Below are 57,358 nucleotides of genomic sequence, written 5' to 3'. Positions count from 1 at the left end.
GGGGCCAACGAGGACGGGCGCGGCGCCGGCGAGCGGCTGCTCGTCGACCCGCGGGACAGTGACACACTCTGGCTCGGTACCCGGCACGACGGGCTGCTGCGCTCCACCGACCGGGGTGCGACCTGGGCTCCGGCCGACTTCCCCGCCGCCGCGTCGGCGAGCGGTCAGGGCGTGATGTTCCTCGTCGCCGCGGGCCGGACGGTGTACGCGGGCTGGGGCGACGGCGGCAGCGCGCTCTACCGTGCAGACGGCTCCGGCGGCTGGGAGGCCGTGCCCGGACAGCCCTCCGGGAGCGCGGCGACGAAGGTCCCGGTCCGGGCCGCGTACGACGCCCGGGGCCGTGCCCTGTACGTGACCTATGCGGACGCCCCGGGCCCCAACGGGCAGTCCACCGGCTCCGTCCACCGGCTCGACACGGTGACGGACACCTGGAGCGAGGTCACACCGGTACGGCCCGACGCCGTGGCCGGTGACGGCTTCGGCTACGGCGGTGTCGCGGTCGACGCGCGCCGCGCCGGCACCCTCGTCGTCACCACCAACAACCGCTGGTCGCAGATCGACACGGTGTTCCGCTCCACCGACGCGGGTGCCACCTGGACCTCGCTCAAGGACGCCGCGGTCCTCGACGTCGCGGAGACCCCCTATCTGCGCTGGGGCGGGGAGTCGGCCAAGTTCGGCTGGTGGATCCAGGCCGTGGCCGTAGACCCGTTCGACTCGCGGCACATCGTCTTCGGGACCGGCGCGACGCTCTTCGGGACCCGCGACCTCGTCCACTGGGCCCCGGAGATCCGAGGTCTGGAGGAGTCGTCGGTACGCTTCCTGCTAGCCCCGCCGACAACGGGCGCCCGCCTCCTCAGCGGTCTGGGCGACATCGGCGTGATGTACCACGACACGCTGACGTCCTCGCCCTCGCGCGGCATGGCGTCGAACCCGGTCTTCGGAACGGCCACCGGACTCGCCCTGGCCGCGCTCAGGCCCTCGTACGTCGTCCGGACCGGCTGGCCGTCGGGTTCCACCTCCGCCGGGGCGTCCTCGGACGACGGCGGCAGGACGTGGCAGCCATTCGCCGCCCAGCCCGAGATCGCCGCCTCGGCCCCCGGTCCTGTCGCGGTCTCCGCGGACGGATCAGTGCTCCTCTGGTCGTTCGTCCACTGGGACGGCACCAAGTACCCGGCGCACCGATCCACCGACGGCGGAGCGAGCTGGACCGAGGTCGCCACGTTCCCCAAGGGTGCGGCACCGGTCGCCGACCCGCTCGACGCGCGTCGCTTCTACGTCTACGACACCGACACCGGAGCGGTCTTCCACTCGGCTGACGGCGGCGCGACCTTCGCCCGGGGTGCGGCCGGACTCCCGTCCGGCGACGCCCAGTTCAAGATGGCGGCAGCCCCCGGACGCGGCGGTGACCTGTGGCTCTCCGCGAAGGACAACGGACTGTTCCGTTCGACGGACGGCGGGCTGACGTTCACGGCGGTGGCCGGCTGCCAGGCCTCGCACGCCCTGGGCTTCGGCAAGGCGGCTCCGGTGAAGGGCCGCAAGCGGCCCGGTGCCGACTATCCCGCGGTATTCCAGACCGGCAGGGTCTCCGCGACGCACGACGGCGTGGCGGTGCTGCGCTCGGACGACGCGGGCGCCACCTGGGTCCGGATCAACGACGACTCCCACCAGTGGGGCTGGACCGGCGAAGTGATCACCGGTGACCCCCGCGTCCACGGCCGTGTCTATCTGGGCACCAACGGCCGCGGCATCCAGTACGCAGAACCCCAGTAAGGAACGAGAGACGCCATGCCGTCCCTGCGCGACGCAGCCCGTGGCCGCATCCTCTTCGGAGGCGACTACAACCCCGAGCAGTGGCCCGAGGAGGTGTGGGAGGACGACGCCCGCCTGATGAAGGAGGCCGGCGTCAACTCCGTCACCCTCGGCGTCTTCTCCTGGGCGAAAATCGAACCACGCCCAGGAGCCCGGGAGTTCGGCTGGCTGGACCGGCTGATGGACCTGATGCACGCGCACGGCATCGGCGTCGTCCTCGCCACCCCGACCGCGTCCCCGCCGCCGTGGATGGGGGCTCGGCACCCGGAGACCCTGCCGCGCACGGAGGACGGCTCGGTCGTCTGGTACGGCTCGCGGCAGCAGTTCTGTGCGAGCTCACCCGTCTACCGGCGCTACGCCGCGGCCCTCACCGAGGACCTCGCGGCGCGGTACGTGGACCATCCGGCGCTCACCGTGTGGCACATCAACAACGAGTACTGCACCCACTGCTGGTGCGACGAGACGGCCGCCCACTTCCGCCGGTGGCTGCGCAGCCGCTACGGCACCGTCCACGCGCTCAACGAGGCGTGGGGCACGGCGTTCTGGAGCCAGCGCTACGACTCCTGGACGGAGATCCTGCCGCCGCGCAAGGCGCAGTACATGAAGAACCCGGCACAGGTGCTGGACTTCAAACGGTTCACCTCCGACGCGCTGATGGAGTGCTACGTCGCGGAGCGCGACATCGTCGCCCGGCACACCCCGCGCATTCCGGTGACGACGAACTTCATGCCGCTCTGGTCGGGCCAGGACGCCTGGGCCTGGTCGGCGCAGGAGGACATCGTCTCCGTCGACATCTATCCCGACCCCCGGGACCCGCAGGGCGGCCAGTACAACGCGATGCTCGCCGACATGACGCGCTCGCAGGCCGCAGGCCCGTGGATGCTGATGGAGCAGGCGGCGGGGCCGGTCAACTGGCGGGGCGTCAACCATCCCAAGCCCGAGGGCCTGAACCGGCTCTGGTCGCTGCAGGCCGTGGCGCGCGGGGCCGATGCCGTCTGCTACTTCCAGTGGCGGCAGTCCCGGCAGGGGTCGGAGAAGTTCCACTCCGGAATGCTCACCCACGCCGGCGAGCAGGGCCGCACCTTCCGCGAGGTCAAGCGCCTGGGGGCGGAGCTCGCCACGATCGGCCCGGCCGTCGGCGGCGGTGACGTACCCGCCGACGTGGCGATCCTGCACGACTGGGACTCGTGGTGGGCGGGCACGCAGGAGGGCCGGCCGTCCTCGTTGCTGGACTACACCGAGGTCGTGCAGCGCTGGCACCGCGCCCTGTGGGAGAACGGTGTCGCCACCGAGTTCGCCCGCCCCGACGCGGACCTGAGCCGGTTCAAGGCGGTCGCCGTACCCCATCTGTATCTGCTCACCGACGCCTCGATCGACAATCTCGTGGCGTACGCACAGGGCGGCGGAACCCTGGTCTGCGGTTTCTTCAGCGGCATCGCGGACGTGGACGACCGCATCAGGCCGGGCGGCATGGACGGACGGCTGCGCGAGCTGTTCGGCATCCGCACCCTCCACGAGTGGTGGCCGCTGGACGCCGGGACGACCGTGGAGTGCGACGGCTTCGAGGGCACCCTCTGGTCGGAGGAGCTGGAGGCGGCCGAGGGCACCGATGTGGTGGCCGCGTACCGCGACGGCGAGCTGGCCGGGCTGCCCGCGGTGCTGCGCAAGGACCGCGCCCGCTATCTGTCGACACTTCCGGAGCCGGAGGCGTTGCGTGCGCTGCTCGGCGACGTGGTGCGGGAGGCAGGCGTGGAGCCGGTGCTCGCCGGGCTGCCCGACGGGGTGGAGGCGGTCCGTCGCGGCGGGCTGCTCTTCCTGCTCCACCACGGGCGGGACACCGTCACCGTAACCGTGCCGGGTGCGCACGAGGACCTGCTGACCGGCCGGAAGGTCGAGGACCTGGTCGAGCTGGGGCGCTACGGTGTGGCCGTGCTGCGGAGCGCCGCGCCATGACCGACCGCACCCACATCGACGGCACATGGGAGCCGCGTCCCGCAGACCGCTGGGAGGACGCCTTCCTCGGCGGCAACGGCCGGCACGGGGCGATGGTGTACGGGGACCCGGTCGACGACCGGGTCGTCGTCAACCACCACACCCTGGTCCGGCCCAACGGCAGCGAGCACCTCCGTCCGCCCGAACTCGCGGACCGGCTTGACCAGTTGCAGAGCGACCTGCTCGCCGGGGACCTCACGGCCGCCGAGCGGTTCGGGGCGGGCCGGCCGCTGGTGTGGGTGCAGCCCTTCCATCCGGCCTTCCAGACCAGGATCCGGCCCACGCCCGGCTCGTCGTCCGGTTCCGACGGCGCCGAGCCGCCCCCGGGCTACCGCCGCACCCTCGACTTCGCCACGGGTGAGATCACCGCCGCGTGCGAGGGCCGGCGGAGTCAGGTCTTCGTCTCCCGCGCCGACGACGTGATCGTCCAGTACGTCACCGGCCCCGGCCTCGCGGTGGACCTGACCCTGGACCACGCGCTGCCGGGCGCTCCGCCGCGCCTCGCCATCGGCCGCAGCACCGTGCTGACACCGGGAGGCGGCCGCCTGTCCCTCGGGGTGGGGTACCCGGACAGCGAACTCGCCTACACCGGCGTGACCGTGGTCCGGGCGGACGGCGGCAAGGTGTCGGTCGCGGGTGAGGGCATCCGCGTCGAGGGGGCGCGGAGTCTGCTGCTGCTCACCCGGGTGCGGCGCCACACGGGCAGCCTGGACCTGGCCGCGGAGTGCGCGGCGCTGCCGGACGACGACTACCCGACGCTGCTCGGCCGGCACCGCGCACTGCACCGCCCGGCCTTCCGGCGGGCCTCGCTGACCCTGGACGCCGATCCGGCCGAACGCGCCCTGCCCGGAAGTGAGCTGGTACGCCGGCCGGGCAGCCCCGCACTGCTGGAGCGGCTGTTCGCGGCGGGGCGCTACCACCTGTTCTCCTCCTCCGGGGTACTGCCGCCCCGGCTGACCGGCCTGTGGACGGGTGACTGGAACACCGCCTGGTCGGGGGCGTTCACGACCAACGCCAACCTCAACCTCCAGATCGCCTCGGCGGCGGCAGCCGCACTGCCCGAGGTGTCCGAGGCGCATGCCTCCTTGGTGTACGGGCAGTTGGCCGACTGGCGGGACAACGCCCGGGCGCTCTTCGGGGCGCGCGGCATCGTCGCCCCGTCCCACACCGACGGCGAGTCCGGCCACACCCGCCACCATCAGCGGGCCTATCCGCTGCATCTGTGGACGGCCGGTGCGGACTGGCTCCTGGAACCGCTGATCGAGCACGCCGAGACGAGCGGGGCGACGGATCCCCGGCTGGTCGACGCGCTCCACGAAGTCGCGCTGTTCTACGAGGACTTCCTGACCCGCACCGCACCCGACGGCACAGTGGCCATCGTGCCGTCGTACTCACCGGAGAACCGTCCGGCCAACGCGAGCTGGGGGACGGTCAACGCGACGATGGACCTCGCGGCGGCCCGTCACGCGCTCACCGAATCGGCCGCCCGCTCCCCCACCGCTCCGGCCTCCGCACGGCGGCGGGAGCTCGCGGACCTGCTCCCGGACTACCGGGTCAACGAGGACGGCGCCCTCGCCGAGTGGGCGTGGCCGGGCCTGGAGGAGACCTACGACCACCGCCATCTCAGCCACCTCTATCCGGTGTGGCCGCTGGACGCGATCAATCCGTACGACACTCCCGGGCTCTCGGCCGCCGCGCACCGCGCACTGGAACTGCGCGGGTCGGAAAACGACTCCGCGCACGGGCACCTCCACCATGCGCTGATCGCCGCACGCCTCCGGGACGGTGTGCGGGTCTCCGCGGCGCTGGACTCCGTGCTGTCGGGCGACTTCTTCCACGACTCGCTTATGAGCGCCCACTATCCGTCCCGCAACGTCTACAACGCGGACGCCGCCCACGCGCTGCCCGCGGCGGTCATCGAGTCGCTCGTCCAGTCGACTCCCACCCGGCTGGTCCTGCTGCCCGCACCACTGGCGGGCTGCCCGAGCGGCGAACTGCGCGGCGTACGCACCAGGTTCGGCGCCGGGCTGGATCTGCGCTGGCGCTCCGACGGCACCGCGACCGCTGTGCTGCACCCCACCCGAGACGCCCGGATCGATGTCCGCACGGGCGCCGGCAGCACCCTCACCGATTCCTCCGCCGGAAACCCCTCGGCCCCACTGGAGCTGAGGGCCGGCGTGGACCGCGTCCTCGAACTGGGGCCGTGGTAGCTCCCCCCACCCCATCCCCCCACCATGGAAGGACAACCATGGCAACACGCACCCGCACCCTCGGCAGGTTCGTACTGGCCCCGGCAACGGCGGTGGCCGCCGCCGCCGCCCCCGCCCAGGCCGCGATCTGGTCCTCGTCGGACCAGTGGGGCAACTACACCACCTCCGACGGATACACCCTGTACAACAACATCTGGGGTTCCGGCGCAGGCGCACAGTCCATCTGGGCCAACTCGTCCGGCAACTGGGGAGTCCGGGCCGACCACCCGAACACCGGCGGCATCAAGTCGTACCCCAACGCCAAGAAGGTCGTCAACAAGTCCATCACCTCGCTGTCGTCGCTCACCAGCAACTACAACGTCACCGTCCCGTCGTCCGGTGCCTACAACACCTCGTACGACATCTGGGACAGCGACTACGACTACGAGGTCATGCTCTGGGTCAACTACAACGGCGCCGTGGGCCCGCTCGGCACCTCGCAGGGAACGGTGACCCTCGGCGGTCACACCTGGACCGTCTACAAGGGCGACAACGGGGCCAACGAGGTCTTCTCGTTCCTGCGCACCTCGGACTCCACCTCGGGAACGGTGAACATCCTGCCGATCCTGAAGTGGATCAAGGACACCAAGGGCTGGTGGGGCAACGAGACCATCGGTGACGTCCAGTTCGGCTACGAGATCACCTCGTCGTCGGGCGGACTGGACTTCACGACGAACAGATTCGGTGTCTCCTCGAGCTGATCCGTACGCACAGGGAGCCGGCCCCCGCACGGGGGCCGGCTCGTGGGCGCGTCCGCACCTGGCCCTACCGCGGGGCGGGCCCGGTGCTCTCACGCACCGTCAGCTCGGGTGCCAGCAGCTCGACTTCGTCCGTGCCGCGGCCGGAGAGTTTGGCCACGACCTGCTCGACCGAGCGGCGCCCCATCTCCTGCGCGGGGATGGCCACCGAGGTGAGCCGCACCGAGGCCTGGGTGGCCACCTGTTCGGGGCAGATCGCCACCACCGACACGTCCTCGGGCACGGCCCGGCCCTGCTGGCGCAGGAGGTTGAGCAGCGGCTCCACCGCCGACTCGTTCTGCACGATGAACCCGGTGGTGCCGGGGCGCTCGTCGAAGATCCGGGACAGGGTCTGCGCCATCGCCGGGTAGCCGCCCTCGCAGGGCCGGTGCAGCACCCGTACGCCGGTCTCCTGCGCCTTGGCGCGTATCCCGTCGACCGTCCGCTCGGCGAATCCGGTGTGCCGCTCGTACACCGCGGCCGCCTCACCGATCACGGCGACCTCGCGGTGGCCGAGGCCGGCGAGATGGTCCACGCAGAGCGCCCCCGTCGCCTCGAAGTCGAGGTCCACGCAGGTCAGCCCTTCGGTGTCGGCGGGCAGCCCGATGAGCACGGCGGCCCGGTCGGTGTCGCGCAGCAGCGGCAGCCGTTCGTCGTGGAGCTCGACGTCCATGAGGATCATCGCGTCGGCCAGCGAACTGCCGGCGATGCGCCGCACAGCGGCGGGGCCCTCCTCACCGGTGAGGAGCAGGACGTCGTAGCCGTGGGTGCGGGCCGTGGTGGCGACGGCGATGGCGATCTCCATCATCACGGGGACGTACATGTCGGTGCGCAGCGGCACCATGAGCGCGATGATGTTCGACCGGCTGCTGGCGAGCGCCCGCGCACCGGCGTTGGGGTGGTAGCCGAGCTGCTGGATGCTCGACTCCACCCGCTCCCTGGTGGGGACCGAGATGGACCGCTTCCCGCTGAGGACATAGCTCACCGTGCTCGCGGAGACTCCGGCGTGCTGCGCGACCTCGGCAAGGGTGACCATTCGGCTCTCCATCAAGGGACATCGTCGGACACCGGCACGGAAACCGGCCTGCACCGGCAGTTCCAGTCAGATGCGGCGAAGCGCTTCGACTTCGCCTGCTCCGCCTGTGACATGCCCGGATGATTCGAGCCTAGACCTGCCCACACAGCGTGTCCATAGCGCTGTCGAAGCGCTTCGACTCGATGTCCCGGCGGCCCGCCGCCCGGGACCTGCCGTGGCGGCGACCTTTCGGCTACCGCCACGATATGCCCGGCCCACGGCGCGGAACATCAGGGGGACGCGCGGTTCCGTGCGGCTCAGGAGGCCGACGGGGTCCAGCTCCCCAGCCAGTCGGCGATCTCCTGCCCGGCCGCCCCGCTGTCACTGAGCTGCGGCCGGTCGCCGCTCGCCGCCCCGGCGCCCGGTCCGTCGTTGCCGTACTCCGCGAACCGGTCGTCCTTCCAGGAGAATCCGCTCATGTCGGTCCACGGCGCCGGCCGGATCGCGGCGCTCAGGGTGGTGTCGCGGACGGTGGTCATCGGGTCGAGCGCGGCGTCGCCGCCCGCGTGCCAGGGACGCCCGAGGTAGAAGCTCGCCGCGGAGACGTCACCGTTGACCGTGGAGTTGTTGATCAGGAAGCCCTTGCGGTCGGCGGCCGTGCTCGGGGCCGTGATGTAGCCCGCGGAGCTGCCGTCCCACCGCTTCTTCAGGGTGATGACCGAGGCGTCGATGACTGCGCTCGCCCGGCCGAAGATGAAGTCGACGTTGCCGACGACGTTGGAGTTCCTCATGTAGACACGGCCGAGCCTGTCCTTGGCGGCCGTGTCGAGGAGCAGCGTGTCCTGGTCGCCCTCGGTGATGACCGAGTCGAGGAACACCTTGTCGGCCGCGGTGCGCAGCGCGACGGCCTGCAGCCCGCTCATGCCCTGGTGCGCCGCCTCGTCGAAGTCGTTGGCGACGGTGAGGTTGCGGGCCTGGAAGCCGTCCGCCTCGGCGGCGACGGTCGCGCTGCCGCCCGTTCCGTACGTGCCCGACCCATCGGGCTTCTGTGTGCCCGAGGCGTTGTCGTAGACGATGACGGTGCTCTTGCGACTGGGTCCTGTGCCCTGGAGGGTGACGTTCTGCTTGGTCGAGGGGATCTTCACCGGTTCGCGGTAGGTGCCCGGCGCGATGGCGATGACGACGCGGGCCGTGTTCCCGGCGGGAACCGCGTCCACGGCGGCCTGCACGGTGTCGTACTGACCGCTGCCGTCCTCGGCGACGGTCAGGGTGGTGGCGGCCGCGGCGGCGGTGGACCCCGTCACCGTCGTGGAGCGCGGCCCTGCTCCCGCCTTCACCAGCGCGGGCACTTCGGCGGCGCTGTCGAGCGTGTAGGCGTAGGAGGCGTGAGGGTCGAAGGACGTCCCGCCACCGCTCTCGTTGCGTCCGCTCGTACCGGCGAAGATGCTGCCCCGCTGGACCAGGGTGGCGGTGCCGTCCCGGGTGACGGGGTTCTTCAGGCCCTCGAAGTAGCTGTTCTCCAGGACCATGTCGGTGTGCCCGCGGGCGTAGTTGCCGTAACTGGCCGTGATGTCCGTGCCCGGGTCGTCCTGGAGGTAGTTGTTGTACAGGTGCGCGTGGGCCACGTTGTCGGTCGAGGGGTTGCGCTGCTCGGTCTCGTGGAACCAGTTGTGATGGATCGTGATGTCGGCGGTGGTGTTCTCCGTCCAGCCGATCCCGAAGGCCTTGTTGTCGTGCTGGAGCCGGTTCCAGGACACGGTGAGGTACGTGGTGTCCTTGCGGCTGTCGATCAGTCCGTCGGCCATGTTCCGCAGGTCGTTGTGGTCGATCCACACATGATGGGCGCCGTCCATCTGGATGGCGTCCCAGTCGTGGTCCTTGTCGTTCCAGATTCCCGCGTAGGAGTCCCGGATCGTCAGGTTGCGGATGATGACGTTGTGCACTCCCTGCCCCAGGAAGAAGCCACCGCCGACGATGTGACCGGAGGTGCCGGAGCCGATGATCGTCTTGTCCGAGGCGACCTTGATCTCCTTGCCCTTGGGATCCATGGCGATGGCCGCCGCGACGACGATGACGTAGGGCTCCGTCGCCGTCGCGTACTTCTCCAGGTCGGCGAGGGTGCGCACGGTCACGGTCCGGCCGCCGCGCCCTCCGTACGTGCCGTCCTGCCCCAAGGCACTGACCGAGGCGTAGCCGTCGGCCTCCTCCTCGGCCCGGACCGAGGAGGAGGCTGCGGAGGAGAAGGCTGCTGCTGCGACCGTGTCCGGAGCGTCCTGCGCTCCGGACAGTCCGTTCGCCGTGGTGGCGGCGGCTCCGGCCGCGAGGGCGGTGGCGACCACTGCCGCCAGGGCCAGTCGCGCTCTGCGGCTGCGGTGGCTGCTGCCTGCCGGCGCGTGGGGGGCGTGCTGTGCCGTTCGGCGTTCCACTGTCATGACCTGAACCGTTCCCGTCGAGGAGATGTGGCGTGCAGGTACTGGTCGCCACCGGCGGACGCATGGTTGCCGGGCGATCCGCCGGGAGACGTGAAGAACCCGTTGCGCCCCGGCCCGTAGACCCCCGCCGGGTCGGTTCTCCGGAACACGGGATCCGCGTTCTACGCCCAGGAGGACGCGGACAGCGGATCGGTGCCGGTGAGTGTGAGCAGACCGAGGCTGTGGTCGGGGGTCCAGCAACCGCCGGCGGAGTGGACGAGGTGGGTCTTCCAACTCGTTGTCACCAGCCAGTAGTTGCCGTTGCGGTACGAGATCCGGGGGCCGCCCCCTGCTACGCCTTGGCCGGGTTGCTGTACGGGCGCCCCTCGGCCGCCGATGCGGGTGCCGGCTGCCCCAGGACCGGCGCGAGCAGCAGGGCGCTCAGCAGGGTCAGTAGGCGAGCGGACGCGCTGCCCGGCACGAGGGCCAGGAGAAGCGCGGCGGGGAGGACCGCGAGGATCCTTCTGCGGGTGGTACGGCTCATGAGGGGACCTCCTGCGTTCGGGTACGGGAGGAGCGCGGGCTCGTACCGCAGTCGCCACGGAGGAGCGTGTGGTTGCCGTGAATGCCACCGGCTGAGGAAGTCCGGCGATGCGGTGCGACTCCGCAATGTTCGGCATTTCGAATGATGCCGAGTTCACCGGTGTGCGCGGAAGAACTCGGTGAGGTCGTGCGCAAGGAGTTCGGGCTCTTCGTGGGCGGCGAAGTGTCCGCCGCGAGGCATGCGCGTGTACCTCGTGATGTTGTACGTGCGCTCGGCCCAACTGCGGGGCGGCTGGGTGAGGTCGGCCGGGAACAGGGCGAGGGCCGTGGGCACGTCGACCCGCTCGACCCTCCTCGTCAGCCGCTGGGCGTATTCGTAGTAGGGCCGGAAGGAGGTCGAGACGGTGCGGGTGAACCAGTAGAGCGACGCCTGCGTGAGGAGGAAGTCGTCGCTGAACCGGGACGACAGGTCACCACCGCAGTCGCTCCACGCACGGTACTTCTCGACGATCCAGGCAAGCAGCCCGGTCGGCGAGTCGGCCAGGCCATAGCTCAGCGTCAGGGGGCGGGTGCTCTGTTGGTGCTGGTACCCGCCCTCTTCCGCGGACCACACTGCGACGGAATCGAGGTACGCCTGCTCCTCGGGGGTGACATCAGCGGCGTCATGGGCGGCCGGGCCGGCGACGGCCATCAGATGGATGCCCACCACTGCCTCGGGGTGAGCTTCGCCGAGCCGGGAGGTGATGCCGGCACCCAGGTCGCCCCCGTGCGCGGCATAGCGCTCGAAGCCGAGTTCGTCGTGCATGAGCCGGTGCCAGATCTCATGTGTCTGCGGCGGCCGAGCGAGCGAGGGCCGTTGAGGCGAGAAGGCGAATCCGGGCAGCGAGGGGACGATGACGGTGAACGCGTCGGCTGCGTCGCCTCCGTACCGCGACGGCTCGGCCAGCCGGCGGGCGAGGGCGGTCAGTTCGATGAAGGAGCTGGGCCACCCGTTGGTCAGGACGACCGGCAGGGCTCCGGAGTGTTCGCCGTCGAAGCGAAGGTAGTGGACGGGGGTTCCGTCGATATCGGCGAAATGGGACGGCAGGTCGTTGATGGCGGCCTCGTGGGCACGCCAGTCGTATGCGGAGGCCCAGTACGTGACGAGGCGTCGCAGTTCACCGGAGTCGGTGCCTGCCTCCCAGCCGGTGGCGGGCCAGGGGGTCGGCCAGCGGGTGTTGAGCAGCCGTGAGCGCAGTTCGTTCAGTTCGGTCTCCGGTACGGAGATCAGGGCAGCGTGGGGGGTCATGGGGGCTCCGGAATTCCGGGGAGTGGCGGGAGGCGGCAGAAGGTGGCGGGCCCCGTGGAGCGGTGCCGGCTACTCGACCGATGCGTCGTCGTGGCGAGGCAGCGGTGTGCGTTCCTCGTCGGCCGCAAGGGACGGGGCGTGGCATTGACGGGTGGTGGCGTCGCCCCGGTCGATGAAGTCTTCGTACACCCCGACCTTGAAGCGAATCAGGTCCAGGGACTCCGAGAGCCTGCCGATCTGGGCAGTGACGTGCGCTTGGTGCTCGCGCATGAGCGTGAGCCGCTCCTTCTCGTTGCCGGTCCCTTCTCTGACGAGGTCGGTGTACCGCCTGAGCGCGGGCAGGGGCATGCCCGAGGCGCGGAGAATGATGCAGACGGTCAGCCAGTCGACGTCATCCTGGCCGTAGAAGCGGCGCCCGCCGGGCCCTCGTCGCACGGGATTGACGAAGAGGCCCTCACGCTCGTAGAAGCGCAGCGCGTGAACGCTCAAGCCGGTGCGTTCGGCGACCTGTCCGATGCTCAGACTTGCAGTGGTCTCGACCATGCCAGTCAGGGTAACGGGCTTGATCTAGAGCCGACTCCAGATCCTAGGGTCCCTCGTGCGGCCGACACTTCTGTCGCTCCGCATCCCGGGCTGAACGGACAAGGGGCTTCTCCATGCGCTATCGCACTCTCGGCAGGACCGGTATCGAGGTCAGCGTCCACTGCCTCGGGACCATGATGTTCCAGGACGGCTGCAACTCCGATCACGAGGACTGCGTCCGCATCATCCACGCCGCCCTCGACCAGGGAATCAACTTCGTCGACACCGCTGACATGTACGGACAGGGCGAGTCCGAGGAGATCGTGGGAAAGGCGCTGCGGGGGCGCCGTGACGACGTCGTACTCGCCACCAAGGTCCACTTCCCGATGGGTGAGGGCCGAAACCGCGGTGGCAACTCACGACGTTGGATCCTCAAGGCGGTCGAGGACAGCCTCAGGCGCCTGAAAACCGACTGGATCGACCTCTACCAGGTCCACTTCCCCGACCACTCCACCGACATCGAGGAGACCCTCTCCGTACTCAGTGACCTCGTGCACCAGGGGAAGATCCGGGCCTTCGGCTGCTCGAACTACCAGGCCGACGAGATCGTCGAGGCACACCACGTCTCCGAACGGCGCGGCCTCGGGCGCTTCCGCACCGACCAGCCGCCCTACTCGATCCTGGCCCGCGCGATCGAAGCCTCGCTCCTGCCCGCCTGCGAGCGCTACGGCATGGGGGTCATGGTCTGGAGCCCCCTCGCCTTCGGATTCCTCACCGGCAAACACCGCAGGGATCAGCCCATCGACCTGAATTCCGGACGTGCCGCGCTCCGGCCGGCGTTCTTCGATCCCGCGATCGCCGAGAACACCGCCAAGCTCGACGCCGTCGAACAGCTCGTCGACCTCGCGAGAAGCATCGGCTGCACCCTCCCGCAACTCGCCATAGCCTTCACCGTGGCCCACCCGGCCGTGACCTCGGCGATCATCGGACCGCGGACCATGCAACAGTTGGAGGACCTGCTCCGGGGCGCCGCGCTCACCCTGGACGATGCGGCCCTCGACCGGATCGACGAGATCGTGCCGCCCGGGACGAACCTGTACAACCCCGCAACCTCGTTCCCACCGCGATCACTGACCGAGACCGCCCTGCGGCGCCGCCCGCTCGCCGACCGACCGGCAGCCTGAGTGGCTCCATCGCGGTAACGGCCGGGCCCGCCATTCAGGGCGTCACGGACCTGCGCCGTGCGAGTCTGGTGACTCGGCCGACCCGGCGGCCGTGCCGGGCGGGCCGGCGGTGAGCCCTGGCGGCGGCTACGTGGCGGACTCCTGGTGCCGTGTGGCGTGGAGGCTGCCGAGCAGGGACAGCGCCTGAACACTGGGGCTTCCCGGTTCGGCGTGGTAGATGACCAGCTGCTGGCCCGGCGCGCCGCGGACGTCGAAGGTCTGGTAGACGAGATCAAGGGGGCCGACGTCGGGGTGGAGCAGTTCCTTTCCGGAACGGGACTTCCCGTGCACGGTGTGGGAGGACCACAGGGCGGCGAACTCCTCGCTCTGCTCGGTCAGGGAGCCGACGAGGTCGTGCAGGCGCCGATAGTGCGGGTCCAGCCCCATGGCATGGCGCAGTCCGGCCACGACCGCTTCCGCCGCCCGCCCCCACCGCGTGAAGAAACTCCGTCCGGCAGGGTCGAGGAAGGTCATGCGGGCCATGTTGTCCACGTCCTCGAACGGCGAGAACAGTGCGTCGGCCAGCGCGTTCGAAGCCAGGAAGTCGTTGGCCGGGTTCAGGACGAACGCCGCGGCGTTCGGATACCCGTCCAGCAGCTGCCGCAGCGCGGGACTGACCGCCTCGCTCGGCTGCGGCCGCTCACTCTCCGGTGCGGTGCCCGCCAGCCGGTACATGTGCTCCCGCGCCTCGTCGTCCAGCCGCAGCGCGCTGCTGATCGCTTCGAGTATCTGCGAGGAGGGGCCGCGCTCTCGGCCCTGTTCGAGACGGGCGTAGTAGTCGCTGTTCATCCCGGCCAGGACGGCGACCTCCTCCCGCCGCAACCCCGCCACCCGGCGCGCACCGTAGGAGGCGAGCCCGACGTCGTCGGGCTGCAGGCGGGCGCGGTGGGCACGCAGGAAATCTCCGAGATCGTTACTGGTCATCCCTCCAGGCTAGGCCGCATCCACTCCGCGTGCCTGGGTGCGCCGTGCCCAGGCACGCGCCGCCCTGGTTCGCTCCCCCCGGCCCGCTCAGGCTGGTGGCAGGACTTGCCAACATGAAGGAGCCAATGGTGAGGAACCCTCCGCTGAAGAGAGCGGCCGTGCCCAGCACGGCCAGGATCCTTCTGATCACCGGCGTCAGCAGCGGCCTCGGCCGCGCCTTCGCCACCGCCGCGCTGGACGCTGGCCACACCGTCATCGGTACCGTCCGCAAGGACGCCGACGCACAGGCCTTCACCGCCCTCAGCCCGGAACTCGCCCATGCCCGCATCCTCGACGTCACCGACGACCAAGCCGTGTTCGCCGTGGTGGATGAGGTGGAGAAGACCGTCGGCCCGATCGACGTGCTGATCGCGAACGCCGGCTACGGCCTGGAAGGGACCTTCGAGGAGACGCCCTTGGCGGACCTGCGCGCCCAGTTCGACGTCAACGTCTTCGGCGCCGCATCCACTGTCCAGGCCGTCCTGCCCTTCATGCGTGAACGGCGCCGGGGACACATTCTGGCCGTGACCTCCATGGGCGGCCTGGCCGGCTTCGCCGGAGTGTCCGCCTACTGCGGCAGCAAATACGCACTCGAAGGCATCCTCGAATCCGTCGGCAAGGAAGTCACCGCCTTCGGCATCCACGTCACCGCCATCGAGCCCGGCTCCTTCCGCACCGACTGGGCCGGACGCTCGATGACCCGCGTTCCGCGCACCATCCCCGACTACGACAATCTCTTCGAACCCATCCGCGCCGCACGCCACCAGGCCGACGGCCGGCAGCTCGGCGATCCGGCCCACGCAGCCGCCGCCGTCCTGCACATCCTCGACACACCCGACCCGCCCGCCCACCTCGTCCTCGGCTCCGACGCGCTGCGCCTCGTCCGCGCCGGACGCGACGCCGTCGACCGTGATCTGAACACCTGGGAAGGACTCGCCCGCTCCACCGACTTCGTCCAGGAAGACGACGCGCGCAAGTAGGCGGCCCCGCCCGGCCGCCGCTGTAGCGGACGGCGCGGTGTCCCCCGGGCCGGGCCGCGCGCTGGGTCGCGGCCGGCCGAGGAACAGGCCCTGGACGTCCCGCCCGAGGAACAGGGCCCGTACGTCCCGACCGTGTGAGTGACCGTTCAGTTCTGCCGTGGCAGCAGCTCCGCCTCGAACCGGTCCAGGAAGGCGTCGATGGAGGCGTCGGTGGAAGGATCGGCGGCCCGGGCCCCGGCGGAATAGATCACGAACTTGGTCAGGCCGGCCTCGATGTACGCGTCCAGCAGCCGGTGCAGTTCCGGCCAGCCGGCAGCCACGAGATCCCCGGGGTCGCTCTCCGGAACGCGCCGCCGAATCACCTGGGCGAGGTCGTCCGGGATGCCGCCCTCGGCGACGGTGAGGCTGATCCCGAAGTGGTCGGGCTCGATCTCCCGGCCCGCTTCCGCCGCCGCGGCCTGAATGGCCTCGCGGGCCCGTCCGGCGGCCTCGGGGGTGAGGAACGACCCGAGCCATCCGTCCCCGTACCGCCCGACCCTGCGCAGTCCTGCGGGTGCGCTGCCCCCGAGCCAGATGTCCAAGGGCCTCGCGGGCAGCGGCCCGATCCGTGCGGCGTCGACTCTGAGGAACTCCCCTTCGAATCCGGCGACTTCCCCGCTGAGTGAGGCCCGCAGCAGCTCCAGGGACTCGTCGAACAGCGCCCCGCGCCGTCCCTCGGGTGCGGGGAACAGCTCACGCTCGCCGGTCCGGGCGGGCTGGAGCCCGAACACCGGGAGCACGCGCCGGGGCGAAAGACCGGCCAGGGACGCCAACTGCTTTGCGACCAGCACCGGGTGACGCCCCGGAAGCACCGCGACCGACGTACCGACCTTCAGCCGGCTCGTCCGTGACAGGGCGTGCGCCATGCCGATGAAGGGATCGACCGCGTCCGAACAGACCTGCTCCGACAGCCAGAGCGAATCCACTCCGCCGCTTTCGAGACGGTCGACGATCCGGCTGAAATCCGACAGGGATGGACCGGCACCGAGTCCCACACCGAAACGGATCTTCATGGCGCTCACGATACGCGCGCGTACGGAGAGGGCGCAGCCACCCGGTCTCAGCCACCGAGCAGAACAGGAAAGGCCTCCATGTCGTTCTGCGTCATCACGGGAAGCTTGCGGATGTCCGCATCCGGCACCGCGAGCCGCAGTTCGGGGAAGCGCCCGAAGAGCGCGGGCAGGGCGATCCCCGCCTCGACGCGGGAGAGCGCCGCACCGGGGCAGATGTGCGGGCCGTGACCGAAGGTCATGTGCCGGATGGGGGTGGGGCGGGTGATGTCGAAGGCGTCGGCGTCGGGGCCGTGCTGCTCCGGGTCGCGGCCGATCACCCGGTAGGAGATGACCACTCCCTCGCCCTTGGCGATGACGCCGTCACCGACCTGGATGTCCTCGGTGGCGAACCGCATCAGCAGGTGGGTGGTCGGGGTGTCCCACCGCAGGGTCTCCTCGATCACGGTCTGCCAGGAGACCTCCCCGCCGAGGACCATCCGCAACTGGTCGGGGTTGGCCAGCAGGGCGCGTACGGCGTTGAGGATGAGCCCGATCGTGGTCTCGTGCCCGGCCGCGACCATCGCCTTGAGGTTGCCGATCACCTCTTCCTCGGTCAGCGGTTCGCCGCCCTCGTCGGCGAGGATGAGCGCGGAGGTCAGGTCGTCGGTCGGCCGCGCGGTCTTCTCCCGTACGAGCCCGGCGTAGAAGACGTCCAGGTCGGCGAGGAGGGCCAGGCGCTCGTCCTGCGGGGTGAGCATCGAGAAGAAGGCCTTGTACCGGCGGGTCAGCATGGCGTTCGCGGCGGGGTCGACCCCCATCAGCATGCCGACGACGCGCATGGGCAGCGGCTGCGCGAACACGGACTTGAGGTCGACGACGGCTCCGCCCCTGCCACCCTCGGCGAGCGCGTCCAGCAGCTCCTCGGTGAACTTCTCGATGTCGGGGCGTATCGCCTCCAGCCGGCGGGGCGTGAGCGCCTGGGAGGTCTTGGTCCGCAGCCGGCGGTGCTCGTCGCCGTCGACGGTGAACATGGACCGGCCGGCGTCGATCATCCCGATGAGCGGCCACGCGTGCGTCACCTCGCCGCTCTGCCACAGCCCCCAGGCGTCGAGGTCCTTCACCAGCCGCGGATCGAGCAGGAGCTGCCGGGCGTCCGCGTGCCGGGTGATGGTCCAGGCCGGAACACCGAGCAGCTCGATCCGGGCCAGTGGCCCGGCGTCGCGCAGCCGCGCCGTCTCACCGTCCAGGTCCTGGACCATCGGGTCGATGACGACGGTCCCGCCGTCCTGGGCTGCTGCCTGGGCGGCGGCGTGAGAGCAGTTCACGAGAAGTCTCCTGTCGTACGAACGGGGGTGAACCGAACAGGGAGCGCGGTGGAGCCTCGAAGGAACGCGGAAGGCCGTCGCACGAGTTCGTCGGCGGGGACACCGAGCTGGAGATCGGGCAGCCTGTCGAGCAGGACCTCGATGCCGGTACGGGCGATGATCTCGGCGATCTCCTGGGCGGGGAACGGGCATCGGTACTCGCCGTGGCTGAAGGCGAGATGTGCGCCGTTGCCGCCCTGTGCGGATGCTCCGGTGTCCGACATGCTCTGGCGGATCAGGGGGTCGGTGTTGGCGGCACCGAGCCCCAGCAGCAGCATGTCCCCGGCCTTGACCCGCTGTCCGCCGAGCTGCGTGTCCCGTACGGCCCAGCGTCCGGCGAGTATCTGGGTGGGCGTGTCCTCCCAGAGCACCTCGTTCATGGCCTCTCCGATGCTGCGCCGGCCGCGGGCCATGGAGTCGGCGAACTCGTCCTCGGTGAGCATCAGCCGAAGGGAGTTGCTGATCCAGTCGGCGGTGGTGAGGTGCCCGGCGGCCGTGATGGCCATCAGGTCGAGCATGTACTCCTCGTCGGTGAAGGCCTCGGGGAAGGCGAGCATGCGCGAGGTCACGTCGTCCCCGGGTGCGGCCCGCTTCGTGGCCACCAGCCGGGCCATGTGTTCCCCGAACCGCAGATGGGCGCTCTGCGCGTCCGGGCCGCCGTCGGCAAGATCCTTCAACACCCGGGCGATGTCGGCGCCTTCGGCGTCGGGGAACCCGATCAGCCGGGCGAGGACGAGGACGGGGAGCGGATCACAGAAGTCGGCGACGAGGTCGGCCGTACCGCGGCTGCACACGTCGTCGATGAGCCGGTCGGCCAACTGCTCGCAGTGGCTGCGGATCTGATGCGTATCGGCGCCTTCGAGGGCCGGACCGACCATACGGGCGTGCCGTCGGTGCTCCTCCCCCGCGCTGAAGTAGATGGACGGCAGGGGGCGCCCCACCATCGGCAACAGGGGCCAGTCGTCGGGGATGTGGGGCCACTGGTTCCACAGACCGACATCACGGGGGAACAGCTCGCCGTCGCTGGTGACTTGATGGAGTTCGCGGTACCCGATGACCAGCCAGGCGGGGAACCCGCCGGGCAGTTCCACGGGGACGACGGGCCCGTGATCACGCCTCATGGCGCGGTAGACGGTCTGGGGTTCGGTCTGGAACCCGGACCCGCCGAGCGGCACGGCCACGGTATGAGCCGGACAGCCGGGAGGCGGTGGAGGAGTGGACGGCGCGGGTTCGGCGGAAGAGGGGCGCGTCATGAGTCCTGACTCCTGTGGCGACAGCTGCAAGCGTCATGATCATGCGATCAACGCACGTTCACTATAAGGATTTTATGTGACGCCGGAACGGTCAACGGCGATCAATCCCGCACCTTGAACAGAGCAACAGGGCGACATCTCAACACAATTGACAAGCATCACGATGTACCGCCCCGGGCGGAGCCGTCCTCGCACAGATCCCCGCCCTGGAGAGCGACGTTGACCAGCCCGGCACCCCTCGCATCCCCAAGTCCGCTGCCTCCGTCGCCTTCACCCTCCTCGAGCCTCAGCGCGTGCCAGCGCTCCAGCCAGTACACACGCCCGCGGTGACCGGCGAGCGTTTCCCGCAGCGCGCCGGGAGCGTGCGTCCAGACCACGGGGAGATCACCCGAGTAGGCGAAGGCGGGGCGCAGTTCGACCCATCCGTCGTCGCGGACGTCACCGGAGGTGAGCAGGATCTCGACGGACCGCCCCGGCTCCTGCAGGCACTTCTTGGCATGGATCCAGTGCACGCGGTGACCCGCGGCATAGCGGGTGCAGTCGTCGCTCCGCACGGAGTCGTTCCGGGTGAGATGACGCAGCATGGTGAGGTTCGCCTTCCGGGGTGAGGACCCCGAGTGCCTGCACCGCGGTCCGCTGTTCCCCGTACCCTGCGCACGGGGCAGGTCGTCACCCGGAGCACCCGCAGCGGAGCGGGGTGCCGTCCAGCAAGCCGGGGCTGTGCACTGGAACTCATGACCCGTCCACGACTCCAACCCACGCACACGGCAGGCCCCGACGGGTGGTCAGGAGTGCGCAGCGCCGGAGCGGCGGGTGGTCCGGAGCGCGTGGCGCCCGGCCACGGGCCCCACCCACCCCCGGACACCCGCCGGCCGGGGCCACTCACCCGGTGACGAGGCCCGGGTCGCTCGAACCGGCCCGGCCCGTCTCGACGTGCCCGGCGAAGCGCCGCAGGAAGGTGGCGTCCACGTCGGAGACGACGGTGACGTCGTACCAACTCCCGCTTCCCCGCAGGTCAAGCACGTGCTTCACGGTCGCGCCGGCGCGGACCGCGAAGGCCTGCACCCCTCCCCCGTACCCGACGGCACTGCGCGCGCTCAGGCGTACGGTCGCGGAACCGCCATTGACGAAGGTCAGCTCAAGCCCACCTGTGGCGGCGTCATGACGAGCTGTCACCTCCGGCCCCGCTGTCTTCCCGTCCGCCCGGAAGGTGCGCAGGAATCCGTTGGGGCCATGAACGGTGAGGTCGGTCACTCCCTTGGAGTAGGCGGTGTTCCAGCTGTCCGAGAGGGACTTTCCGGCCTCGGTGGTGTAGGTCCAGGGCCCGTCGGTGCGATTCGCGGAAGTCACGAGGAACTGCGCCCCTGCGGCGGCGCCGCCACTGAAGGTGAGCCGGTACTTGCCGGTGGCCGTATCGGCGGCGCCGTCCACGAAGGGCGCGTAACGCAACGGCCGAGTGGGGCGCGCCCCCTTCTCCTGCTTGGGCACACTGCCGGTGGCGGGCGGCGCGGGGACGTAGTCGGGGTGCCGGAGACGGTCCGGAGGCTCGTAGGCATCCGTCGACGGCAGCGAGACGTCCGAGGTGTCCGTACGGCGGAAGTCGAAGGCCGAGGTGAGATCGCCGCAGACGGCCCGCCGCCAGGGCGAGATGTTGGGCTCGCGCACACCGAAGCGCTGCTCGATGAACCGGATCACGGAGGTGTGGTCGAAGACCTCGGAACACGCGAACCCACCGGTGCTCCACGGGGAGACCACCAGCATGGGCACCCGCTGGCCGAGCCCGTACGGCCCGGCTGCGTACCGGATGTCCCCGGGGAAGTAGTCGGCGGAGGTGTCCACGGTGGACAGGCCCTGCGAGGCCCCCGACGGCACGAAGGGCGGAACGACGTGATCGAAGAAGCCGTCGTTCTCGTCGTAGGTGATGAAGAGGGCCGTCCGGCCCCAGACCTCGGGGTCGGCGGTCAGCGCGTCAAGGACCTGCGAGATGTACCAGGCACCGTAATTCGCGGGCCAGTTGGGGTGCTCGCTGTACGCCTCCGGGGCGACGATCCAGGACACCTTCGGCAGCGTCCCGGCCCGGACATCGGCCTTCAGGTCATCGAGCAGCCCTCCACCGTTCTTGATGTCGGTCCCTGTGCGCGCCTTGTCGTACAGCGGATCTCCGGGCTGGGCTTCGCGGTAACTATTGAAGTACAGAAGCGAGTTGTCGCCGTACGTGCCCCGATAGGCATCGTTGATCCACCCCCAGGACCCGGCCGCGTCGAGCCCGTCACCGATGTCCTGGTAGACCTTCCACGACACCCCGGCCTGCTCCAGCCGCTCGGGATAGGTGGTCCAGCCGTACCCCGCCTCGTCGTTGCCGAGCACAGGGCCCCCGCCGGACCCGTCGTTCCCCGTGTGTCCGCTCCACAGGTAGTAGCGGTTCGGGTCGGTCGACCCGATGAACGAGCAGTGGTACGCGTCGCAGACGGTGAACGCGTCGGCGAGGGCGTAGTGGAACGGTATGTCCTCACGGGTGAGGTGAGCCATCGTCGTCGCGGTCTTGGCGGGCACCCACTGGTCGTACGCACCCTTGTTGAACGCCCGGTGCCCGCCCGCCCAGTCGTGGTTCAGGTCCCGGAGGAACTGCATCCCGAGCTCGTCGGCGGGCGGCCGGAACGGCAGCACCTCCCTGCCGAGGAGGTCCTTCTGATGCCAGACCGGCTTTCCGCTGGGCAGCGTGACGGGCCGCGGGTCACCGAAGCCGCGGACGCCGTTCATGGTGCCGAAGTAGTGGTCGAAGGAACGGTTCTCCTGCATCAGCACGACGATGTGCTCGACGTCCCGGAGGGAGCCTGTACGGCCCCGCGCGGGAAGGGATGCGGCGCGGGCGATGCTGCTCGACAACGCGGTGTAGGCGGCCGTTCCTCCGGCGAGTTGCAGGAGGCGGCGACGGTTGAGTTCTGCCATGAGTGGGGGCCTCTGCAGGGTGAGGGGATGTGGGGGCGGAAGCGACTGGAGTGTTCCAGAATCGACGTGCCCTGCGGAAGACCCGTGCAGTGTGCACGGGGTGGCGGTAGGCCGAACACTCGGCGACGGAGCGGGTCGGAGCCTGCGCCGTGCCCGTCGTCCGCGCCATCCCACCCGGCCACAGCACTGACCACGGCCCTGCACGTCCTGCCGGAGGCAGGGCCAGGCGCTGGCGAGGCAGCGGAAACCGCCCTGGAACCGGCCATCCTGCTGGAGCTGCTGGCAACCGATTTCTCGGCCGCCTCCGGGTACGCGCAGCTGATGCGAGCGGACCGGAGCAGCGCCGACGGACCCGGGCCGCGTTGGACGAGGTGCGCAACCTGCCGGACGAGGCTGAACAGAACACCATCCAGCACCAGTTCGGCCGGGCGTCAGTGGATGTGCGGCGCGGCCCGGACGGTGCTCTGGACGGGCTGTCCGTCCGGACGGACTTCGAATCGCACTCCGCGGACCACTACCGACTGCTGGCGGAGATCACGCGCGGCCCCACGCCCGGGATCGGCGAAGGCCGCACCGTACAGGACACCTCAAGGGCCCTTCCCTTCCTCCCCCGCACCGCAACCGTCATCGCCATCGGCATCGGCATCGGCATCGGCCAACACTGGTAATTTTGCGGCTGATCACGTGTTGGTCCCGGCGGGTTCCGCCGGGTCGAGAGGGCGGGCTGCATACGTGCAAATCTCACAGGTCCTGGACAAGGTCGACGCAGGCGATATCGCCCTCCCAGAATTTCAGCGCGGATATGTGTGGACCCGCGACCAGGTGCGCGGATTCTTCCAGTCGCTGTATCGCGGCTACCCCATCGGCGGCTTCCTCACCTGGAGCACCAAGGCGGAAAGTGCCGACACGCGAGGCGAATCGTCGGGGAAGGACGGCACCATTCAGTTGCTGCTGGACGGGCAGCAAAGGGTCACCACTCTGTACGGCGTGACGCGTGGCCGGCCGCCGCGCTTCTTCGAGGGCAATCCCTCCACGTTGACCGGCCTGCACTTCAATCTGCAGGACGAGACGTTCGAGTTCTACGCCCCGACGAAGATGAAGGGCAACCCGGTCTGGGTGGACGTCACCGCCCTGTGCCAGGGCGGGCTGGGCAGTCAGTTGCTGGCGGTCACCCAACTCGCCGAGGGAGACACGGCACTCCAGTCGACGTACATCGAGCGCCTCAATCGCATCACGCAGATCAAGGAACGCATCGTTCACATCGACGAGGTCACCGGTGAGGACAAGACCATCGACGTGGTCGTCGAGATCTTCAACCGCGTGAACTCCGGTGGCACCAAACTCTCCAAGGGAGACCTGGCGCTGGCCGCCATCTGCGCGGCGTGGCCCGAAGCGCGACCGACCATGAACCAGGCTCTGGGCGACTGGTCGGCGGCCGGGTACGACTTCAAGCTCGACTGGCTGCTGCGCAACACCAACGCCGTGCTCACCGGCGAGGCTCAGTTCTCCAAGCTCGACAAGGTGAGCGTGCCGGAGTTCCGCACCGGCCTGACGGAGACCATCGACTCGGTCTCGTACCTGCTCAACGCGCTCGGTGGCAGGCTCGGCCTGGACCACGGACGGGTGCTGAACGGCAGGACCGCCGCGTTCCCCGTCATGAGCCGCCTGCTTCACCGGCACGGCGGACGGTTCCCGGACGCCATGACCCGCGACCGCCTCTTCCACTGGTACGTGCACAGCTTCCTCTGGGGCCGCCACACGGGATCGACCGAAACCGCGTTGAACCAGGACCTCCAGGCACTCGACGACGGTGGCATCGACCAGTTGATCGACGTGCTGCGCCGCAGCCGCGGTGGCCGTCTCGATGTGCACGCGGACGATTTCATCGGGTCCAGCATGGGCTCACGCTTCTATCCGCTGCTCTACCTGCTGACGCGGGTGTACGGAGCACAGGACTTCGTGAGCGGTGTGCCGTTGAAGGACGGCATGCTCGGCCGGCTCAGCTCCCTCCAGGTGCACCACATCTTCCCGAAGGCCCGCCTGTACAAGTACGGATACAGCCGGGCCGAGGTGAACGCCGTGGCCAACTTCTGCTTCCTCACCCAGGACAGCAACCTGCACATCGGCGCCAAGGACCCGGCCGGGTATCTGCAGGAGGTCGAGGACCGGATGCCGGGCACGCTGGCCACCCAATGGGTTCCGATGGACCGTGACCTCTGGCGGATCGAGAGGTACCCGGACTTCCTCGCCGCCCGCCGCGAGCTCCTGGCCGCCGCCGCCAACGGCTTCCTCCAGGCCCTCCACGACGGCCCCTCCCCCGTGGAACTGCAGACGTCTACGACGCTCGCCACGCCCCCGGCGCCGGCGACCGTCGCCGACCCCCGCGACGAGGACGAGGTTCCGGGCCTCGCCGAACTGCTCACCGAGCTGGCGGAGGCCGACCTCGCATCCCCGGAACTGGACTGCGAGGTCAACGACCTGCGCACGGGTGAAGCGATCATCGTCGCCGCCGCCTACTGGCCCCAGGGGCTCCAGGAGGAGGTGGGGGTTCCGGTCGTCCTCGCCCCGGAGACCAGCCCCGACGAGCTGGCAGTGCTTGAGGCGGGCAACTACCGGGTGTTCCACAGCACCGATGCGCTGCGCCGCTACATCGGTCACCTGCGGACGGAGCAGACGGCGGCCTGACGGCTGCCCGGCCTGGCGTCCCGGGTCCCCCGGCTTCCGCGCATTTGCGGTGCCGGGGGACGTTGTCAACCCAACTGGGCTGCGCAAAGGCCCAGTTCCATTCGACTCGGGCCAGTTCAACAAACTGCCCCGCCTCCGTCACCCAGGGATGGGGAGCCCGGAACCGGGTCAGGCCCTCCATGGAATCCACCATGGCGTCCTTCTGCACACAGGGTCACGAAGGCACTCCCGGAGCCCCCGTAGCCGACCTCGGGGGCGGCGGGCCGGCCCGTGAAGTCCCACCGCACTGTGGCTGGGGTGTCTTTCGGTCATCCGGCGTTGGTTGCCATGGGGGAAGCGCCCCGACAGGAGACGTCCGACGGCCGCCAGAAGGTCAGTCGAGCTCGTTGAAGCCGTAGCCGGAGCCCTGTGTCGCGAGCTTGATCTGCAGGGTCCGGTATCCCGGCTCGCCTTCGGCCGCGTATTTGCCCCAGTACTGGCATGTGTATCCGGTATCGGCACCGTACGCGAAGGTCTTCGCGGCGGGCAGCTTTTCGCAGGCGACCTTGCTGGCGTCCGTGCGCCCCGACCCGGAGCCGTACTGCTCGTTGATCAGCTGGTAGACGAGCTTGCCGACCAACAGGCCCTTCTTGGGCTCTTTGGTGTAAGAGATGATGCTGCTGCCCGAGGTGTAGCTGTCGCCGATCTTGACCTCGTAGGGGATCTCGGCCCCCTCGTACGTCACCACGCACTGGCTGACCGCGCCCGCCTTCTTGGTCACCCCGTCCGCGCACTTGGCGCTGGTCTTCCCGGGGACCTTGGCGATGCTGAGCACGTCCTCGCGCAGCGCGTGCTCCACCTTCTGCTCCAGGGGAGCGCCGGTCCCCGGGATGGGGGTGACCCTGAGCTCGTCACCGCTGGGGCGCATGTGCACGTCCGCCTGCGGGCCGGTGATGGCCACGGGCAGAGCCTTCGCGGCAGCGTTCGCTCCATCACCACCGGCAGTGTCGTCGGAACCGCAGCCCGCGCTGAGCAGTACCACCGCAGTCACGGCTGTCACGCCGGTGAGGAATCTGTGAGATCGCATGGGGGGAGAATAGACGCTGCCACGGACAGTCCCGACCGGGCCGGTCCCGACCAGAGCTTGCCACCGCCCCGTGACGGTGGCGCTCCTCCGCGGGGGCAGACCGTCCCGCCGAACTCGTGCGTGGCGGGACGGACCTCTGGCATCGCCTGCGCGAGCCGACCGGGACGCCGCGCCCGAATGGAACAGGCCGGGCCGAAGGCGGTCAGGCGGACGGCAGCTCGCCGTCGGCCGACCGGCGGCCTCCGTAAGAGGTGACCAGCGCGTCTGCCACGATCGCGGTGTCCTCCTCGGCCACGTCCGCCGGATACTCCGGCAGCAAGTCGTCCCAGACGGGCATCCACGACCCGTACAGCTGGGCCTGCCCCTCGGGACGGGCGAAGAACCAGATGTGCAGATGGGCACCGCCGTCGCCGATGCGGTAGACGTGCGCCCGTGAGATGTGCGGCAACGCCTGCACATGGCGGGCGATATGAGTGGTCAGCACCCCCAGTTCGGCCGCGAGCTCGTCAGGCAGGTCCGCCAGGTCGTAGTGGTCACGCGGATACAGCATCAACACCAGCGGCACACCCACGCCCGGAATCCGGGTGAGCCGCCGGCGGTCGTCGAGCCAGACCCCTTCGTCACGGTCGCGGCACGCGGCACAGTCCGCCGGGTCCTCGCCGTGCCGCGCCGGTTCGGGCAGGACCCGCGGGCGCATCGGCGCGACGCGCAGGCCGTCCGGCTCGAACGGGCTGACGTCCCAACCGGTCATGCGGGCCAGTGGGAGCCGTCGCTCACCATCCGCGGCGGTCCGTGCGTGGGCGTAGAACTCGTCGGGTCGCAGCGCCACGGCCGAAGACTGCTGTTGCCCGATTCTGTCCGACGGCACGGGAGCGCCTGGCCCCGGGCGTCGGTCGCCGGGCTCCGGATCGCGGTACACCCAGGGTGAACAGCCGCTCTCTTCAGGGACTTCGACACCCAGCTCCGTGCCGCGTTCCCCCTTCTCCGGGGCCTGCCTCCACCCTCCCCTGGGGGATAACCCTCAGGGAGGTCGGGGGGAAACCGGGTCGTGCGGAGGACGCCGGGTCCGTAGGTTCTGGAGTGGAATAAGCACACCGCTTCACACAGCCTTCGGAGGCCCACTCGTGACCGCCCCTTCGCTCCAGCCGACGCGCACGTTTCACCCGGCCCTGGTGGCCTTCGTGCGCTTTGTGATCTGCGGTGGCGGGGTCGGGGTTGCCTCCAGCGGTGTTCTGGTCCTCCTCCACGACCGGATGCCGCTGGTCCTCGCCAATGCGCTGGTCACTGTCGTCTCCACCGTGATCGCGACCGAGCTGCACAGCCGGGTCTCGTTCCGCAGTGACCGCAGAGGGTGGGGCGTCCACCTCCAGTCGGGGCTGACCGTCGCCGTGAGCTACGCCTTCACGACCGGGGCGCTGCTCTGCCTGTACGCGGTCCGGTCCGAGCCTTCGGCGATCGTTCAGCAGAGCGTCTACCTGTCGGCTTCGGCGATCGCCGGCGCCGGGCGGTTCGCGCTGCTGCGCGTCGTCGTCTTCGGGGAGCGCAGGGTGGGCGGGACGCGTGGAGCATCGCTCGGCAAGACGTCCGTGGCCATGGCTGCCTGAGTTCGACGCCTCTGGGTACTGGGCTGCGCGGTTCGGTCGTTCCCCCTGCCCATTGGATATCGTGGCGGATCGGCCGGGCAGCAGCGCGGCCCGTGAGTCGAGCGGGGGCCGCAGGTGGCACAGAGGCTGGACGGGTGGGTGCGGGTACCCGTCGGGGGCGACGCGGCGCGGTGGGTCACACGCGGGGCGTGCCTGCGGGTCCTGATCGTCGTGCACAACGTCACCGCCGCCACACGCCTCCTCGATGTGCTGCCGCTCTTCGATGACGATCTGCGGATCCAGCTCCTCGCCACCTGCCCGGGGTCGTCGGCGTTCTCCGCCGGCACGGCCGAACTGCTTGCCGAAACCGGGGTGCCCGTCCTGCCGTGGGAGCAGGCCACGCAGACACCGGTCGATCTGGTGCTCTCCGCCAGCTTCGGCGGCCAACTGGAGGCGTTTCGGGGGAAGCTGGCCGTCCTCTCACATGGCGTTGGATACACTAAGAGGCTGGCGACACCGGACACCGGACACCGGACACCGGACACCGGGTCGGGGCCGGGGCCGGGGCCGGACGGTGTGCCCGTCTTCGGGAACGCGCCTCAGTGGGTTCTGGCCGATGACGGTGTGCCCCTCGCCGACGCCCTCGTCCTCTCCCATCCCGAACAGGTCGACCGGCTGCGCGCCGCGTGTCCCGAGGCCGCGCCGACCGCTGTTCTCGCCGGTGATCCCTGCTTCGACCGGATGCTCGCCGCCCGCCCCTACCGCGAGCGGTTCCGGCGTGCGCTCGGGGTGCGGGCGGGGCAGCGTCTGATCGTCCTCAGTTCCACCTGGAACCCCGAGTCCCTCTTCGGAGACGGGCGCGGAGACGAGGGCGGCAGGAGCGATGGAGGTACGGGCGGGAGTGATGTGCTGTCGGCCCTGTTGCCCCGGCTCGCCCGTGAGTTCCCTGTCGACGAGTACCGGTTCGCGGCCGTCCTGCATCCCAATATCTGGCACGGACACGGCCCCGGCCAGGTCCGCGCCTGGCTCGACCGGGCGCGGCGTTGCGGGCTGGTGCTGGTCGACCCGCTGGAGGGGTGGCGGCAGGCTCTGCTCGCCGCCGATGCCGTGATCGGGGACCACGGCTCGGTGACGTACTACGCGGCGGCTCTCGGCATCCCGGTGCTGCTGGCGGCCGCCCCGCTGCACGAGCTCGATCCCGGCGCGCCGATCTCCGCCTTCATGCGGGAGGCTCCCCGGCTCGCTCCCGGGGAGCCGCTGCGTGAGCAGGTCGAGCGGCTCGTCGATCGTCATCGGCCGCTGCCCGGGCCGGCCGGGTTCACCACCTCGGTGCCGGGTGAGGCCGCGGTCCGGTTGCGGGCGTTGTTCTACTCGATGATGGGTGCGGCTGAGCCGGAGTGGGCCGCCACCCTGGAGCCGTTGCCCCTGCCGGGGCTCGCGACGGTCACCGTCACCGCCCCGCTCCACGTGGTCACCCTGGTCGACCGTCCGGGCGAGGTGTCCGTCTCCCGGTGGGGCGGATCCCCGTCCGCTGCGGGGCCGGGGAGCGGGGACGTACACATCGCGGTGCATGAGGACACCCGTGACGTGGATCAGTTGGATCTCGCCGATGTCATCTTCCGGGACGGGCCGCCCGATGATCCTCGCTTCGGGTCTCCGTCCGTCTGGACGGACGAGGTGTTGCGGCGGTACCAGGGGTGCTCGCTGGCCGCGTTCGTCGTCGGGCCGGACACCTGCGTTGTCCGCCTGCGGCGGGGTGACCTCCTGCGGTTGATGGGGGCCGGCGTGGACCCCGGCGTCTGCGCCTCGGCTCTGCATGCGCTGCTCGGGCCGGGGAGCGGAAGTGACGAAGGTGTACGAGCGCGGCTCGCGCGTGTGGTGGATGACGGGTTCCTGGTACGCGTCGGGGGCCGGGACGCATGCGTGCGTGTGGTCCGGGCCCCCGACCACAGGGAGGAGTGAAGGGATCGCGTCAGTCGGTGTCTCGCTGCTCCTGGGCAGCGCAGCGCTCGCGCATGCCCCGCAGGTAGGCCACGTGATACTCGGCGCTCTGCCCGTCGAGAGTCGTGACCGCCTCCTCGATCAGGGGGCGTGCGGCCCTGGTCTCCGACGTGTCCAGGTACGTCTCGGCGAGGTCGGTGAGGGTCCTGGCCGTGTTGTACGTGTCGCCGTGGTCCCGGAAGTACCGCAGTGCCGTCTCCAGCCGTTCCCGGGACTCCTCGGTCCTGCCCAGTCCGCGCAGCGCCCGGCCGCGGTGGCGCTCCAGCAGGGCCTGTGCGCGCGGGACGTCGGCTGCTCCCTCGTCCGTCGCCGCCATGGCGTCCAGGACCGTACCCGCCTCGTCGAAGCACGAGTGGGCCTCCTGCCATCGCCACTGCCGCAGGCGGAGCAGTCCCAGGAACTCCGTGGCCGATGCGTGGCCGCGGCGGTGGCCGGACGCCTCCTCCGCCCGGATTGCCGCGAGTGCCTCCGTCTCCGCTTCGTCCCAGCGGTACAACTCAGTGAAGGTGTGAGCCAGTTGCGCGTGCAGGGCGCCCGCGTCCGCCGTGCCCGGCCAGTGGGTGTCCGCGAGGCGGGCTCCGATGCGGAGGGCGGGCAGCAGCATCTCGTGGTGGCCCGCCTTGAGTTGCAGCGGCCACAGGGAGCGGCAGATCCGCACGGCGGATGCCGGGTCACCCGACTCCTCCGCGCAGTGGACCGCCTGGACCAGGTTGCCGGCCTCCGCGATCAGCGCGTCCAGGGCCTGGCCCCGGCTCTCGTACGTGCGGCCCCTGCGCGCCGCGGAGGGGGCGGGAACGCGCCAGCTCTCCGGCAGTGCCTGATGGGCCGTGGATACCGACAGGTCGACGTACCGGTTCAGCATCCGGGCCATCGCGGCCGAGCAGCCGGCGATGCCGTCCTCCTGTACGGCGGCGGCCTCCGCGTGGCGGCGGACCGCGGCGCGGTAGTGGTAGCGGGCGTGGCCGTCGGCCGTGGTGTCGCACTCCAGGAGAAGGGCCTGTGCCAGCTCCTCCAGGCTGGCCGCCGCCTCCTCGGGGGCCGTGCCCGCCACGTGGGCGGCCGAGGCCGCGTCGACGGCGGGCCAGGCGCGTACCGCCATCAGCCGGTACAGCCTCGCCGTCGCCGGTTCCAGCAGGCGGTACGTGTCCTCCGCCGCTGCCCGTACGGGGTCGCCGCCGGCGGAACTGTCGGACACCGGAACGGTGAGGCGGGGCGCTGCCGCCCGCAGGGCGTACGGCGATCCGCCGCAACGCGCGAGGACGGAGGGGAGGGCGGCCCGCGCCTCGGCGAGGGCGGGCTTGTCGAGGAGCTTGGTCAGCAGCCGGACCGCGTCCTTGTCCGCGAGCGGGCCGACGGGGACCCGTACCGCGTCGAGGCCCGGGAACGGGCTGCGGGCCACCACGATCATGAACACCGCGGGTGCCGAGGTGAGGAGCGGCCGGACCTGGGCGGCCGAGTGCGCGTGGTCGAGGACGATCAGCAGCTTCCGGTCCGCCACGCAGCGGCGGAAGTACTCGCTCAGGCGGGCGGCAGATGTGGGCATCTCCTCGGCCGGTACGCCGAGTTGGCCCAGGAGATCGCGCAGTACCGCGCCCGGCTCGCGCACACCTTCGGGTCCGGATGCGGCTCCCAGGTCCGTGTGCAGTTGGCCGTCGGGGAAACTTCCGGCCTGTCGCGTGCCCCAGTGCACCGCCAGCTCGCTGGTGCCCATGCCTTCCGCGCCGTGCACGAGGGCCAGTCGCGGGGTTCCGTCCGCGCGGCGGGAGGCCTCACGGTCGAGGGCTTTCAGTGCAGCCTTACGGTCGGTGAAGAACCTGGTCGGCACGGGGAGTGAGGGCCGGCCGGCCCCGAAGACGGGTGCCCCGCCCGCCCCGTGCATGCCGCCCTCCATCCGGGCCGCGAACGCCGTCCAGGAGGCGGCCAGTCGGGGGTCTCGGCGGAACCGGTCCACCATCAGCCTTGCCACGTCGTCCAGTTCGCCCGGGTTGGTGGGTGCCGGAACCTCGCGGCCGGCGATCCGGCGGACGAATCCGCCGGTCGACTCCCATGCCCATTTCCCCGCCTCGTTGGCCATCCCCGAACCGACCGCGCCGAGCACCGTCGTCACAGCCGATACGGCCGACAGCGAAATGGGATCCAGCATGTATCGCACTCCCCGTTCCCGGTGTTCCGCGCGATGCGCCCTCCCCGGCACCGCCGCTGCCACCGTGCGACAGCAATCTATCGACAATCCACCTCGTCGGGCGGCATCCCGGATGCCGAACGCGCGGTGCACGCACGGCGCACGCCCTGCTCACGCCCTGCTCACACACGTCAGCGCGTGGCTGGTGAAGGTTGGTTATCCTGACCAGCGTTCCAGGTGATCGGGGTGGACCCGTCCATCCGATCAGCGCTCCAGGTCATCACGGCGGGCCCGGCCGGCCGCCGGCGCGGGCTGCGCGCCCGTCGAGGGGAGAGTACGTGCAGGGTCCAGCCGCGAGCCGTGGTTCGGTCAGGAAGGCCGAGCAGGCGTGGAGCCAGGCGATGGCGCTGATGCAGCGCGGGGACACCGCGGGCGCCGGCGCACAGTTCGCGCTTGCCGCGACCCACGATCCCTCCGCCGCCGACGCGTGGCTGGGGCTGCACGCGACCGGTCAGCGACAGCAGGAGGCGCTGGACGCCATGCTGCGGTGCTCCGGGACCTTCGGCGCGCTGCGGACGAAGTTCGGGCTGCCGCTGCGGTCCACGTTCCAGATCGGCCACTACGTCACCTTCCGCCTGGAGAACGCGCGCGACCTGTGGCTGGCGGCGATGTCCTCACTGCTGGACAAGAAGCGGGTCGACGAGGCGTGGGCCGGGCTCTCGACCGCGCAACTCGACTGCGACGAGACCCGGTTCGTCTGTACGCGTTACGCGTTCGTCAAGGAGGACTGGGCCCTCGTCCTGAGGTTCGCGACCGGCATCGGTGACGCGTTCCTCTACGACGAGGCTCAGTTGTACGTCGGTGCGGCGCTCTTCGCGCAGGGCGTCTACCACGAGGCACTGAACGTCCTGACGCCGTTGCCCCGGAAGCTGGAGACGGGCAGCCGCTTCGATGCCGAGACCAAGTACTTCATGGGGCGTTCGCTGGAGGAACTGGGGCGGCAGGAGGAGGCGTTGAAGCGGTACCAGTACGCCTTCCGGTGCGCGCCGGGGCTCTTCGATGTCGATGTTCGCGCTCAGGCACGGCCGGCACCCGCCTCCGCTCCCGCCCCGGTCGCGGCGGATCTGGTCCCGCCGAGGCCGGCGCGGCCCGAGACGCCGCCTGCCACGGTGCCGGCTCCGGCCGGAGCCCAGCCTCCCCGGGGCGGCACCGGAGGCGCAGAGCCCGATTCCGGCGGACTGTCCTCCGACGCGCGGGCCCGACTGCTCGCCGAGGCCCAGCAGTCACTGGAGAGCATGATCGGCCTCGAACCGGTAAAGCGCCAAGTGCTCACTCTCATTGCCCAGTTGCGTATGTCGGCGCTGCGGCAGGAGCAAGGCCTGCCCAGCGGTGCGCGGCCCCGGCACTTCGTCTTCGCGGGGCCGCCCGGCACCGGGAAGACGACCGTGGCCCGCATCATCGGCAAGGTCTTCGCCGGTCTCGGGCTGCTGAGTTCGGGCCACGTCGTCGAGGCCCAGCGTGTCGATCTCGTCGGGCAGCACCTCGGCTCAACGGCCATCAAGACCAGTGCGGTCATCGACTCGGCGCTGAACGGAGTGCTGTTCATCGACGAGGCGTACGCGCTGTCCAACGCCGGGATCAGCGGCGGAGACGCCTTCGGCAAGGAGGCCCTGCAGGTGCTCCTGAAGCGGGCGGAGGACGACCGGGACCGGCTCGTCGTCGTACTCGCCGGATACCGTTCCGAGATGACCGAACTGCTGTCGGCCAACCCCGGTCTGGTCTCCCGCTTCAACACGCGGGTGGACTTCCCTTCGTACTCCGCCGAGGAACTGGTCCTCATCGCCCGGTCCGTGCTGGCCACCCAGGGCGACGAGCCCGATGCGGGCGCCGTCGATGTCCTCTCTTCGCTCTGCGCGGCGATCGTGGACGGCGGCAGGGCCGACACCGTGGGAAATGCCCGATTCGCGCGCGAGCTCTGCCAGAAGGCTTCCGCGCAACGGGACCTGCGGCTGTACTCGGCGCACGCCGGCAGCACACCGAGCCGGGAGGAAATGGTGACCGTGCTCGCCGGGGACGTGGTCGCGGCACACGACGAGCTGATGGAGTCCCACGAGCCCGCAAGCGCGGGCGAGGGCGGGAACGGCGGGTGACCCACGCCGCCTAGTACTCCAGCTGTAGACCGCGATCTTGCCGGCTGTGCCTGAGCACCCTCGTCGTGGCGCCCGGCCGGCCGCCCCGGCTACCCTCTGGCCATGGAGCAGGACCACCCCCTCATTCGCGACGTCTTCCCAGATCTCATCGTCGAGCTGACTGCCCTCCTGGAAGATGAAGGGGAACGCGAGCTGGCTATCTGCACGTGGGATCTGCGTCTGGTTGACGAGTGCGGCTGCGGCGATGACTTTTGCCAGAGCATCCGGACGGCAGATCATCCGCCGGGGCAGCCGTACGGCCCGGGCCATCGGTGCGTGCCTCTCCTGCCCGTGGAAGGCATGCTGATCCTGGACATCGTGGACGGCCGGATCATGTACATCGAGATACTCGATCGGCCACCCATGCACCGTCAGGGTTCACAGCCGTGACGTTCGCCCGAGCGGAAGAGAAGTGCGGGCGGGGGCGGGAACGGCGGGTGAGCGACGCCACCCCCTCGTCCGCCCCGCCTCAGGGCGCCTTGAAGTACGCCGGGAACCGCGGCCCCATCCACGGCTTGCGGCCCCACGCGAAGACGCGTCCCCGGGCCATGGCACCCACCGGCGAGCTGCGGCCGAGCGCCATCAGCAGGAACGTGACCGGCTCGATGGAGATCGTGCAGTCCGGGCGGTCCGGCAGTTCGTCGCCCACCTCCGCCGCGCCGTCGGTGAACGTCACACCGAAGCGGCCGCCGCCCCACAGGCGCACCGCGTAGCGGGCGTTCAGCCCTTCCGTGGCGGCGGCGTCGGTCACCCGGGGCATGGCCAGGATCATGAAGGGGAGCGCCAGACGGACCCGTGCGGGGTCGACCATGTGCGGGCGCTTCAGTGCGCGGGCCAGGTCGTAGCCGTGGCCCAGCATGTGTGTCAGGAGGTACGAGCCGAGGACCACGCGGCTCATCGGGCCCATCGGCGTCATCAGCGTCTCGTCCGCCGGATGTCCGGCCACCGCGTCCAGACAGGCGGCGGCCTGCGAAACGATCAACGCGGCCAGGGGCTCGGCGGCGCGCTCCCCGAATGCCGCGAGGGCCTCCTCGTTGGCTGCGGCGATGCCCTGCGGGGTGCCGTCGCCGTGAACTTGCGGGCGCCCGGCAGCCACGTGGGCCATCAGAGCGTTGGCCTGCGCCAGGTGCGCGGCCACCTCCCCCACCGTCCACGTCAGCCCCGGCACGGGAGCGCCGGTGTCGGGGGCGGCGCGCACCAGCTCCGCGATCTCCTCGGCCGTCGCGCGTATCGCCTCGGCCAGCCCCTCGGGCAGGCTTTCAGGCAGCTTGTCCCGGAACGCCTGCCCCTGACCTGCCGTTGAGCCCATTGTGCTGCCGCTCCCGTGAACGCCGTGCCTGCCGCCCGAGCCCGTCGCCCGCGCCTGTTACCTGCGGGTACAGAAGAGCAGCTCACGCGCCCTCCCGGCAAGAGGCCGACGCGCTCCGTTCGAACCCCTCTACGATCGAGCACGTGTGCGCAAACGTGATCATCGCCGAGGACGACGAGAAACAGGCGGAGCTCCTCCGCCGCTACCTCGAACGGGAGGGACACGCCGTCACCGTCGTCGGCGACGGCCTCGCGGCCCTCGACGCGGTCCGGCACCGGGAGCCGGACCTGCTGGTCCTCGACGTGATGATGCCCCGGGCCGACGGTCTGGACGTGGTACGTGTGCTGCGTGCCGAGCACCGCGAGTTGCCGGTGCTGATGCTGACGGCCCGCACCACGGAGGACGATCTGCTGCTCGGCCTCGACCTCGGTGCGGACGACTACGTGACCAAGCCGTACAGCCCGCGCGAACTGATGGCCCGGGTGCGTACGCTCCTGCGCCGCAACCGCCGCGCCGCGAGCGCCGCCGAGGCAGCACCGGTGGATGCGGCCGTCCTGACGGTGGGGACGCTGGTGGTAGATCCCACCCGGCACGTGGTGTCGGTCGACGGCGGGGCGGTGGAGTGCACCCCGGGTGAGTTCAGGATCCTCGCCGCCTTGGCGGCCGAGCCCGAGCGGGTCTTCTCCCGGCAGCAACTGCTCGCGGAACTGCACGGCTTCGACCGGTACATCAGCGACCGCACGGTCGACGTGCACGTGATGAACCTGCGCAAGAAGATCGAGCCCGCACCACGCCGGCCCGCCCGGCTGCTCACCGTCTTCGGCGTCGGCTACAAGCTGACCGACCCGGCGAAGGCCGCGGCACGTGCCTCGTCGTAACGAAGGGCGCCCTCGGGGCCGTACACGCAGCACGTCGCCGTCGGCGGCGTCGCGGACACGGCTGCCGTTGCGCAAGAGCCTTTTCGCCCGGTTGTTGGCCGTTTCGGCTCTGGTGGCGGCGTGTTCGGTCGCGGCCACAGCGTGGCTCGCCGTCCAGACGACCTCCGGCGCGATCCTTAAGGAGCAGGGGCAGAACCTCACCGCCGACGCCCGGATCTACCACAGCCTGCTCGGCTACGCGGCGGCTCATCCCACCTGGGACGGCGTCGGGAAGACAGTGCGCGATCTGGCCGAGCAGTCCGGCCGCCGGATCGCGCTGACCACAGAACAGCGCGCGCCGCTCGCCGACTCGGCCGCACCGGAGACGGCCGCCGCGCTGCCGGACCAGGCGTCGGCGATCGTGGACCCGCTGTCGGTGGACACCGCGCTGGCGGCGGAGAACGCGGGCCCGTCCGGCACCCCGGCGGACCGCGTCGATCCGCGGGCGGTCGGGCCGTTCCGGCTGCCGGCCGCGGAACGTACGGCGTTGCGGCAGATCGCGGACCGGGGCGTGGCCTGTCTCAGCGAGTCCGGGATCGCCTCGGACGTCGTCCTGACCGAGAGCGGGCGCCCGGCGATCCAGGTGGTGGGCAACGCCCCCGCCCGGCTCCAGGGAACCCGCTGCACCACCGCCGTCCTCGACACCCCGACGGCCACGGAGCGAAAGGCCCTGAAGGCGCTCAACCAGCTGACCGACGCCTGCCTGAAGCGGCAGGACCGCAGCGGCGTGGTCCTGAGACTCGATCTGTCCTGGGGACGGACCACGGAACCCGTCCCCATAGCCGTAGCCACCATGCCGCCGACCGAGGCGCCCCGCACCGCACCCGGCATCGAACCGGAGGCCGCGGCGCGCGCCGCTCCGACCCAGACGCCCAGCGTCATGCCGCGCCCCGCCCCCTCATCGGCCGTCGGCACCAGCGAGGACGACCGGGCCATCGCCTCCTGCGTGGGTACGGCACGTCGCGAACAGCTCAGCTCGTACGTCGCCTCGCCCGCCCTGCTGTTCATCAGCGACACCGGCGGTACCACCGTCCCCGGTTTCGACCTCTCCCCGGCGAACACCGCCCGGATCGCCGGCGCGGCTGCTCTCGTCCTGGCCCTCACCGTCGGCGCGTCGGTGCTCGTGGGCGCCCGGCTCGTCCGCCCGCTGCGCGCTCTGACGGGGGCCGCCCAGCGGATGCGGGACGGCGAGGACTCCGCACCGGTTCTGGTCACGGCGGACAACGAGATCGGGCGGCTCGCCGCCACGTTCAACGACATGTCCGCCCACCGCGCACGACTGGAGGCCCAGCGCAAGGCCATGGTCAGCGACGTCGCCCATGAGCTGCGCACCCCGCTCAGCAACATCCGCGGCTGGCTGGAGGCCGCGCAGGACGGACTGGCCGATCCGGACCCGGCGTTCATCGCGTCCCTGCACGAGGAGGCCGTGCAGTTGCAGCACATCATCGACGACCTCCAGGACCTGTCCCAGGCCGATGCGGGCGCCCTGCGGCTGCATGCCGAACCGGTACGGATCGAGGAGTTGCTGAGCCAGGTCGCCGCCGCACACCAGGCCCGCGCCGAGACCGCCGGGGTGACCCTGACGGTGTCGCCACCGCAACCGGCCCGTCCCGTGCCGGCGCTGAAGGCCGATCCGGTCCGGCTCCGCCAGGCCATCGGCAATCTGGTGTCGAACGCCGTCCGCCACACCCCGACCGGCGGGACGGTCACCCTGCGCGCGTACGGCTCCGAGTCGGGGGACGCGGTCCTGGTGGACGTCGCGGACACGGGCACAGGCATCCCGGCCGCCGACCTCGCCCACGTCTTCGACCGCTTCTGGCGCGCCGAGAAGTCCCGCAGCCGTCGCACGGGAGGCAGCGGGCTCGGGCTGGCAATCGTACGGAAGCTCTCGGAGGCCCACGGCGGGACGGCCACGGCGGTGAGCGTGCCGGGCGAGGGCTCGGTGTTCACCCTGCGCCTTCCGGCCGACCGTCCCGGGGACGACCCCGCGAACGGCGCTCCGGCAGCACCTTCGGACAGTCCCCCGGACCGTTCCGAGCAGCCCTGATGCGATGACCACAGCGTCCTGACAGCTTCTTCACAACTTCGCGCCAGCCTGTCGGCATGCCTCGCGCCGCAGTGCGCCCCCGCACCGCGGTGCCGTCGAGGCCGAACTGGAACGGAGCCATGTTTATGCCCCTGCGTACGTCTCTGCGTACCGCCGTCCTCACCGCTGTCGCGGTCGGCGCGGTCTGCGTACCCGCCACCTCGGCGTTCGCCGACTCCTCGCCCAGGCCCACAGCCGCTCCCGCTTCGCCGCGTACCGAGCCCTCCCCCGTCGTCACCCGGACACCCTCCACCGCCACCCCGTCCGAGGTGCCGCGTGGTGGCACGGGCCACCGCCCGAGGCGCACCGCCACCCCGTCGGTCATGCCTCGGGGCGGTGTCGCGGCCGGTGAGCAACTGGCCGGCGCATCGGGCGACAACACCGCCACGGTCATGGGTTCCGCCGTGGCCGCCCTGCTGGTCGGCGGCGCCGGAACGGTCGTTCTGCGCCGCCGCCGCAACGGCTGACCCACCCGCAAACCGAACAGCCCGCAGTGGCGCCGTCCTTCACCGGGGCGGCGCCTCTGCCGTCGTCGCCCGAACGTCACAGGAGCTCGCTCTCATGTCCCGTACGACCTCGTCCCTTTGGCGCATTCGCACCGCGCTGCCGGTGTACGCCTGCCTCGCCCTGACCGCGCTTCCCGCACTGACGGGCTGCTCCGGCTCATCGCCGTCGAAGTCCCCGGCCTCAGCGGCGCAGGCCCCCACCACGGTCGGCACTCCTGATGCCGAAGCCGCGGACACACCTCCGGCGAAGGACTCCGCCCAGCCACCGGTACACGTCTCCATCCCCTCCCTCGGGGTGGACAGCGACATCATGCACCTGGGTCTCAACACCGACGGAACGGTCGAAGTCCCGCCCGCCGAGAAGGGCATGACCGTCGGTTGGTACACCGGCGGCTCGATGCCCGGCGAGCCGGGGCCCGCCGTGCTGATCGGCCACAACGACACCCACCTCGGCAAGGCCGTCTTCCACGACCTCAAGAAGATCGCCAAGGGTGCGGACATCACCGTCCGGGACGAGCGGGGCACCGAGCTCCACTTCAAGGTCACCGGCCGCGAAACAGCGAACAAGACGGCGTTCCCGACCGCCCGGGTCTACGGACCCACCAAGGACCGGGCGCTGCGCCTGATCACCTGCGACGGCGCGTTCGACGCCCAGGGGCACCCCGTCGACAACCTCATCGTGTACGCGACGAGGCGGTGACGGAAGCCGGGGGCGCGGACGTTGTCAGAGGCGGACGCTAGCGTTCGGCCCATGTCCCGTACGACTCCGCCCCGCCCCGTCGACATCGCCGCCCACTTCCCGGAGTTGGCGCCGCTCGCCCGCACCGCCGTCCGTCTGCATCCACGGCCTGGCGCGCCGACGCCTGCCGACAGCTCCGTCGGAGGCCCGCTGCTGTGGCCCGTGGACGAGCCGTGGCCCGTCTGCTCCGAGCACACCGGGCCCTGGCTCGTCGGCTACCGGCAGGAGGACCTGCGGAAGGTGCGCCGCATCCTGACCGAAGGCTGGTCCCGGCCCCGGACACCCGGGACCGACTTCCTCACTCCCGACGAGCGCGCCTTCGTCAGCGGTCTCGGGTACAGCGGCGTGCGTCTGTCTGTCGACGGCCCCGTTCCGCTGCTTCCGGTGCTCCAGGTGTACGCCAGGGACGTACCGTCGTTGCCCCGCCCGCCGGGCACCGACCTGCTCCAGGTGCTCTGGTGTTCCTTCGAGCACGGCGCCGACTGCATGCCGGGCGTTCGGTTGCGCTGGCGCACGGCCGATTCCGTCGGCGCGACGGCGGGCGTTGTACCGGCGACCGTGATCAGTGAGGGCGAGGCGCTGCCCGAACCCTGTCTCCTCAGCCCCGAACCGGTCACCGAGTACCCCGCCCCGCACGAGCTGGCGGACGACCTCCGTGAGCGGATCCGCATCTGGGAGGAGGGCAGGCCGTACGACTATCAGTACGACCTCGCCGTGGCCCCTGGCTGGAAGCTGGGCGGGTGGGGGAACTGGAGCTTCAACGATCCCTGGCCGATGAGCTGCGAGGAGTGCGGCAGCGGGATGCGTCCGTTGCTCACGGTGGACAGCAGCGAGTGGGACGGCGGCACGGGCAGCTGGTGCCCGCAGGAGGAGCCTGCCGAGGAGGAACGCCCGCTGTATCCGCTCTCCCATCAACCCACCATGGTCTCGATCGGCCGCGGCTACACGATGCAGGTGTACGTGTGTCCGGAGTCGTTCGACCATCCGCATCTGCAGGTGATGCAGTAGGTCCGGGCCGGGGACGAACCGGAAGGACGACCGCGGGCACCTGATGGACCGCGGCTGGAAGGACTCCCGGCACCCGCCGTCTACCCACGGGTAACTCCCCCTGCTTTCATAGGGCCAGGACCTCACCACCCCCAACTGCAGCAGCAGAATCAGGAGTCCAGGTGCCCCACTCCGCGCTTCGCCGTATCTCCGGTGTGACCCTGTCCGCGCTTCGCCGTATCTCCGGTGTGACCCTGTCCGCCGCGCTCGCCGCCGTCACCCTGACCGTCGGCGCCCCGCACGCGTCGGCGGCCGCCGGCACTCCGTCCCTGCGGGTGCTCACGTACAACACGTTCCTGATGAGCACGAACCTCTACCCGAACTGGGGCCAGGCCCACCGCGCGGCGGAGATACCGAAGACCGCCTTCTTCCGTGGCAACGACGTCGTCGTGCTCCAGGAGGCCTTCGACAACGCGTCGTCGGACGCCCTGACGGCCAACGCATCGGCCCAGTACCCGTTCCACACCCCGGTGGTCGGCCGGAGCAGGAGCGGGTGGGACGCCACCAGCGGGTCGTACTCCGCCACGACACCCGAGGACGGCGGCGTCACCGTCCTCAGCAAGTGGCCGATAGTCCGGCAGGAACAGCACATCTACAAGGACGCCTGCGGCAGCGACTGGTGGTCCAACAAGGGCTTCGCCTATGCCCAACTGAGCGTGAACGGCGCCCGGGTGCACATCGTCGGCACCCACACCCAGTCCACCGATCCGGGCTGCGGTGCGGGCGAGGCGGCGGAGATCCGGGGACGGCAGTTCCGGCAGATCGACGCGTTCCTCGACGCGAAGAACATCCCGGCGTCCGAGCAGGTGATCGTGGCCGGCGACCTCAACGTCGACTCCCACTCCCCCGAGTACGCGTCGCTGCTGGCGAACGCCGGGCTGACCGGGGCGGACGCCCGTACCGGCCACCCGTACTCCTTCGACACGCAGGACAACTCGATCGCCGCCGACCGCTACCCCGACGACCCGCGCGAGGACCTCGACCACGTGCTGCACCGTGCGGGCCACGCGAAGCCGTCAGGGTGGACGAACGAGGTGGTCAAGGAGGACAGCGCGCCCTGGACCGTGTCCAGCTGGGGCACGGACTACACGTACACGAACCTCTCCGACCACTACCCGGTCGTCGCAGCCGCGCAGTAGCCCGGCGGACGGCTCCGGCCCCGCACCCGGTCCTTCCCGGCTCGCCGCCCGTACCGCATCGGGCGACCATGGAGGAGGGACCGGCCGGGGGGCAAGGCGCGGGAGGCATCCGTGGCAGGCAACCACACCACTGACGTACTCATCGCGGGCGCCGGTCCGGTCGGGCTGAGCGCTGCCGCCGAGCTTCGCCGTCGCGGCGTGTCGTGCCGCGTCGTCGAGCGGCTGCCGGCCCGTCTCCCGTATGCCAAGGCCGTCGGCATCCAGCCGCGCACCCTGGAGATCTGGGACCGGATGGGCCTGGTGCGCACCGTGCTGGAGGCCGCCGTCCCGATGCGCGGCCAGCTGATCCACGTCAACGGCAGTGAGGTGGCACGGATCGATCTGGCACTGCCGCCCGAGGTGCCCTACGGCTTCGCCGCGCTTCCGCAGTACGAGACCGAGCGCATCCTCGAGGAGTACGTGGCGGGCCTGGACACGCACGTCGAGCGTGGCACCGAGCTGCTGTCGTTCGCCCAGGACGCGGACGGGGTCACGGCGCGGCTCGACGGTGACTCCGGCCCCGAGGAGGTCCGCGCCCGGTTCCTGATCGGCTGCGACGGCGCGCACAGCACCGTACGCAAGGGGCTCGGGCTCTCGTTCGAGGGAGGAGCCTTCGCCGAGGAGTACATGCTGGCCGACGTCGTGGCCGACTGGGACCTGCCGTACGGCTACGGGGTGCGCGCGAGTCACACCGTCGACGACGGCTCCACCGACGACCTGCTGGTCTGCATCCCGCTCCCCGGCGCCGGGCGCTACCGGATGTCCATGCTGGTGCCACCCGCACTGTCAGCCGGGCCGGCCGACGGGGCCGAGGTGGCGCACGGGTTGGAAGGGGGACGTGTTCCGGAGCTCTCCGACATCCAGGCCGTCGTCGACCGGCTGGCGCCCAGGCCGGCGACCCTGTCCGGCATGCGCTGGGCCTCCGTCTTCCGCATCAGTCACCGGATCGTCGACCGGTACGGCGACGGCCGGGTCTTCGTCGCGGGCGATGCCGCCCACATCCACCCGCCCACCGGAGCCCAGGGCATGAACACCGGCATCCAGGACGCCTGCAACCTGGCCTGGAAACTCGCCCTCGTCGTCCACGGAGAATCCGGTCCCGCCCTGCTCACCAGCTACGACGCCGAACGCCGCCCGGTCGGCGAGGAGGTCGTCGGCCGGACCGTCCGGCACGCCACGAAGGGCATCGAGAACGACGCCGACGACATGGAGACCCTGATGCTCCGCGAGGCCCAGTTGCTCGTGGAGTACCGCGACGGTCCCCTCTCCGGCGCCCCGTACGGGCCGGACGACGCGCCCCAGCCGGGCGACCGGGCACCGGACTGCGCGGGCCTGACCGCACCGGTGGCCACCTATCCCCTGCGTCGGCGCTCTTCTGCGCGGACTCACTGGACATGTCCTGTTGCTGTACGCGCAGAAGAGCGCCGACGCCGATCCGGTCGAAGGGGGCTGGGCAGGCGAGGCGGGCGCGGCAGGCGAGTTGCACACGGTCACCGTCGTCGGCCGGGACTCCCCGCCGGACGCACCTGCGTACCGCGATGCCGCCGGTGAGTTCGCACGGCTCTACCGCCCCGAAGGCCCGACCGGCTTCCTCGTACGCCCGGACGGCCGGCTCGGCGCACGCTTCCCGCTCTCCGGCACCGCGAAGGCCGTGTCAGGCTACTTCGCGGCACTGTCCGGACCTGCCGCCGGAACGCACCGGCGTTCAACACGCCGTTCAGTACGTCAAACACGCTGAGTCCGCAGTGAGTCCGCGCTGCGTTCACGCTCGCTGACTCCGCCCAGCGGATGAACTGTCACGCCGCACGGCCCGGCCGAACGCGTTCTGCGCCATCGTGAAGGATCTGCCCTCCGTTCCCCTCCTGTTAGCCGTGCCTGGCTACTCTCCACTCGCCCGGCCAGGTACAGGAGAGGTACGTCCATGAGCACCCCGGTCCACCGCACCCCAGCTCGGCAGTCCGTGACTGCCCCGACGCCGACCCGGCAGGGACGGGACCGGAGCCGGGCCGGGAGTCCGTCCGGCAACTCGGTGGAGCGCACCCTCTTCGAGATCCAGTCCGGCGTCGGCAACCGGGCCGCGACCGCGGCGGTGCAGCGCGCCAAGGACACGGCGAAGGGAAAGGAGAAGGGGAAAGGGAAGGGACCGGAGAACAGCGACGCGTCCACCGGGCCGAAGAGCTATCGCGACCGGATCGCCGCGGTGCTCGACAAGCTGAAGAAGAATCTCGAGTTCATCGACACCTTCGTCAAGGGCGTCCACGTCCCCGCCAACGCGGGCTTCTCTCAACAGGCCTCCGCCACGGCCGACGACGCCCTCAAGCACTCCGCCGGCGTCTCGGGGAGCGCCGCCGCGTCGGAGAACCTCGTCACGGAGACCGCCGGCGCCCTGCTCAGCGGCATGGAGGCGGCCAAAGCCAAGAAGGACGCCGCGAAGCACAAGAGCGGGGCCGCGTTCCACGGAGCCGACAAGAAGGCCAACTCGAAGACGGCGGACGCGGTCGTCAGCGCCGCCGGCGCGGGAAACTACGCCCTCGGCATCGCCAAGGAGCTGACGAAGGCCCAGAAGGCGGCGAACGCCATGGCGGCGTCCGAGGCGAGCGGTATCGGCTCCAGCGTTGTCGGCGCGGTGAAGGGCGCCCGTGCGGCCGGCCGCTTCGGCCTGACGGCCCGCAAGTACCGCGCTCTGAAAGGGCTCGGCGTGCCGGACCGCACCGAGGAGGGAGCGCTGGTCCGGCTGAACCAGGCGCGGCAGGAAGCCGAATGGGCCGCCGCCGAGGCGTACGTCGCGCTGGATGCCCACTGGGACCACGAGGGCGAGGACCGGCTGGAGCGCGTTTCCGAGGCCATCGACGCGGCCTGGGCAGCGATGGGGGACGCCCGTGACGCCGCCGGGGACGTCCGGCGCGCCGAAGACGTGAACACGATGAACACGGTGCACACGTACGCACTCGGCAAGCAGCGCAACAAGATGGGCAAGCAGGCGCTCACCGCCGTCGGTGAGTCCACCAAGGCCGCGGGCGGCATCGTGACGGCGGTCGCCGCCACAGCGGGAGGAGCCGGGCTGGCGAGCAACCCGGTCGGCTGGGGCCTCGCAGCGGGGGCGGCCGGCCTGATCCTCGGCGTCACCGCCTACAAGGCCGGTCGCGCGGGAATGAAGCGCTACGACGGAGCCCGCCATCCCGAACGCTGGGCAGCGGAGGAGACCCCGGCGGAGCCCGCCTCCCGCCAGGATGCGCTGAAGGAGGCCCTGAAGTTCTGGAAGAAGGTGGAGAACGGTGAACGCCAGGCCATGGCGCGCAAGATCTACGGCTTGGCGGCGGGCGCGGAAATCAAGGGGAGCGGCGACACGACAGCCGAAATGCGGGACTCGGCCAGAGCTCTTCTCGTCGCTCTCAAGGCAGGCCCCGCCAACCACCGGCAGACCCAGGACGAGTGGGCCGCTTCCCTCAACGACCCGGCCAAGAGCGCCGCTTGGGTCAAAGAGATAGCGGAACAGCTGTCCTCGGCCTGACCGGGAGGCACTGCCGCGCAGGAATCTCGCATGCGGCGGACGTCCGGGCCGTGCGACCCTGCCGCCCATGACCAACGCGAACGGCGTGACAGACAAGAACGACCGGACCGCCAAGTCCGACGCACCCGACGCGGCCGACGCGGCCGACGGCAAGAGGCGTGTCTTCTTCGACATGGCCGAGACCGGCAACGGCTGGATGTTCGTGGTGGTGGCCGCACCGACGGGCGTCATCTACGAGAACCAGGGCGGAGGGACCGGCTGCATCCAGTACGAACAGGAGGGCTACCTGCTCCCCCTCTACGGGACCGGTCTGGACGACGGCCTGAACGACTTGTTCGTCGGCGAGCTCCAGGGCTGCGGGTCGCGGCGGCTCGACTGGCCGCGGAATCTGCTCGACCGGCTACGGGAGGAGGTCGCCGCCCTCCACGTCTACGGCTCGGCGAACCGGGACGCGACATGGGCCGCCCCGCTGGCCCTGGACGAGTCCCGCCTCACCCAGATCGACGAAGCCTGGGTCCCCGTGCTGTCGCCGGACGGGCCGGGGTTCCTCGCCTGGCAGAACTCCGACTGAGGGCTGTCCCGTCATCCGTGGTGGACCAGCGCGCGGCGTCGGATGCGGTGCATCGCAAGGCGGAGGAGCGTCCGCATACTGGAGGTATTCGGACGCTCCGACAGCGCGGCGAGGTGCCGTAGCTGTCGTGGTGCGCCCGCCAGGGACTACGGGACAGCCCTTAGGCCGTGTCCGTTGATTCCCGACAGTCCTCGGAGTCGTGGTCATTCTCGATCTTCGACCTGGGCGTCGTAGGCTGAGCGAGCGGTGTTGATGTTGTCGACGGTGGCGAAAGCCCACTCGATCAGCGGCTGGACGGCCAGACGCAGGCTGTGCCCGGTCTCGGTCAGTGAGTAGGTGACCTGCGGCGGCACCGTGGGGGCCACTGTGCGTGAGACCAGGCCGTCACGTACGAGTCGGCGCAGGGTCACGGTGAGCATGCGCTGGCTGATCCCGGCAACGACTCGCCGGGCCTGGCTGAACCGCAGCGGGCCTTGTCCCAGAGCGGCCACGACGTAGAGCGACCACTTGTCCGAGACCAGGTCCAGCACCTCTCGGGCCCGGGCTCCGCCCTGTCCGCAGATCGGGTCGACGCCGTCGTTGGCCTGCACGGTTACCTCCAGAGAACCACGGCACCTCAAAGTGCCTTCTTGACCATCCCATGACGGTTATCCAAAGTTACCAAGGAACCATTGATAACCGCCGGCTCTCATCCTTTCCCGAGCGGCCGGCCCAGTCGTAGGAGCTCTCTTCGTGTCTACCATCGCTGTCGTCGGCGCCGGACCCGGTATGGGTCTGGCTATTGCCCGCACGTTCGGTTCCCGCGGCTTCGACGTGGCGCTGCTTTCCCGCAACCAGGCCAACCTCGACGCCCACGCCGCGGCCCTTGCCGCCGAAGGCATCACGGCCAGGGGGTTCGCGGCCGATGTCCTGGACACCGAGTCGCTGACCGGCGCCCTCGATGCCGCATCACGGCATTTCGGGGGAATCGACGTGCTCGAATACTCCCCGGGCGGACCCGAGCCGAAGTTCCTCACGCCCACCGAGGTCACTGCCGCGGACGTGGACCTGCAGATGCGGTACCTGGTCCACGGTGCGATCGCGGCCACCGGTGCGGTGCTGCCTGCGATGCGGCGGGCCGGAACGGGGACGCTGCTGTTCACCACCGGGGCCGGATCGGTGGATCCCACACCGATGCTCGGTGACATCAACACCGCCGGTGCGGCCCTGCGTTCGTGGGTCCTGAACTTGCACAAGGAACTTGAGCCCGTGGGCATTCAGGCCGCGCACGTGGCCATCGGAGCGTGGATCGGAGACCGCGCTCCGCAAGGCACACCCAGCGCCTCCGCGAGTCGGATCTCTCCGCTGTACTGGGACCTGCACGTCGAGCGCGACCAGGCCGAGAAGATCTTCACCGTCTGACCCGGCACGCCCGGGCCGTTCCGTCCTGCCCTGCCGGCGTGGACGGGGACTGCACCGGTTCTCACACCGACCGCAGCGGTCGGCCTGGCCGTGATCATGGCTCTGGCCATCGGCACCCATGTCCGCCGCAGGGAATCCTCAGCGGTCGTGGTCAACCTCGTGCTGTTGGCCAGCGCGGTGTTCGTGGCCTGGGGACGCTTCGGCCCCCACAGCTACTGACCGCCCGATCGGTGGCCGTACCTTGCCGGGGTGCCCGGCGCCACCACGAACCAGCCCAGCACGAGACAACAGTGGACGGGCAGTCCAGTGAGAGAGGACTGCCCGCCCGTGGCCCTCGCCGCACCTGTCCGAGTCTCGGGAGCCTTGCTGTGAGCGGCCGCCATCACGCCCTGACCGACGCCCAGTGGGAACGTATCGCTCCGTTGTCGCCCAGCAGCGCCGGCAAGTGGGGACGCCCGTGGTCCGATCACCGGCGCGTCATCGATGCGATTGTCTACCGATACCGCACCTGCATCCCCTGGCGAGATCTGCCGACCGAGTTCGGATCGCGGAAGACGGCGTGGGCACGCCACGGAAAGCACGCCTGCCGGCACGGGGCGCTCGGCCTCCACCGGCAGACCGCTTGCGGACGAAGGAGCGGTCGGCGGGGTTCTCGAACGGTCGGGCACGTGCCCTTGACTGTCGCCCCCGTGGCCGGCAGGGGCTTCCCCTGTGCGGACGTAACCAGAAGTGAAGCGGCGTGAAGGAAGCGTGGACCGGTCTCAGGGCTTCAGCCGCCGACCACGCAAAGAAGGTCATGTCCCGTGTAGTGAGGTAGCCGGGTCGAGCCGGCGCCGTCAACGCACCAGCCGGAGCCATGCACGCACCACGGTCGGAGCGCCGGCCGGCCGGGTCGGCGAGCAGCAGCTGCCCGTCTCCGCTCAGCTCTTCCGATCACCCAGGACACAGAATTCGTTGCCCTCCGGGTCGAGGAGGGTCACCCAGTGCTGCTCGTCCTGCACGGTGTCGGCGCGCCGGGCACCGAGGGAGATCAGCCGGGCGACCTCGGCCTCCTGGTCGTCGGGTCGGAAGTCGGGGTGGAGCCGGTTCTTCGAGGTCTTGCTCTCGGGGACAGGCACGAAGAGCAGCCCCGGCATCCGGTCCGGCTCAGGCCGGATCTCGATGATCTCCTCGGATTCGTCGACCACTACCCAACCGAGAGCCTCGGCCCACCAGCGCCCGAGGGCGACGGGGTCGGTGGAGTCGACGATGATCTGTTCCCATTCGATTGCCATGGGCGTGAGCATAAACGGGGTCGGTCGGCTGCTTCTGGGTCGTTCGGAGGAGCATGCGGAAGGGGTTGGAGTCGGGGGCCGGTTCCGGCCTGTTCCGGCTGCTGCGTGTGAGCGGAACCGTCACCGCGGAGTGTGCAGACGGGCTGGTCACGCCGCAGCCCTGGAACGCAAGAGACCCCACGTGAAGTGGGGTCTCAGCTGGTGTCCGAGGGGGGACTTGAACCCCCACGCCCGATAAAGGGCACTAGCACCTCAAGCTAGCGCGTCTGCCATTCCGCCACCCGGACCAGGTGGTCGGCCCCGGTTTCCCGCGGCGACAAAGAAAACAATACCAGGGGTTTGGGGTGGCTCTCACCTGCATATCCGGTGGTCATCGCCCTGGTCAGTGCGGTGCGCGGGCATCGGCGGGACGGGGGCGAGCCCCACACCGAGCGGTCAGGTACGGACCGTCGCGCATCACTTACACACAGTGCGTACGGAGGATCGGTGTCGGCGTCCACCGGTGCGTGGGCGGGCCGGGTTACGTTCGCGGGCATGAGTGATCGCGGCTACCGGCCACCCCGCGCGCTGTCACCCCTGCGCGAGCATCTGCGCGAGACCTTCTGGTTCGCCCCGACCCTGACGCTGATCTGCGCCGTCGTGCTCTGGCTCGTCGCCTCGGCGCTCGACGAGCAGATCGTGGCCTACCTCAAGGACGAGCAGGCGTACGACGAGATCAAGGACCTGGTCTCGATCGCCGAGGACACGAAGACGATCGTCGTCACGATCAGCTCGGCGATGATGACCTTCATCGGTGTGGTCTTCAGCATCTCGCTGGTGGCCGTGCAGATGGCGAGCGGGCAGCTCACGCCCCGCGTGGTGCGGATCTTCGTACGGAGCCGGATCAGCAAGCTCACGCTCTCCGTCTTCCTGGCGACGTTCGTGTTCTCGCTGCTGGTCCTGAGCTCGTACGAGAGCACGGTCGATCCGCGCCGCGTCGTGTCCGTCCCCTTTCTGCAGAGCATCGTGACCGCCGTGCTCGTCGGGCTCAGTCTGCTGCTCTTCATCGCGTACGTGAGCTCCACACTGCGCCTGATGCAGGTCGGCCCCGTAGTCGACCGGATCGCGCGGGACTCGTTCCATGTGCTGCGGCGGATGCCCGTCGGCGGGGCGCGGGACGGGGTGCTTCCCGCGGAGAGCGGGCAGATCCCGCACGAGGGACGCGCCGGTGTGCTGCGGGACGTGAACGTGGCGCGGCTGGTCCGGGTCGCGCGGAAGCAAGGCGTGGTGCTCCGGCTCATCCCGCGGCTCGGGGACTTCGTCGTGCCGGGTACCGCGGTGCTGGCGGTGCACGGCGGGGCCGCGCCGGCCCGGCACGCCTTGCGGTACACGGTGTCCGTCGGGGTCGAGCGCACCCTTCATCAGGATCTGGCGTTCGGGCTGCGACAGCTGTCTGACATCGCTCTGCGGGCCCTGTCGTCGGCGGTGAACGATCCGACCACCGCCGTGCAGTGCCTCGACCGGATCGTCCAGTTCCTCGCGGCTGTGGCGACGCTCCCCCTCGGTGTCGTCCACCATCGGGACCGCAAGGGGGCGGTGCGCCTCGTCCAGGATGTGCCGGAGTGGGCGGACCTCGTGGATCTCGGGTTCGAGGAGATCCGCCGGTGCGCGACGGGCAGCCCGCAGGTCACCCGGCGGCTGCTGGCCGGGATCGATGACCTGGTGGCACTGGCCGGGCCGGAGAGGCAGGGGCCGCTGCTCCGGCACCGTGCACTGCTGGTGCAGGCGGTGGAGCGCACGGTGCCGGATGCCGCCGAGCGGGAGTTCGCCCTGCTGCCCGACCGGCAGGGGATCGGCTGAGGAGGAAGGGGCGGGGCTCGGTGCGGCTCGCCCCCCGTCAGCCGGGTGCGGCGCGCCCCCTCCGTACCTCATCGGGAGTGGGCGGGCCGCCCGGTGGTTCTACTTGCGCAAGGCCGCCATGCCCTCGTAGCTGATCCGCGCCTGCTTCAGGGACTGCGCGAGGTCCGTCGAGCTCGGTGCGGTGTCCTGCTCGACCATCGGGTTGCGGTAGTTCGCCTCCCCGACGCGCCGGAAGAAGGTCCGGTAGTCGATGACCCCGGTGCCGAAGGGGACCATGTCGTAGCCGTCGCCGCCGGCGGTGTTGATGATGCCGTCCTTGGCATGGAACAGCGGGTAGCGCCTGTTGTGGCGGCGGACCACGGCCGCGGGGTCGAAGATGTTCTCCCGCACCGACCCGTCGAGGGCGGTGTAGGTGTGGAACTTGTACTGGGCGACGTGCGCCCAGTAGACGTCCATCTCCAGCCATACGGTCTTCGGGTCGGTGACCTTGAGGAAGTACTCGAGCTTGCGGATGCCCGAGCTGCGGGTGGGCCGCCCCTGGGCGTCCAGCGGACCGCCGTCGAGCAGGAAGCCGTAGGCCGCGTCGTGGTTGTGCGTGTACAGCTTGATCCCCGCGCGGTGGGCGATCTGCCCCAGCGCGTTCCACTTGTCGGCGGCCACGTCCCAGTCGGCGCGGTAGGCGCTGCCGGTGGGGTCGCCACCGGTGCCCATGTGGTCCATGCCGAGGATGTTGGCTATTTCCAGGTGCCGCTTGAACTGGTCGAGGTCGCTCTGGCTCAGGGGCCAGGACCCCGGGATGAAGCCGTGGTTGCCCTGGGCGCGCAGTCCGTAGTCGTCCAGCCAGGAACGCAGCAGCTTCGCGCCTTCCACCGACTCCAGGTTGTTTCCGCCCGGTGCGTTGGCGTGCTGGCCGTACCCGGCGAACTCGACCTGCTTGTAGCCGTAGCGGGCCAGCTCCTTGAAGACCGCGCGGAAGCCCGAGGGAAGGGTCGTGCTGAGCGGGTCCCGGCCCGTGGCATCGCGCACGGTGTACAGGATGATCCCTCGCTTGTGCGGGGGGACCAGTGCCTGGCCGTGTCCGTGTCCGTGGTCGTGCCCGGGACCGGAGGCGGGCTGGGCGAAGGCCGGCGGTGCGCCGAAGACGGGCGCGGCGATCGCCGCCGCCCCGACGGCGGTGCAGGTGCTGAGGAAGCGGCGGCGGTTGATGCCGAGGCTGCGGCGCAGGGCGCCGTCCGTTCCGGATGCGTCGTTGTACACGGTCACGGTCTCTCTCCTTCTCGAAGATGCTCGCAGCGCTGTGAACGGACCGGTCTCATGCGAGACCGGCCAGCGTGAGGAGCAGGGACTTCACTTCGGTGGCCCGGACGGGTCCGGTGAACGCGTGGGGGGTGGAGCAGAGGATGAGCGGACCTTCTTCGTCGCTCAGGGGAAGGCGGCCGTGGCTGCCGCGGATGGGTGACGGGTCGAGCGGCACGACCGCCATGCGGTAGCGCATGCCGAGCTTCTTGCGGGCTACGGCCGTGACCGCTTTGACCCGTACGTACGGGTCCTGCGGGTCCATGAAGAGCTCGACGGGGTCGTAGCCGGGTTTGCGGTGGATCTCGACGAGCTGGGCGAAGTCGGGCGCGCGGTCGTCGTCGAGCCAGTAGTAGTACGTGAACCAGGCATCCGGGTCGGCGACGGCGACCAGCTCGCCCGAGCGGGGGTGGTCGAGGCCCTGCGCCTTCTTGCCCTCGTCGTCGAGCAGCTGCTCGATGCCCGGGAGGTCCGCCAGGGCGGCGCGGGCCGCTTCGAGGTCCTCGGGGCGGCGTACGTAGATGTGCGCGATCTGGTGGTCGGCGACTGCGAAGGCGCGGGAGGCCATCGGGTCCAGGTACTCCATGCCGTCCTGGGTGTGGACCTCCAGAAGTCCGGCGCGGCGCAGCGCCCGGTTGATGTCGACGGGCCGGTCGACGCGGGTGATGCCGTACTCGGAGAGGGCGACGACGGTGCGGCCCTCGCGTCGGGCGTCGTCCAGGAGCGGGGCGACGGCCCGGTCGAGGTCGGCTGCGGCCTTGAAGGCGCGCGGGTCGTCGGGGCCGTGGCGCTGGAGGTCGTAGTCGAGGTGCGGGAGGTAGCACAGGGCCAGGTCGGGGTGGCGGGTGTCGAGGATGTGCCGGGTCGCGTCGATGATCCACTGAGAGGAGACGAGATCGGCACCGGGTCCCCAGAAGTGGAAGAGGGGGAAGGTGCCGAGCTTGTCGGTGAGTTCGTCGTGGAGGGCGGCCGGGCGGGTGTAGCAGTCGGGTTCCTTGCGGCCGTCGGCGTAGTAGACGGGGCGCGGGGTGACGGTGTAGTCGGTGTCGGCGCCCATGGCGTACCACCAGCAGATGTTGGCGACGGTGTAGCCGGGGTGCGTCCGGCGGGCGGCGTCCCAGAGCTTGTCGCCCTCGACGAGTCCGTTGTGCTGGCGCCACAGGAGGACGTCGCCGAGTTCGCGGAAGTACCAGCCGTTGGCGACGATGCCGTGCTCGGCCGGGGTGGTGCCGGTGAGGAAGGTGGACTGGGCGGCGCAGGTGACGGCGGGGAGCACGGTGCCGAGCGGGGCGTGGGTGCCGGACTGTCCCAGGGCCTTGAGGTGGGGCATGTGGTCGAGGAGGCGCGGGGTGAGTCCGACGACGTCGAGGACGAGGAGGGGCGTGGGTTTACCGGCCGCCCAGGCGGTGGTCATGGCAGTTCCTTGAGGCCGAGGTCGGTCAGGAGGTCGCGGGCGAGGGTGAGTTCGGCGGCGATGCCGTCGGCGAGCTGGGCGCGGGTGCGGGGGCGCAGCTCGGCGGGGAGTGCCTGCCAGGTGTACGTCTCGACCTCCAGGTGCCGGGTGAGCGGGTGTGCCCCGCCCACCAGCCGGGTCAGCACGGCACGGAGCACGGGCAGCGTGGAGGTGAGCGGCGGTGCGGGCGGTGCGTGCAGCGGTACGTGGAAGTGGGCGCGCCACGGGGCGCTGTCGGGCAGGGTCTCGCCGCCGACCGCCTCGTCGAGGTCGTCGGTACCGCGCAGTCCGGCGGCGGTGGCGATCCGGGTCTGGTGCAGGAAGCGGGGTTCGGCGAAGGCGGCGAGGGCGGTGCGCACTTCGGGGAGGTGGGGGTGTTCGGCGTGCAGGGCTGCGGAGAGCTGCGCCTTGACGGCGGGGATGCCGGCCGCGGTGAGCGCGTCGAGTGCGGTGTCCGGGTCCTCGAATGAGGTGGCGAGGTGGCAGGTGTCGATGCAGACGCCGATGCGTGCGTGGCCGATCGCGGTGAGGGGGGCGATGGCGTCGGCGGTGGTCTCGACCGTGCATCCGGGTTCGGGTTCGAGGCCGATCCGGATGGACTTGCCCGTGAGTTCGGCGAGTGCGTCGAGGCGTTCGCCGAGGGTGGTGAGCGCGGCGAGGGCGGTGCGGGCCGCTTCGGGGTCGCCCGTGTACGGGGTGCGCCAGGCGAGGGGGAGGGTGGAGACGGTGCCCTCGGTGACATCGTCGGGCAGGAGCGTGGCGAGGAGCCGGGCGAGGTCGGTGGTGTGGGCGAGGCGTTCGGGGTCGGTCCAGTCGGGCTTGTAGACCCGGTACTTGACCTCCTCGGCGCCGAACCCTTCGTACGGGAAGCCGTTGAGGGTGACGACTTCGAGGCCGCGGCGGTCGAGCTCGGCGCGCAGGGACCGCAGTTGCGAGGGGTCGTTGATCAGGGTGCGGGCGGCGTCCCTGGCGAGCCAGAGGCCGATGCCGAGGCGGTCGCGGCCGAGCCGCTTGCGTACGGGTTCGCAGTGGTCGCGCAGTTGGCTGCGGACGCCGTCGAGGGTCTCGGCGGGGTGCACGTTGGTGCAGTACGCGAGGTGGACGACGGAGCCGTCGGGGTGGCGGAAGCGCATGGCCTCACTCCCCGCCGCGGAGGATGGAGTTGCCCTCGTGGAGCGGCTGGGGGGCTGCGGTGTCGAGGTGGAGGCGGCCGCTCTGGCCGTAGAAGGCGACAGGGTTGCGCCACAGCACCTGGTCGACGTCGTCCTCGCCGAATCCGGCGGCGAGCATGGCGTCGCCCACCCGGCGGGTCTTCAGCGGGTCGCTCTTCCCCCAGTCGGCCGCGGAGTTGACGAGGACCTTGTCGGTGCCGTGGAGCTTGAGGACGGCGACCATGCGGTCCTCGTCCATCTTGGTGTCGGGGTAGATGGAGAAGCCGGCCCAGCAGCCGCTGTCGAGGGCTTCCTTCACGGTCGTCTCGTTGAGGTGGTCGAGCAGCACCCGTTCCGGGGCGAGGTGGGACTCGCGTACGACGTCGATGGTGCGGCGCAGCCCGGCGAGCTTGTCGCGGTGCGGGGTGTGGACGAGTGCGGGCAGCCCGTGGTCGGCGGCGAGCTGGAGCTGGGTGGCCAGCGCGTGGTCCTCGGCCGGCGTCATCGAGTCGTAGCCGATCTCGCCGACGGCAACGACGGAGTCCTTCACAAGATAGCGGGGCAGCGCGTCGAGGACGGGGGTGCAGCGGGGGTCGTTCGCCTCTTTGGGGTTGAGGGCGAGCGTGCAGTGGTGGGCGATGCCGTACTGGGCGGCGCGGAAGGGCTCCCAGCCGAGCAGGGCGTCGAAGTAGTCGAAGAAGCTGGCGGGCGAGGTGCGGGGCTGGCCCAGCCAGAAGGAGGGCTCGACCAGGGCGCGGACCCCGGCGTCGTACATCGCCCGGTAGTCGTCCGTGGTGCGGGAGGTCATGTGGATGTGGGGGTCGAAGATGCGCATCAGGACTCCTCCGTTGAGGTCGTGGGGGCCGTGGGGGCGGCGGGACCGGGGGCGGTGAGCGCGAGTACGCGGTGCAGGCCGGCGGGGACGGGGCGGCCCGCTGCGATGCGTTCGGCGGCGAAGTCGCCCAGCATCCGGGCGAGTTCCGCGTCGCCGCGCGATCTCCGGGCCAGTTGGTCGACGGCCTCGACGGGGACGCCGGTGAACAGGCACTTGAGGACGGCGTGGCGCCATTGGTGCGGATCGAGGTGGGCGGCGGCGTACGGGCCGACGGCCGCGGCGACCAGCGTGGTGTCGTTGGTGCGCAGGGCGTCCTCGACGAGCGGCAGGGCGGTGGGGCCGAGTCCGAGTGCGGGCAGGGTGAGCAGGACGGCGCGGCGTTCGGCGGCGGTGCCCTGTCCGTACAGCCGGGTCACGGTCGGCAGCCCGGCCCCGGCCTCGACGATCAGCAGGACGCGTACGGAGTCGGCGTGGCCGGGTCCGCAGTGCCGGCCGGCGGCGGCGTACCGCAGCTCCCACGGTGGAACGGCGTAGCTGTCCGCGGGTGCGGTGTCCGGATGGGCGGCGGCGTGGGCGGCCTCGGCGAGGGCTTCGTCGAGCCAGGCGCGCGCGGCTCCGCCGAGCAAGGTGTCGAGTTCCTTGCGGGACAGGAGCGGGGAAGGCGGGGTGTGCGTCATGGCGTGCTCCCTTCGGCGGGCTCAGTGGGTCGGCGCGGTGTCTGTTCCGTTCGGCGGGCGGTGCTTGTTCAGGAAGTCGAGGGAGGTGCGGGCGAGTTCGGGGCCCGCGTGGGAGTGGCGGGGCAGCTCGACGACGGTGAGTCCGGCGTATCCGCTGTCGCCGAGGGCATCGAGTGCGGCGAGGACGGGCGGGAAGTCGATCTCGCCGTCGCCGAAGGGGAGGTGCTCGTGGACGCCGCGGCGCATGTCCTCGATCTGGACGTGGCGCAGCCAGGGGGCGGCGTCGCGCACGCAGTCGACGGGCAGGGCGGGCTCCAGGCACTGGCAGTGGCCGATGTCGAGGGTGAGCCCGAGCGGTTCCGGGTCGCCGCACAGCACCCGCAGGTGGTGGAAGTCGGTGAGGTTCGCGAGGAGGTGTCCGGGCTCCGGCTCGATCGCGAGCGGTACGCCGGCCCGGTCGGCCGCGTCGAGGACCGGTGCGAGGGCGCCGGTCAGCCGCTGCCAGGCGGTGTCGGGGGCGGTGTCCGGGGGTGTGATGCCGCTGAAGCAGTGCACGGCGTGGGCGCCGAGCTCGGCGGCTACGTCGACGGCCCTGACGAGCAGCGCGGTCCTGGCCGCGCGGGCCTCGGGGTCCGGGTCGAGGAGCGAGGGGCCGTGCTTGCGGCGCGGGTCCAGGACATAACGGGCGCCGGTCTCCACGGTGACGCCGAGTCCCAGCTCCTGGAGCCGGGCGGCTGCGTGGCGGGTGCGGGCGGCGAGGTCCGGGGCCATCGGGTCGAGGTGCATGTGGTCGAGGGTCAGGCCGACACCGTCGTAGCCGAGGTCGGCGAGGAGCGCGAGGGCGTCGTCCAGGCGGAGGTCGGTGAGCCCGTTGGTGCCGTAGCCGAGGCGGAGCGTCATGTGGGGCTCACCTTCCGGGAGAGAGCGCGGGCGAGCGGGACGAGGCCCATCACGGCGAGCCCCGTTCCGGCGGCTCCGGCCCGTGCGGCGAGGGCCGCCTGGAGTGGGATCATCGCCCGGATGCCGCTGCCCACGGCACGTTGGGTGAGGGGTGGCGACGGGTTGAGCGCGGCGTGCACGAGGGGGCGTGCGGCGGTGCGGAGGTAGGCGCCGGTGAGCGCGGTGAGGAGGAGGCGGGCGGGGGCGGGCCACGCACTGCCCCGGGAGTCGTGCCCGCGCACCATGGCGCCGCCGATTCCGGCCGCGGCCGCGAGGGCGGCGACGGGCGCGGTGGTGGACCCGCCCTGGGTTTCGTGGCGCGAGACGGTGGTGACCGCGTAGGTGTGTGCGCCGAGCAGGGCGGCGGCGGGCAGGGCGGCTCGGGCCACTCGGGACGCTGGAGCCCGCCCCGTCGCCGTCGCTCCCAGCAGCAGGTCCAGGCCGCGCGCGGCCGCCATCGCGGCCGGCCCCGCCGGGGTGTGCTTCAGACGGAGGTCGTACGCCCACACGGTGGCCGCGAGACCGGTGGCCACGCCCAGGGCCGGGCGGCCCGCCCGGGCGGCGAGGACACGGGCCGTCACCGCGGACCGCGCGCGCATGGCCAGAGAGCTGCATGACATCGTCGGACACAATCTGGCAGTCATCGTCAGCCTC

General features: G+C 70.7%; 49 protein-coding genes, 1 tRNA gene, 2 pseudogenes and 1 riboswitch (1 of these 53 cut by a window edge). Of the genes and pseudogenes, 26 read left to right on the top strand and 26 right to left on the bottom strand.

What is annotated here, in order from left to right; translation table 11 throughout:
* The 4 genes in view from ABT025_RS20430 to ABT025_RS20415 are tightly spaced (at most 38 nt apart) and all read left to right on the top strand, a layout consistent with a single transcriptional unit that may run on beyond the window.
* Positions 1 to 1,770: the 3' portion of a sialidase family protein gene (locus ABT025_RS20430; protein WP_350996091.1), read on the top strand. 477 nt of this gene lie to the left of the window's left edge; 1,770 of the gene's 2,247 nt are visible here — the last part of the coding sequence; the start codon falls outside the window, past its left edge; its stop codon occupies positions 1,768 to 1,770.
* Between the two features lie 15 nt (positions 1,771 to 1,785).
* A complete protein-coding gene (locus ABT025_RS20425) occupies positions 1,786 to 3,762 on the top strand; it encodes a beta-galactosidase (RefSeq protein ID WP_350996088.1) in 1,977 nt (658 codons plus the stop codon).
* Positions 3,759 to 6,011 carry a glycosyl hydrolase family 95 catalytic domain-containing protein gene (locus ABT025_RS20420; RefSeq protein ID WP_350996085.1) on the top strand — a complete coding sequence of 751 codons (2,253 nt, stop codon included), beginning with the start codon at positions 3,759 to 3,761 and terminating at the stop codon, positions 6,009 to 6,011. Before ABT025_RS20425 ends, ABT025_RS20420 begins: the two co-directional genes overlap by 4 nt.
* A 38-nt stretch (positions 6,012 to 6,049) precedes the next feature.
* On the top strand, positions 6,050 to 6,751 hold the full coding sequence (locus ABT025_RS20415) for a GH12 family glycosyl hydrolase domain-containing protein (protein ID WP_350996082.1): 702 nt from the start codon (positions 6,050 to 6,052) through the stop codon (positions 6,749 to 6,751).
* A gap of 64 nt (positions 6,752 to 6,815) precedes the next feature.
* Here the strand turns inward: ABT025_RS20415 and ABT025_RS20410 are convergent, their stop codons facing one another.
* The 6 genes from ABT025_RS20410 to ABT025_RS20385 form a co-directional block, all read right to left on the bottom strand.
* Entirely contained in the window at positions 6,816 to 7,823 is a 1,008-nt protein-coding gene (locus ABT025_RS20410) for a LacI family DNA-binding transcriptional regulator (RefSeq protein ID WP_350996152.1), read from the bottom strand.
* Positions 7,824 to 8,119: 296 nt separating this feature from the next.
* A complete protein-coding gene (locus tag ABT025_RS20405) occupies positions 8,120 to 10,234 on the bottom strand; it encodes a pectinesterase family protein (RefSeq protein ID WP_350996079.1) in 2,115 nt (704 codons plus the stop codon).
* A 161-nt stretch (positions 10,235 to 10,395) separates the two neighbouring features.
* Complete coding sequence (locus tag ABT025_RS20400) at positions 10,396 to 10,518, bottom strand: hypothetical protein (protein WP_350996077.1); 123 nt, start codon at positions 10,516 to 10,518, stop codon at positions 10,396 to 10,398.
* 47 nt (positions 10,519 to 10,565) lie between these two features.
* A complete protein-coding gene (locus ABT025_RS20395; protein ID WP_350996075.1) occupies positions 10,566 to 10,757 on the bottom strand; it encodes a hypothetical protein in 192 nt (63 codons plus the stop codon).
* A gap of 153 nt (positions 10,758 to 10,910) precedes the next feature.
* Positions 10,911 to 12,044, bottom strand: a complete 1,134-nt coding sequence (locus ABT025_RS20390; RefSeq protein WP_350996072.1) for an epoxide hydrolase family protein — start codon at positions 12,042 to 12,044, stop codon at positions 10,911 to 10,913.
* Between the two features lie 69 nt (positions 12,045 to 12,113).
* Positions 12,114 to 12,587, bottom strand: coding sequence for a MerR family transcriptional regulator (locus tag ABT025_RS20385; protein WP_350996069.1), 474 nt, complete (start codon positions 12,585 to 12,587; stop codon positions 12,114 to 12,116).
* Positions 12,588 to 12,700: 113 nt separating this feature from the next.
* Between ABT025_RS20385 and ABT025_RS20380 the strand changes: the two genes are divergently transcribed.
* Positions 12,701 to 13,750, top strand: a complete 1,050-nt coding sequence (locus ABT025_RS20380) for an aldo/keto reductase (protein WP_350996066.1) — start codon at positions 12,701 to 12,703, stop codon at positions 13,748 to 13,750.
* Between the two features lie 126 nt (positions 13,751 to 13,876).
* On the opposite strand, the gene ABT025_RS20375 is transcribed toward ABT025_RS20380, so the two are convergent.
* Positions 13,877 to 14,713 (bottom strand): helix-turn-helix transcriptional regulator, encoded by an 837-nt coding sequence (locus tag ABT025_RS20375; protein ID WP_350996063.1) that lies wholly within the window; start codon positions 14,711 to 14,713, stop codon positions 13,877 to 13,879.
* 125 nt (positions 14,714 to 14,838) lie between these two features.
* Between ABT025_RS20375 and ABT025_RS20370 the strand changes: the two genes are divergently transcribed.
* On the top strand, positions 14,839 to 15,732 hold the full coding sequence (locus tag ABT025_RS20370; protein ID WP_350996060.1) for an oxidoreductase: 894 nt from the start codon (positions 14,839 to 14,841) through the stop codon (positions 15,730 to 15,732).
* Positions 15,733 to 15,878: 146 nt separating this feature from the next.
* Here the strand turns inward: ABT025_RS20370 and ABT025_RS20365 are convergent, their stop codons facing one another.
* The 5 genes from ABT025_RS20365 to ABT025_RS20345 form a co-directional block, all read right to left on the bottom strand.
* Positions 15,879 to 16,784: a TIGR03854 family LLM class F420-dependent oxidoreductase gene (locus ABT025_RS20365; protein WP_350996057.1), complete on the bottom strand. Its 906-nt coding sequence runs from the start codon at positions 16,782 to 16,784 to the stop codon at positions 15,879 to 15,881.
* 47 nt (positions 16,785 to 16,831) lie between these two features.
* A complete protein-coding gene (locus ABT025_RS20360; protein ID WP_502971990.1) occupies positions 16,832 to 18,088 on the bottom strand; it encodes a cytochrome P450 family protein in 1,257 nt (418 codons plus the stop codon).
* Positions 18,085 to 19,380 (bottom strand): cytochrome P450, encoded by a 1,296-nt coding sequence (locus tag ABT025_RS20355; protein ID WP_350996054.1) that lies wholly within the window; start codon positions 19,378 to 19,380, stop codon positions 18,085 to 18,087. The genes ABT025_RS20360 and ABT025_RS20355 overlap by 4 nt, the downstream gene beginning before the upstream one ends.
* A 158-nt stretch (positions 19,381 to 19,538) precedes the next feature.
* The gene (locus ABT025_RS20350; protein WP_350996052.1) at positions 19,539 to 19,964 is read right to left on the bottom strand and encodes a hypothetical protein; all 426 of its coding nucleotides are present in this window, start codon (positions 19,962 to 19,964) and stop codon (positions 19,539 to 19,541) included.
* 46 nt (positions 19,965 to 20,010) lie between these two features.
* Positions 20,011 to 20,120, bottom strand: a riboswitch (SAM riboswitch).
* Positions 20,121 to 20,262: 142 nt separating this feature from the next.
* Positions 20,263 to 22,329 (bottom strand): phosphocholine-specific phospholipase C, encoded by a 2,067-nt coding sequence (locus ABT025_RS20345; RefSeq protein ID WP_350996049.1) that lies wholly within the window; start codon positions 22,327 to 22,329, stop codon positions 20,263 to 20,265.
* 362 nt (positions 22,330 to 22,691) lie between these two features.
* On the opposite strand from ABT025_RS20345, the gene ABT025_RS20340 reads away from it, so the two are divergent.
* Together ABT025_RS20340 and ABT025_RS20335 are read left to right on the top strand one after the other, a co-directional pair.
* Entirely contained in the window at positions 22,692 to 22,997 is a 306-nt protein-coding gene (locus tag ABT025_RS20340; protein WP_350996046.1) for a hypothetical protein, read from the top strand.
* Between the two features lie 64 nt (positions 22,998 to 23,061).
* Positions 23,062 to 25,014: a GmrSD restriction endonuclease domain-containing protein gene (locus ABT025_RS20335; RefSeq protein ID WP_350996044.1), complete on the top strand. Its 1,953-nt coding sequence runs from the start codon at positions 23,062 to 23,064 to the stop codon at positions 25,012 to 25,014.
* Positions 25,015 to 25,387: 373 nt separating this feature from the next.
* Here the strand turns inward: ABT025_RS20335 and ABT025_RS20330 are convergent, their stop codons facing one another.
* Positions 25,388 to 26,080 (bottom strand): hypothetical protein, encoded by a 693-nt coding sequence (locus ABT025_RS20330; RefSeq protein ID WP_350996041.1) that lies wholly within the window; start codon positions 26,078 to 26,080, stop codon positions 25,388 to 25,390.
* Between the two features lie 202 nt (positions 26,081 to 26,282).
* Positions 26,283 to 26,909 carry an HIT family protein gene (locus ABT025_RS20325; RefSeq protein ID WP_350996033.1) on the bottom strand — a complete coding sequence of 209 codons (627 nt, stop codon included), beginning with the start codon at positions 26,907 to 26,909 and terminating at the stop codon, positions 26,283 to 26,285.
* A gap of 295 nt (positions 26,910 to 27,204) precedes the next feature.
* Here ABT025_RS20325 and ABT025_RS20320 point away from each other — a divergent pair, with 295 nt between their 5' ends.
* Both ABT025_RS20320 and ABT025_RS20315 read left to right on the top strand, forming a co-directional pair.
* Positions 27,205 to 27,684, top strand: coding sequence for a GtrA domain-containing protein (locus tag ABT025_RS20320; RefSeq protein WP_350996030.1), 480 nt, complete (start codon positions 27,205 to 27,207; stop codon positions 27,682 to 27,684).
* Between the two features lie 114 nt (positions 27,685 to 27,798).
* On the top strand, positions 27,799 to 29,625 hold the full coding sequence (locus ABT025_RS20315; protein WP_350996027.1) for a CDP-glycerol glycerophosphotransferase family protein: 1,827 nt from the start codon (positions 27,799 to 27,801) through the stop codon (positions 29,623 to 29,625).
* 10 nt (positions 29,626 to 29,635) lie between these two features.
* On the opposite strand, the gene ABT025_RS20310 is transcribed toward ABT025_RS20315, so the two are convergent.
* Positions 29,636 to 31,807: a tetratricopeptide repeat protein gene (locus ABT025_RS20310; RefSeq protein ID WP_350996024.1), complete on the bottom strand. Its 2,172-nt coding sequence runs from the start codon at positions 31,805 to 31,807 to the stop codon at positions 29,636 to 29,638.
* Positions 31,808 to 32,124: 317 nt separating this feature from the next.
* Between ABT025_RS20310 and ABT025_RS20305 the strand changes: the two genes are divergently transcribed.
* Together ABT025_RS20305 and ABT025_RS20300 are read left to right on the top strand one after the other, a co-directional pair.
* The gene (locus ABT025_RS20305; protein WP_350996021.1) at positions 32,125 to 33,936 is read left to right on the top strand and encodes an AAA family ATPase; all 1,812 of its coding nucleotides are present in this window, start codon (positions 32,125 to 32,127) and stop codon (positions 33,934 to 33,936) included.
* Between the two features lie 102 nt (positions 33,937 to 34,038).
* Entirely contained in the window at positions 34,039 to 34,365 is a 327-nt protein-coding gene (locus tag ABT025_RS20300) for a hypothetical protein (RefSeq protein WP_350996018.1), read from the top strand.
* A gap of 79 nt (positions 34,366 to 34,444) precedes the next feature.
* Here the strand turns inward: ABT025_RS20300 and ABT025_RS20295 are convergent, their stop codons facing one another.
* Positions 34,445 to 35,284, bottom strand: coding sequence for a maleylpyruvate isomerase family mycothiol-dependent enzyme (locus ABT025_RS20295; RefSeq protein ID WP_350996016.1), 840 nt, complete (start codon positions 35,282 to 35,284; stop codon positions 34,445 to 34,447).
* Between the two features lie 143 nt (positions 35,285 to 35,427).
* Between ABT025_RS20295 and ABT025_RS20290 the strand changes: the two genes are divergently transcribed.
* The 9 genes and pseudogenes from ABT025_RS20290 to ABT025_RS20250 all read left to right on the top strand — a co-directional run bounded on the left by ABT025_RS20290 (position 35,428) and on the right by ABT025_RS20250 (position 45,839).
* Positions 35,428 to 36,162 (top strand): response regulator transcription factor, encoded by a 735-nt coding sequence (locus ABT025_RS20290; protein ID WP_350996014.1) that lies wholly within the window; start codon positions 35,428 to 35,430, stop codon positions 36,160 to 36,162.
* 67 nt (positions 36,163 to 36,229) lie between these two features.
* Positions 36,230 to 38,248 (top strand): sensor histidine kinase, encoded by a 2,019-nt coding sequence (locus ABT025_RS20285; protein WP_350996012.1) that lies wholly within the window; start codon positions 36,230 to 36,232, stop codon positions 38,246 to 38,248.
* A gap of 125 nt (positions 38,249 to 38,373) precedes the next feature.
* Entirely contained in the window at positions 38,374 to 38,754 is a 381-nt protein-coding gene (locus tag ABT025_RS20280) for a sortase-dependent protein (RefSeq protein WP_350996148.1), read from the top strand.
* Positions 38,755 to 38,848: 94 nt separating this feature from the next.
* The gene (locus tag ABT025_RS20275) at positions 38,849 to 39,493 is read left to right on the top strand and encodes a class F sortase (protein ID WP_350996010.1); all 645 of its coding nucleotides are present in this window, start codon (positions 38,849 to 38,851) and stop codon (positions 39,491 to 39,493) included.
* Positions 39,494 to 39,544: 51 nt separating this feature from the next.
* A complete protein-coding gene (locus ABT025_RS20270) occupies positions 39,545 to 40,540 on the top strand; it encodes a hypothetical protein (RefSeq protein WP_350996008.1) in 996 nt (331 codons plus the stop codon).
* A 161-nt stretch (positions 40,541 to 40,701) separates the two neighbouring features.
* On the top strand, positions 40,702 to 41,718 hold the full coding sequence (gene sph / locus ABT025_RS20265) for a sphingomyelin phosphodiesterase (protein ID WP_502971989.1): 1,017 nt from the start codon (positions 40,702 to 40,704) through the stop codon (positions 41,716 to 41,718).
* 111 nt (positions 41,719 to 41,829) lie between these two features.
* Positions 41,830 to 43,495: pseudogene (locus tag ABT025_RS20260) on the top strand (FAD-dependent monooxygenase).
* A 183-nt stretch (positions 43,496 to 43,678) separates the two neighbouring features.
* On the top strand, positions 43,679 to 45,268 hold the full coding sequence (locus ABT025_RS20255; protein WP_350996005.1) for a hypothetical protein: 1,590 nt from the start codon (positions 43,679 to 43,681) through the stop codon (positions 45,266 to 45,268).
* A gap of 67 nt (positions 45,269 to 45,335) precedes the next feature.
* Positions 45,336 to 45,839, top strand: a complete 504-nt coding sequence (locus tag ABT025_RS20250) for a DUF6210 family protein (protein ID WP_350996000.1) — start codon at positions 45,336 to 45,338, stop codon at positions 45,837 to 45,839.
* Between the two features lie 203 nt (positions 45,840 to 46,042).
* On the opposite strand, the gene ABT025_RS20245 is transcribed toward ABT025_RS20250, so the two are convergent.
* Positions 46,043 to 46,429 (bottom strand): winged helix-turn-helix transcriptional regulator, encoded by a 387-nt coding sequence (locus tag ABT025_RS20245; protein ID WP_350995998.1) that lies wholly within the window; start codon positions 46,427 to 46,429, stop codon positions 46,043 to 46,045.
* A 142-nt stretch (positions 46,430 to 46,571) separates the two neighbouring features.
* On the opposite strand from ABT025_RS20245, the gene ABT025_RS20240 reads away from it, so the two are divergent.
* Genes ABT025_RS20240 through ABT025_RS20230 form a run of 3 tightly spaced genes read left to right on the top strand, consistent with a single transcriptional unit; the run spans position 46,572 to position 47,983 of the window.
* Positions 46,572 to 47,240: an SDR family NAD(P)-dependent oxidoreductase gene (locus ABT025_RS20240; protein ID WP_350995995.1), complete on the top strand. Its 669-nt coding sequence runs from the start codon at positions 46,572 to 46,574 to the stop codon at positions 47,238 to 47,240.
* Between the two features lie 30 nt (positions 47,241 to 47,270).
* The gene (locus tag ABT025_RS20235) at positions 47,271 to 47,459 is read left to right on the top strand and encodes a DoxX family protein (protein ID WP_350996142.1); all 189 of its coding nucleotides are present in this window, start codon (positions 47,271 to 47,273) and stop codon (positions 47,457 to 47,459) included.
* Between the two features lie 11 nt (positions 47,460 to 47,470).
* Positions 47,471 to 47,983, top strand: coding sequence for a transposase (locus ABT025_RS20230; RefSeq protein ID WP_350995992.1), 513 nt, complete (start codon positions 47,471 to 47,473; stop codon positions 47,981 to 47,983).
* A gap of 177 nt (positions 47,984 to 48,160) precedes the next feature.
* Here the strand turns inward: ABT025_RS20230 and ABT025_RS20225 are convergent, their stop codons facing one another.
* Positions 48,161 to 48,514 (bottom strand): VOC family protein, encoded by a 354-nt coding sequence (locus ABT025_RS20225; RefSeq protein ID WP_350995989.1) that lies wholly within the window; start codon positions 48,512 to 48,514, stop codon positions 48,161 to 48,163.
* A 199-nt stretch (positions 48,515 to 48,713) separates the two neighbouring features.
* A tRNA-Leu gene (locus ABT025_RS20220) sits at positions 48,714 to 48,801 on the bottom strand.
* A 247-nt stretch (positions 48,802 to 49,048) separates the two neighbouring features.
* Here ABT025_RS20220 and ABT025_RS20215 point away from each other — a divergent pair.
* Entirely contained in the window at positions 49,049 to 50,353 is a 1,305-nt protein-coding gene (locus ABT025_RS20215) for a DUF2254 domain-containing protein (RefSeq protein ID WP_350995986.1), read from the top strand.
* Between the two features lie 99 nt (positions 50,354 to 50,452).
* On the opposite strand, the gene ABT025_RS20210 is transcribed toward ABT025_RS20215, so the two are convergent.
* The 7 genes and pseudogenes from ABT025_RS20210 to ABT025_RS20180 all read right to left on the bottom strand — a co-directional run.
* The gene (locus ABT025_RS20210; RefSeq protein ID WP_350995983.1) at positions 50,453 to 51,616 is read right to left on the bottom strand and encodes a sugar phosphate isomerase/epimerase family protein; all 1,164 of its coding nucleotides are present in this window, start codon (positions 51,614 to 51,616) and stop codon (positions 50,453 to 50,455) included.
* A gap of 49 nt (positions 51,617 to 51,665) precedes the next feature.
* Entirely contained in the window at positions 51,666 to 53,063 is a 1,398-nt protein-coding gene (locus ABT025_RS20205; RefSeq protein WP_350995980.1) for an alkaline phosphatase family protein, read from the bottom strand.
* Positions 53,060 to 54,235, bottom strand: a complete 1,176-nt coding sequence (gene eboE, locus ABT025_RS20200) for a metabolite traffic protein EboE (RefSeq protein WP_350995977.1) — start codon at positions 54,233 to 54,235, stop codon at positions 53,060 to 53,062. The genes ABT025_RS20205 and eboE overlap by 4 nt, the downstream gene beginning before the upstream one ends.
* Positions 54,236 to 54,239: 4 nt before the next feature.
* The gene (locus tag ABT025_RS20195) at positions 54,240 to 55,088 is read right to left on the bottom strand and encodes a TatD family hydrolase (protein ID WP_350995975.1); all 849 of its coding nucleotides are present in this window, start codon (positions 55,086 to 55,088) and stop codon (positions 54,240 to 54,242) included.
* Positions 55,088 to 55,765, bottom strand: coding sequence for an EboA domain-containing protein (locus ABT025_RS20190; protein ID WP_350995973.1), 678 nt, complete (start codon positions 55,763 to 55,765; stop codon positions 55,088 to 55,090). Before ABT025_RS20190 ends, ABT025_RS20195 begins: the two co-directional genes overlap by 1 nt.
* 21 nt (positions 55,766 to 55,786) lie before the next feature.
* Positions 55,787 to 56,665, bottom strand: coding sequence for a sugar phosphate isomerase/epimerase family protein (locus ABT025_RS20185; protein WP_350995970.1), 879 nt, complete (start codon positions 56,663 to 56,665; stop codon positions 55,787 to 55,789).
* Positions 56,662 to 57,306: pseudogene (locus tag ABT025_RS20180) on the bottom strand (UbiA prenyltransferase family protein); the annotation flags it as partial. The pseudogene ABT025_RS20180 and the gene ABT025_RS20185, both read right to left, overlap by 4 nt.
* Between ABT025_RS20180 and ABT025_RS20175 the strand changes: the two are divergent.
* Positions 57,302 to 57,358: histidine kinase (locus ABT025_RS20175; RefSeq protein ID WP_350996139.1), on the top strand; the 57-nt coding region annotated here is incomplete at its 3' end. The pseudogene ABT025_RS20180 and the gene ABT025_RS20175 sit on opposite strands and share 5 nt — an antisense overlap.

Origin of the sequence: Streptomyces sp. NPDC002809 (assembly GCF_040295435.1) — a bacterium.
Classification (GTDB): Bacteria; Actinomycetota; Actinomycetes; order Streptomycetales; family Streptomycetaceae; genus Streptomyces.
This window is presented reverse-complemented; position numbering and strand designations above follow the sequence as displayed.

Bases quoted from the DNA above. Each gene is read 5' to 3' on its own strand.
- ABT025_RS20395 (WP_350996075.1), bottom strand. From the start codon at position 10,757: ATGAGCCGTACCACCCGCAGAAGGATCCTCGCGGTCCTCCCCGCCGCG.
- ABT025_RS20375 (WP_350996063.1), bottom strand. From the start codon at position 14,713: ATGACCAGTAACGATCTCGGAGATTTCCTGCGTGCCCACCGCGCCCGC.
- ABT025_RS20355 (WP_350996054.1), bottom strand. From the start codon at position 19,380: ATGACGCGCCCCTCTTCCGCCGAACCCGCGCCGTCCACTCCTCCACCG.
- ABT025_RS20275 (WP_350996010.1), top strand. From the start codon at position 38,849: ATGTCCCGTACGACCTCGTCCCTTTGGCGCATTCGCACCGCGCTGCCG.
- ABT025_RS20300 (WP_350996018.1), top strand. From the start codon at position 34,039: ATGGAGCAGGACCACCCCCTCATTCGCGACGTCTTCCCAGATCTCATC.
- ABT025_RS20390 (WP_350996072.1), bottom strand. From the start codon at position 12,044: ATGACCCCCCACGCTGCCCTGATCTCCGTACCGGAGACCGAACTGAAC.
- eboE (WP_350995977.1), bottom strand. From the start codon at position 54,235: ATGCGCTTCCGCCACCCCGACGGCTCCGTCGTCCACCTCGCGTACTGC.
- ABT025_RS20190 (WP_350995973.1), bottom strand. From the start codon at position 55,765: ATGACGCACACCCCGCCTTCCCCGCTCCTGTCCCGCAAGGAACTCGAC.
- ABT025_RS20415 (WP_350996082.1), top strand. From the start codon at position 6,050: ATGGCAACACGCACCCGCACCCTCGGCAGGTTCGTACTGGCCCCGGCA.
- ABT025_RS20255 (WP_350996005.1), top strand. From the start codon at position 43,679: ATGAGCACCCCGGTCCACCGCACCCCAGCTCGGCAGTCCGTGACTGCC.
- ABT025_RS20195 (WP_350995975.1), bottom strand. From the start codon at position 55,088: ATGCGCATCTTCGACCCCCACATCCACATGACCTCCCGCACCACGGAC.
- ABT025_RS20295 (WP_350996016.1), bottom strand. From the start codon at position 35,284: ATGGGCTCAACGGCAGGTCAGGGGCAGGCGTTCCGGGACAAGCTGCCT.
- ABT025_RS20330 (WP_350996041.1), bottom strand. From the start codon at position 26,080: ATGCGATCTCACAGATTCCTCACCGGCGTGACAGCCGTGACTGCGGTG.
- ABT025_RS20280 (WP_350996148.1), top strand. From the start codon at position 38,374: ATGCCCCTGCGTACGTCTCTGCGTACCGCCGTCCTCACCGCTGTCGCG.
- ABT025_RS20370 (WP_350996060.1), top strand. From the start codon at position 14,839: ATGGTGAGGAACCCTCCGCTGAAGAGAGCGGCCGTGCCCAGCACGGCC.
- ABT025_RS20215 (WP_350995986.1), top strand. From the start codon at position 49,049: ATGAGTGATCGCGGCTACCGGCCACCCCGCGCGCTGTCACCCCTGCGC.
- ABT025_RS20420 (WP_350996085.1), top strand. From the start codon at position 3,759: ATGACCGACCGCACCCACATCGACGGCACATGGGAGCCGCGTCCCGCA.
- ABT025_RS20405 (WP_350996079.1), bottom strand. From the start codon at position 10,234: ATGACAGTGGAACGCCGAACGGCACAGCACGCCCCCCACGCGCCGGCA.
- ABT025_RS20250 (WP_350996000.1), top strand. From the start codon at position 45,336: ATGACCAACGCGAACGGCGTGACAGACAAGAACGACCGGACCGCCAAG.
- ABT025_RS20385 (WP_350996069.1), bottom strand. From the start codon at position 12,587: ATGGTCGAGACCACTGCAAGTCTGAGCATCGGACAGGTCGCCGAACGC.
- ABT025_RS20310 (WP_350996024.1), bottom strand. From the start codon at position 31,807: ATGCTGGATCCCATTTCGCTGTCGGCCGTATCGGCTGTGACGACGGTG.
- ABT025_RS20345 (WP_350996049.1), bottom strand. From the start codon at position 22,329: ATGGCAGAACTCAACCGTCGCCGCCTCCTGCAACTCGCCGGAGGAACG.
- ABT025_RS20425 (WP_350996088.1), top strand. From the start codon at position 1,786: ATGCCGTCCCTGCGCGACGCAGCCCGTGGCCGCATCCTCTTCGGAGGC.
- ABT025_RS20225 (WP_350995989.1), bottom strand. From the start codon at position 48,514: ATGGCAATCGAATGGGAACAGATCATCGTCGACTCCACCGACCCCGTC.
- ABT025_RS20350 (WP_350996052.1), bottom strand. From the start codon at position 19,964: ATGCTGCGTCATCTCACCCGGAACGACTCCGTGCGGAGCGACGACTGC.
- ABT025_RS20410 (WP_350996152.1), bottom strand. From the start codon at position 7,823: ATGGTCACCCTTGCCGAGGTCGCGCAGCACGCCGGAGTCTCCGCGAGC.
- ABT025_RS20185 (WP_350995970.1), bottom strand. From the start codon at position 56,665: ATGACGCTCCGCCTCGGCTACGGCACCAACGGGCTCACCGACCTCCGC.
- ABT025_RS20205 (WP_350995980.1), bottom strand. From the start codon at position 53,063: ATGACCACCGCCTGGGCGGCCGGTAAACCCACGCCCCTCCTCGTCCTC.
- ABT025_RS20380 (WP_350996066.1), top strand. From the start codon at position 12,701: ATGCGCTATCGCACTCTCGGCAGGACCGGTATCGAGGTCAGCGTCCAC.
- ABT025_RS20270 (WP_350996008.1), top strand. From the start codon at position 39,545: ATGTCCCGTACGACTCCGCCCCGCCCCGTCGACATCGCCGCCCACTTC.
- ABT025_RS20365 (WP_350996057.1), bottom strand. From the start codon at position 16,784: ATGAAGATCCGTTTCGGTGTGGGACTCGGTGCCGGTCCATCCCTGTCG.